49 protein-coding genes and 1 tRNA gene (1 of these 50 running past the window's edge) are annotated in these 57671 nt (G+C 34.0%); 8 read left to right on the top strand and 42 right to left on the bottom strand.

The features are described from left to right. Positions 1–215: the 3' portion of a DUF2237 family protein gene (locus tag ACFSR1_RS16650; RefSeq protein ID WP_378294147.1), read on the top strand. 154 nt of this gene lie to the left of the window's left edge; 215 of the gene's 369 nt are visible here — the last part of the coding sequence; its start codon lies beyond the left edge, outside the window; the stop codon is at positions 213–215. A gap of 12 nt (positions 216–227) precedes the next feature. Here ACFSR1_RS16650 and ACFSR1_RS16645 read toward each other — a convergent pair whose 3' ends face one another. Further along, positions 228–1508 carry a protoporphyrinogen/coproporphyrinogen oxidase gene (locus tag ACFSR1_RS16645; protein WP_378294146.1) on the bottom strand — a complete coding sequence of 427 codons (1281 nt, stop codon included), beginning with the start codon at positions 1506–1508 and terminating at the stop codon, positions 228–230. A gap of 1064 nt (positions 1509–2572) precedes the next feature. Between ACFSR1_RS16645 and ACFSR1_RS16640 the strand changes: the two genes are divergently transcribed. The 3 genes from ACFSR1_RS16640 (at position 2573) to ACFSR1_RS16630 (ending at position 4405) form a co-directional block, all read left to right on the top strand. Continuing rightward, positions 2573–3013, top strand: a complete 441-nt coding sequence (locus ACFSR1_RS16640; RefSeq protein ID WP_378294145.1) for a 6-pyruvoyl trahydropterin synthase family protein — start codon at positions 2573–2575, stop codon at positions 3011–3013. A gap of 54 nt (positions 3014–3067) precedes the next feature. Further along, entirely contained in the window at positions 3068–3604 is a 537-nt protein-coding gene (locus ACFSR1_RS16635) for a glutathione peroxidase (protein WP_378294144.1), read from the top strand. A gap of 213 nt (positions 3605–3817) precedes the next feature. Continuing rightward, entirely contained in the window at positions 3818–4405 is a 588-nt protein-coding gene (locus tag ACFSR1_RS16630; protein WP_378294143.1) for a fasciclin domain-containing protein, read from the top strand. 156 nt (positions 4406–4561) lie between these two features. Here the strand turns inward: ACFSR1_RS16630 and ACFSR1_RS16625 are convergent, their stop codons facing one another. The 23 genes from ACFSR1_RS16625 to mraZ form a co-directional block, all read right to left on the bottom strand. Beyond that, a complete protein-coding gene (locus tag ACFSR1_RS16625) occupies positions 4562–5971 on the bottom strand; it encodes a S41 family peptidase (protein ID WP_378294142.1) in 1410 nt (469 codons plus the stop codon). 115 nt (positions 5972–6086) lie between these two features. Then, positions 6087–6647, bottom strand: coding sequence for a hypothetical protein (locus ACFSR1_RS16620; RefSeq protein WP_378294141.1), 561 nt, complete (start codon positions 6645–6647; stop codon positions 6087–6089). A 100-nt stretch (positions 6648–6747) separates the two neighbouring features. Next, a complete protein-coding gene (locus tag ACFSR1_RS16615; RefSeq protein WP_378294140.1) occupies positions 6748–7842 on the bottom strand; it encodes a helix-turn-helix domain-containing protein in 1095 nt (364 codons plus the stop codon). Between the two features lie 588 nt (positions 7843–8430). Further along, positions 8431–9303 (bottom strand): alpha/beta hydrolase, encoded by an 873-nt coding sequence (locus tag ACFSR1_RS16610; RefSeq protein WP_378294139.1) that lies wholly within the window; start codon positions 9301–9303, stop codon positions 8431–8433. Between the two features lie 262 nt (positions 9304–9565). Continuing rightward, positions 9566–10369: a DUF4249 family protein gene (locus ACFSR1_RS16605; RefSeq protein ID WP_378294138.1), complete on the bottom strand. Its 804-nt coding sequence runs from the start codon at positions 10367–10369 to the stop codon at positions 9566–9568. A 4-nt stretch (positions 10370–10373) separates the two neighbouring features. After that, positions 10374–13079, bottom strand: a complete 2706-nt coding sequence (locus ACFSR1_RS16600; RefSeq protein WP_378294137.1) for a carboxypeptidase-like regulatory domain-containing protein — start codon at positions 13077–13079, stop codon at positions 10374–10376. A 183-nt stretch (positions 13080–13262) separates the two neighbouring features. Beyond that, on the bottom strand, positions 13263–14219 hold the full coding sequence (locus tag ACFSR1_RS16595) for a FecR family protein (RefSeq protein ID WP_378294136.1): 957 nt from the start codon (positions 14217–14219) through the stop codon (positions 13263–13265). 342 nt (positions 14220–14561) lie between these two features. Beyond that, a complete protein-coding gene (locus ACFSR1_RS16590; RefSeq protein ID WP_378294135.1) occupies positions 14562–15080 on the bottom strand; it encodes an RNA polymerase sigma factor in 519 nt (172 codons plus the stop codon). Positions 15081–15574: 494 nt separating this feature from the next. Continuing rightward, a tRNA-Arg gene (locus ACFSR1_RS16585) sits at positions 15575–15648 on the bottom strand. Between the two features lie 46 nt (positions 15649–15694). Beyond that, positions 15695–16144 (bottom strand): GatB/YqeY domain-containing protein, encoded by a 450-nt coding sequence (locus tag ACFSR1_RS16580; RefSeq protein ID WP_378294134.1) that lies wholly within the window; start codon positions 16142–16144, stop codon positions 15695–15697. 152 nt (positions 16145–16296) lie between these two features. Next, positions 16297–18288, bottom strand: a complete 1992-nt coding sequence (ftsZ, locus tag ACFSR1_RS16575; RefSeq protein ID WP_378294133.1) for a cell division protein FtsZ — start codon at positions 18286–18288, stop codon at positions 16297–16299. A 79-nt stretch (positions 18289–18367) separates the two neighbouring features. Further along, positions 18368–19717, bottom strand: a complete 1350-nt coding sequence (gene ftsA, locus ACFSR1_RS16570; protein WP_378294132.1) for a cell division protein FtsA — start codon at positions 19715–19717, stop codon at positions 18368–18370. Between the two features lie 7 nt (positions 19718–19724). Beyond that, positions 19725–20441: a cell division protein FtsQ/DivIB gene (locus ACFSR1_RS16565; protein WP_378294131.1), complete on the bottom strand. Its 717-nt coding sequence runs from the start codon at positions 20439–20441 to the stop codon at positions 19725–19727. After that, a complete protein-coding gene (gene murC / locus ACFSR1_RS16560; RefSeq protein WP_378294130.1) occupies positions 20438–21787 on the bottom strand; it encodes a UDP-N-acetylmuramate--L-alanine ligase in 1350 nt (449 codons plus the stop codon). The genes ACFSR1_RS16565 and murC overlap by 4 nt, the downstream gene beginning before the upstream one ends. A 3-nt stretch (positions 21788–21790) precedes the next feature. Beyond that, entirely contained in the window at positions 21791–22903 is a 1113-nt protein-coding gene (murG, locus tag ACFSR1_RS16555) for an undecaprenyldiphospho-muramoylpentapeptide beta-N-acetylglucosaminyltransferase (RefSeq protein ID WP_378294129.1), read from the bottom strand. Next, positions 22900–24132, bottom strand: coding sequence for an FtsW/RodA/SpoVE family cell cycle protein (locus ACFSR1_RS16550; RefSeq protein WP_378294128.1), 1233 nt, complete (start codon positions 24130–24132; stop codon positions 22900–22902). The genes murG and ACFSR1_RS16550 overlap by 4 nt, the downstream gene beginning before the upstream one ends. A gap of 55 nt (positions 24133–24187) precedes the next feature. Next, a complete protein-coding gene (gene murD / locus ACFSR1_RS16545) occupies positions 24188–25543 on the bottom strand; it encodes a UDP-N-acetylmuramoyl-L-alanine--D-glutamate ligase (protein ID WP_378294127.1) in 1356 nt (451 codons plus the stop codon). Between the two features lie 132 nt (positions 25544–25675). After that, positions 25676–26914, bottom strand: a complete 1239-nt coding sequence (gene mraY / locus ACFSR1_RS16540) for a phospho-N-acetylmuramoyl-pentapeptide-transferase (protein WP_378294126.1) — start codon at positions 26912–26914, stop codon at positions 25676–25678. 53 nt (positions 26915–26967) lie between these two features. Beyond that, complete coding sequence (locus tag ACFSR1_RS16535; protein ID WP_378294125.1) at positions 26968–28431, bottom strand: UDP-N-acetylmuramoyl-L-alanyl-D-glutamate--2,6-diaminopimelate ligase; 1464 nt, start codon at positions 28429–28431, stop codon at positions 26968–26970. Beyond that, positions 28428–30368, bottom strand: a complete 1941-nt coding sequence (locus ACFSR1_RS16530; RefSeq protein WP_378294521.1) for a penicillin-binding protein — start codon at positions 30366–30368, stop codon at positions 28428–28430. The genes ACFSR1_RS16535 and ACFSR1_RS16530 overlap by 4 nt, the downstream gene beginning before the upstream one ends. A gap of 61 nt (positions 30369–30429) precedes the next feature. After that, positions 30430–30741 (bottom strand): FtsL-like putative cell division protein, encoded by a 312-nt coding sequence (locus ACFSR1_RS16525; RefSeq protein WP_378294124.1) that lies wholly within the window; start codon positions 30739–30741, stop codon positions 30430–30432. Further along, entirely contained in the window at positions 30738–31634 is an 897-nt protein-coding gene (rsmH, locus tag ACFSR1_RS16520; protein ID WP_378294123.1) for a 16S rRNA (cytosine(1402)-N(4))-methyltransferase RsmH, read from the bottom strand. Before rsmH ends, ACFSR1_RS16525 begins: the two co-directional genes overlap by 4 nt. Positions 31635–31715: 81 nt before the next feature. Continuing rightward, positions 31716–32183 carry a division/cell wall cluster transcriptional repressor MraZ gene (gene mraZ, locus ACFSR1_RS16515; RefSeq protein ID WP_378294122.1) on the bottom strand — a complete coding sequence of 156 codons (468 nt, stop codon included), beginning with the start codon at positions 32181–32183 and terminating at the stop codon, positions 31716–31718. A 303-nt stretch (positions 32184–32486) separates the two neighbouring features. On the opposite strand from mraZ, the gene ACFSR1_RS16510 reads away from it, so the two are divergent. Both ACFSR1_RS16510 and yihA read left to right on the top strand, forming a co-directional pair. Continuing rightward, positions 32487–33251: an alpha/beta fold hydrolase gene (locus ACFSR1_RS16510; RefSeq protein WP_378294121.1), complete on the top strand. Its 765-nt coding sequence runs from the start codon at positions 32487–32489 to the stop codon at positions 33249–33251. A gap of 11 nt (positions 33252–33262) precedes the next feature. Next, the gene (gene yihA, locus ACFSR1_RS16505; RefSeq protein ID WP_378294120.1) at positions 33263–33868 is read left to right on the top strand and encodes a ribosome biogenesis GTP-binding protein YihA/YsxC; all 606 of its coding nucleotides are present in this window, start codon (positions 33263–33265) and stop codon (positions 33866–33868) included. A 249-nt stretch (positions 33869–34117) separates the two neighbouring features. Here the strand turns inward: yihA and ACFSR1_RS16500 are convergent, their stop codons facing one another. The 3 genes from ACFSR1_RS16500 to gldB all read right to left on the bottom strand — a co-directional run bounded on the left by ACFSR1_RS16500 (position 34118) and on the right by gldB (position 36958). After that, positions 34118–35518, bottom strand: coding sequence for a T9SS type A sorting domain-containing protein (locus ACFSR1_RS16500; protein ID WP_378294119.1), 1401 nt, complete (start codon positions 35516–35518; stop codon positions 34118–34120). A 133-nt stretch (positions 35519–35651) separates the two neighbouring features. Next, a complete protein-coding gene (gene gldC / locus ACFSR1_RS16495) occupies positions 35652–35990 on the bottom strand; it encodes a gliding motility protein GldC (protein WP_378294118.1) in 339 nt (112 codons plus the stop codon). Then, positions 35990–36958 (bottom strand): gliding motility lipoprotein GldB, encoded by a 969-nt coding sequence (gene gldB, locus ACFSR1_RS16490; protein ID WP_378294117.1) that lies wholly within the window; start codon positions 36956–36958, stop codon positions 35990–35992. The genes gldC and gldB overlap by 1 nt, the downstream gene beginning before the upstream one ends. Positions 36959–37123: 165 nt before the next feature. On the opposite strand from gldB, the gene nadE reads away from it, so the two are divergent. Further along, entirely contained in the window at positions 37124–37912 is a 789-nt protein-coding gene (gene nadE, locus ACFSR1_RS16485; protein WP_378294116.1) for an NAD(+) synthase, read from the top strand. A 145-nt stretch (positions 37913–38057) separates the two neighbouring features. After that, positions 38058–38690 carry a response regulator gene (locus tag ACFSR1_RS16480; protein WP_378182443.1) on the top strand — a complete coding sequence of 211 codons (633 nt, stop codon included), beginning with the start codon at positions 38058–38060 and terminating at the stop codon, positions 38688–38690. Here the strand turns inward: ACFSR1_RS16480 and dnaG are convergent. From dnaG to ACFSR1_RS16405, 15 genes are all read right to left on the bottom strand, one after another. Continuing rightward, on the bottom strand, positions 38687–40648 hold the full coding sequence (dnaG, locus tag ACFSR1_RS16475) for a DNA primase (RefSeq protein WP_378294115.1): 1962 nt from the start codon (positions 40646–40648) through the stop codon (positions 38687–38689). The genes ACFSR1_RS16480 and dnaG overlap by 4 nt on opposite strands. 139 nt (positions 40649–40787) lie before the next feature. Beyond that, positions 40788–44057: a fibronectin type III domain-containing protein gene (locus ACFSR1_RS16470; RefSeq protein ID WP_378294114.1), complete on the bottom strand. Its 3270-nt coding sequence runs from the start codon at positions 44055–44057 to the stop codon at positions 40788–40790. A 525-nt stretch (positions 44058–44582) separates the two neighbouring features. Next, positions 44583–45653 carry a hypothetical protein gene (locus tag ACFSR1_RS16465; RefSeq protein WP_378294113.1) on the bottom strand — a complete coding sequence of 357 codons (1071 nt, stop codon included), beginning with the start codon at positions 45651–45653 and terminating at the stop codon, positions 44583–44585. A gap of 75 nt (positions 45654–45728) precedes the next feature. Then, positions 45729–46574, bottom strand: a complete 846-nt coding sequence (locus tag ACFSR1_RS16460; protein WP_378294112.1) for a hypothetical protein — start codon at positions 46572–46574, stop codon at positions 45729–45731. Continuing rightward, on the bottom strand, positions 46555–47124 hold the full coding sequence (locus ACFSR1_RS16455; RefSeq protein ID WP_378294111.1) for an RNA polymerase sigma factor: 570 nt from the start codon (positions 47122–47124) through the stop codon (positions 46555–46557). The genes ACFSR1_RS16460 and ACFSR1_RS16455 overlap by 20 nt, the downstream gene beginning before the upstream one ends. Before the next feature lie 81 nt (positions 47125–47205). Further along, positions 47206–48789, bottom strand: a complete 1584-nt coding sequence (locus tag ACFSR1_RS16450) for a S41 family peptidase (protein WP_378294110.1) — start codon at positions 48787–48789, stop codon at positions 47206–47208. Between the two features lie 176 nt (positions 48790–48965). Continuing rightward, entirely contained in the window at positions 48966–49943 is a 978-nt protein-coding gene (locus ACFSR1_RS16445) for a polyprenyl synthetase family protein (protein ID WP_378294109.1), read from the bottom strand. Between the two features lie 98 nt (positions 49944–50041). Further along, positions 50042–51082 carry a 23S rRNA (adenine(2503)-C(2))-methyltransferase RlmN gene (gene rlmN, locus ACFSR1_RS16440; RefSeq protein WP_378294108.1) on the bottom strand — a complete coding sequence of 347 codons (1041 nt, stop codon included), beginning with the start codon at positions 51080–51082 and terminating at the stop codon, positions 50042–50044. An 86-nt stretch (positions 51083–51168) separates the two neighbouring features. After that, positions 51169–52140 carry a chalcone isomerase family protein gene (locus ACFSR1_RS16435; protein ID WP_378294107.1) on the bottom strand — a complete coding sequence of 324 codons (972 nt, stop codon included), beginning with the start codon at positions 52138–52140 and terminating at the stop codon, positions 51169–51171. Positions 52141–52505: 365 nt separating this feature from the next. Continuing rightward, a complete protein-coding gene (queA, locus tag ACFSR1_RS16430; RefSeq protein ID WP_378294106.1) occupies positions 52506–53555 on the bottom strand; it encodes a tRNA preQ1(34) S-adenosylmethionine ribosyltransferase-isomerase QueA in 1050 nt (349 codons plus the stop codon). A gap of 79 nt (positions 53556–53634) precedes the next feature. Then, entirely contained in the window at positions 53635–54855 is a 1221-nt protein-coding gene (locus tag ACFSR1_RS16425) for a 3-phosphoshikimate 1-carboxyvinyltransferase (RefSeq protein WP_378294105.1), read from the bottom strand. Further along, positions 54855–55109 carry a hypothetical protein gene (locus ACFSR1_RS16420; protein ID WP_378294104.1) on the bottom strand — a complete coding sequence of 85 codons (255 nt, stop codon included), beginning with the start codon at positions 55107–55109 and terminating at the stop codon, positions 54855–54857. The genes ACFSR1_RS16425 and ACFSR1_RS16420 overlap by 1 nt, the downstream gene beginning before the upstream one ends. After that, the gene (locus ACFSR1_RS16415) at positions 55109–55435 is read right to left on the bottom strand and encodes a nucleotide pyrophosphohydrolase (protein ID WP_378294103.1); all 327 of its coding nucleotides are present in this window, start codon (positions 55433–55435) and stop codon (positions 55109–55111) included. Before ACFSR1_RS16415 ends, ACFSR1_RS16420 begins: the two co-directional genes overlap by 1 nt. Before the next feature lie 2 nt (positions 55436–55437). Beyond that, on the bottom strand, positions 55438–57387 hold the full coding sequence (locus ACFSR1_RS16410; protein ID WP_378294102.1) for a DUF3857 domain-containing protein: 1950 nt from the start codon (positions 57385–57387) through the stop codon (positions 55438–55440). Between the two features lie 88 nt (positions 57388–57475). Then, on the bottom strand, positions 57476–57671 hold a 196-nt coding region (locus ACFSR1_RS16405; protein WP_378294101.1), incomplete at its 5' end, for a hypothetical protein.

The following is a 57671-nucleotide window of genomic DNA, read 5'->3' as shown; positions in this document are numbered from 1 at the left end:
ATACAAAATCCAGAGGAAATGATCTATCTACTCCCATGCCATATTGGAATTTTCCAGGATTGAAACCGGGTGACAAATGGTGCTTGTGTATTTCCAGATGGTTACAAGCTAAAAAAGCCGGAAAAGCACCTCTGATTATACTAGAAAGCTGTCATCAGAAAGCCTTAGAATACACAGATATGGAGACGTTACTTGAATATAAGTATACTGTATAAATTTTCTTGTTTTCAATTAAATTCTGAAGTGAATTCTTCTACAATCAAGCCATCTTCTAAGGTTTTTATAATTCCCAAAGCCGCACGCTCGCCGGATATCATAGCTGCATTAAGTGATCCATTAAGCAATTGATCTCCCGCTAGAAAAATCCTAGTTGTTAGTTTAGTTTCTGTCTCAGAAAGCTCATATTGCAAGTTTTGTAATTTTGGAAGTGCATTTTTGATATGATAATGCTTCATAAATGTACATCCTGTAATGCCGCAGAATCGATCTAACTCTCCGATAACCTCTTTTATTAACTCTTTTTCATCGTGATGATGATCTTTAACTACGGTTACTGACAATAGTTCTTTTTTGGGAGTCCCAGAAGTTTTCAAACTAGTGTGATAAAAAATATTATTAATCAAAGCATCTTTATCAGCAATAAGACCAATAAGAGGTTTGTCAATAACGCTATCATCAACTTCAAAATATAAGGTATCACAAGACCTCCATTCCATCTCTTGATTATTAAGATTGGGAATTAGCTGATGTGCTTGGGTAGCAACAATCGTAAAATCACTTTTTAACTCTTCTCCGTTGTCCAAGAAAACACTACCGTCGATAACTTGTTTTACAGAGGTATTATATAAGAATTTTGTTTTCTTTAATTTTGAAACCAATTGAGTTATGATTGCCTCAATTCCATCTTTTGGTAATGCCGCATCACCTTCTCCAAACATCTTATACACAAATTGAAACATGCGACTTGAGGTTTCCAGATTAGGCTCTAAAAAGATTCCGCTAAAAAAAGGTCTAAAAAACTGATTAATCATTTCTTCAGAAAAGCCATAGTCCTGTAAGTATGTTAAAGTGCTCATCTCATTGTCCCTAAAAATATCAGTAATTGATTTTTTCTTCAACATAGCATTGAGTCTTAACACCTTTATTTTATCAGAAAAATTACCAATATTAGAGAACAAGGTAGGAATCAAAAGAGAAGCATTACGAATTGGATCACCTATTGTTTTTAGTTTCCCATTAGTAAAAATAGATGCTCCTGATAAAAACTTTTGTAAAGATAATTTCTCAAAATCCAGATATTTCTGAGCCGCAGGGTAGGCAGTTAGTAACACCTGAAATCCATGATCTAATTGATATCCATCGATCACATCTGTTTTGACACGCCCACCTGCACGATCTGTAGCTTCTACAATAACAGGTGCGTATCCGTGGTTTTCTAATATCTGAGCGGCTATTAAACCACTGATCCCGGCACCAACAATATGGATTTTATACTCTTCCTTTTTCATATACTATATCTTATAGATATTCTTAAAAATCTCTTTTAAAATTAGCTGAATATCCCTCTCATCCCAAATATACAAAGGGTTCTGTGTTGCTAATGATAGCGTTTTGTTAATTTTTGTTTAGTTTTAAAACGAACGCATCAAACGTTTCACAAAAAACAAAGCTAATGCCTTATCAGAGTCTCATCTGCTTATAAATTTCATACCTTGTATAAAACTTTATTGGACACTATTAAAAACCTTTTGAGCACATTTTTTATGAGCTTTATTAGTTGTTTTATATTATAATCCTCAGAGAATGACTATAATCAATAGATAAACAAAAATTATTATGGCAAGTCAGTCTGTATAGTCCGGAATTTACGACTGTGCCTTTGAGGATTTTTTCATTTTAGTTTCATAGGGTTCATCCTATGAAAATTTCTTCTACAAACCTATATACTGAAGGTGTCAACAACCAAAATAGCAAGATTAAAACTTCGTAATTATTCCGGTTTGTCAGATACCAGAAGTTTTTAATTCCCGGAATACATAATACAATTATCAATCAATTGAAAAAAGCCATCGTTCGACAACTAATCATTTTTTTGATTATAATTTTTATTATAAGAGCGTATAACAAAAATAATCCAGACTAGAAAAATAGTCGTAACTACTATAGAATATAGGAATAGTGGATCCATTATGAGTTGTTTTTAAAATAATTAAGGAAACCTAAAATTGTCGGTGCCCATAAACCGATAAAAATAGCTTCAAGGTGTCTACCACTACTAAAAGAATAATGTGATAAACAGATAACTCCGATAACGGTTAGTAGCATGATAGTATTCATCACACCAATCTTTTTTATGAAGTTTTTAATCATGTTCAATATAGTGAATTAAAATTTTGTTTTGTAGTATTTGTTCTAAATCAATTTTTTTCTTGAATTTAAGTTTTGTTTAAACTATTGTTAAATACCTTAAACAAATATACAATATACTCTAACTTTACCAAAATTAAATTAGGTAATAACTCATACGCATTTTAAATAAGTAGGGTTATCGTCTTTAAAATTTTCATTATTTATGATTGAGAACACAGAAAAATCTTCTGAAAGAAAAGTTGCTATTATTAGAAGAGAGCATTTTAACGCTGCCCATAGATTGCATAATCCAGACTGGACTGAAGAAAAAAACAATAAAATTTTTGGCAAATGTAATAACCCCAATTACCACGGTCATAACTATGAGCTTGAGGTTAAAGTTATTGGTTTTGTTCAACCAGAAACCGGATATGTAATAGACACTAAACTACTATCAGATCTCATTAAAAACCAAATAACCAACCGTTTTGATCATAAAAACCTAAACCTGGATGTAGCGGAGTTTAAAAATTTGAATCCCACAGCAGAAAATATCGCTATTGTAACCTATGATATTTTAAGAGAGCATTTGGATCAAAAACTAGAGCTCAAAATCAAACTTTACGAAACACCAAGAAATTATGTTGAATTCCCTTACTCATAAAAATTGTGAGTATTTGGCATTGATGATCATATAGTATCAGTTAAATATTAGCCTATGAAAATAATTAGTAAAATTAAGACAGCTCCAAAAAAGTCAATTATTCCATTAGCCAAGTCTACAGAATCCATTTATGATATCCACATAAATAACCTGGAAAGCAAGGCAATTGACTTAGCCGATTTTAAAGGTAAAAAGATATTGTTTGTCAATGTGGCGTCTAAATGTGGTTTTACCGGTCAGTATAAAGATTTACAAAAACTCTACAATACATACCAAGATAAACTTATGATTATTGGATCTCCCTGTAATCAATTTGGTAAACAAGAACCAGGAGATAGTTCAGAAATTCAATCGTTTTGTGAACGTAATTATGGTGTAACATTCCTTATAACCGAAAAGATAGATGTTAAAGGGAATAATCAGCATCCACTTTATGGTTGGTTAACAAGTAAACAAAAAAATGGCAAGAAAAATTCCAGTGTAAAATGGAATTTTCAAAAATATTTGATTGACGAACAAGGTGAACTCATAGATTATTATTTTTCGACAACCAGCCCGATGAGTTCGAAAATAATAAGGCATCTGAAATAAGTATTCTTCCATCGAATTATAATCTTAATGTCGCATCCAATTGTTACTAACTTTTTATGTTTCTTAAAACATTAATGGAACTGCAAGTGGCAATACAACGCATCAAGAATGTAACAAGTATTAATTTTGTTTAATTAATTTAACTAAACTTTAAACAAAAATTAAGTTTATTAACACAAACCCCTGCTTACCTTTGAGAAAAACTTATTAATCATGAAAAAATTATTTCTAACATTATTTTTGTTAAGCGGTTTATTAGTTACTGCTTCTTGTAATAACGACAATAAAAAAGACAAAAAAGAAACTGAAACAGTAGAGAAAGAAACTGTTGAGGTTAAAGAAGAAAAGGTTGTTAAAACACCAACTATTGTTGGAGTGGCAGCCGCGAACGAAAATTTTACGACATTGGTTGCTGCAGTAAAAGCTGCAGGATTAGTAGAAACACTTAATGGGGATGGACCATTTACAGTATTTGCCCCAGTAAATGATGCTTTTGCTAAACTGCCAGAAGGTACAGTTGATGGTCTCTTGAAACCTGAAAGTAAAGAAACACTTACTGCAGTATTAACATATCACGTTGTATCTGGTAAATTTATGGCAGCTGATGTGGTTAAAGCAATTAGTGATGGTGGTGGAACTTTTACAATTACCACTGTCCAAGGTGGTACATTAACAGCTTCATTAGATGGAGATAGTGTCATTCTAACTGACGCTAAAGGAGGTAAATCAAAAGTTATATTGACAGATGTTAGTGCTTCAAATGGAGTGATCCATGCTATCGACACGGTAGTTATGCCTTAAATTATAACCACTTGTATAGTGGATTAGACCCCTTCTAAAATATTATTTTAGAAGGGGTTTTGTATTTCTTATGAATATCTTTTATCCAGTTGGATATAGAATAACTTATAGTTTTTTTAAATAATAGCTATCATAGCATCCGGAACTAGACATTTTCTATTGTTGGAGTAATTCGATAGCGCGATCTATTCCACTATCTTTTTCTTCTTGAAAATCTAGGGTTGATAAAAAAGGTACTCGATTTTCTTGATTTTCGGGTCCAATTCCAACAACTTCAAAAACTTCTCCTTGTGCATCACTGTATATTTCATTAGATAATCCTACTTCTCCTCCATTAGGCAATACATGCTCGAGAACAGTAGAAAAAGCACCATTGGTATGCTCTCCTACAATAGTAACATATGGTAAATCTTTCATACATAATGTAAAAAGTTCTCCTGCGCTTATGGTAAAGGGACTGGTAAGTAATATGATATCTCCTGTGAATTGAAAATCTCCGCGAGGTCCTACAGAAAAGGATTTGTTTTCTGTAAAACCGTCTCCCAATCTAGCTTTTTTGAAATAAGAAACTCTTTCTTGATCCATAAAACGAGAAACCATGTTCAAAGCTGCTGTATCATAACCACCATCGTTAAAACGCAGGTCTAAAATCAGTTTAGAAATTCCTGATGTCGAAACATCTTTCATCACCCTATCTAATAAAGTATTTAATGCCGGGAGTTCATCATTAAAATTTGTTCCATATCCTTCCATAGTTAAGATATTAATATATCCAATATCATCATTGATTAATCCCCAAATGATATTCTCTCTTTCATCTATCTCAAAATCTCCTCCTAAATAATCAGTAACGATGGTTACTAATTTTTCATTACCAAGATCAAAAAGATTATTAATATTTGTTAGAACAAGATCTCCACTTAGGTTCGCATTCAGCCTTTCCAATAATTTTGGATCTCCAGATCGAATGTCAACACCCACTGCTTCATCATAGATATTTACATGTCCATCTTCTAACAAATAAACTAGTTCTTTTATAGTATCATATAAATTATCTGCTGTGACTTGCTCTCTTAAGTTTTCATACTGAGACCAATCAATATTTCTGGTTTCAAAAAAAGCATAGTAGTCATTAAAAATATTCCAGAAATGGTCAAAATTCACCTTTGGATCTTCTGTGGTAGCAATCATGTTTGGAAGGCAATTTGGATTTTGATCTAATAATCGGGTAAAAATCACATCTGAATCTGATAAATCAGAAGTTCCGATAATTTCGTTTTCATTTACCTGAGTTAATGTAAATCCAAAAAACTCTACTGGAATAAAATCATCATCCTGAATGGAACATCCCGCAGTGTTTATGTTATAAAATATATCTTTCCCATCTGTAAACTCAAAAATGTATCCTTTATCAGCTACGAACCAAAATCCATTGATTAAATTTTCTGTAGGAAGAGAGGTGTCATCATCAGATTGACAAGAAAACACAAACAACACCAGGAAACATAGATGCCATTTTTTAATAATTGTAAAAGAGATTTCTTTTTTGATTGCATATAACATCATAATTCTAATTTTTTATTTTTTTTTGAAAAGCAAAAAGTAAAATGTTGTATAAAGACCTAGAGGATGGTTTTATTAAAACTGAAGAAAATTGAACCTGGTTCTTATCGCACTGTATTTAAAAACGATATCCAATTTTGAGATTAAAATAAGGTGTCAAACCAATTTCTCTACCAGTACTGTTTCCAAAACCAAGTCCAACACCTATTCCTGCTTCGTAATTAAAATAATTACCAATATTTCTTCTAATTCCCCAGCTTACTGCTGTAAATGGATGGTTTGACAAATTTCTATCAGTACCAGTATCAGCATTGTCATAAAAATAGTAACTACCTCGCAGCGATACATAATTGCCACTGTTACCATCTATTCTTTTGCCTTGATTCGCTCGTTTGTTTAAATTATAATACCAACGTGGTTCTAATGCTACTATAGGTAATGAATAACCATTACCAACTTGGGTATCATTACCATCTGTCCACAAACCTACTATTGCTATTCCTGCTTCACTTCGTAAAGCAACTTGGTTGGATATTTTTAATTCGTTATGAACCCACAAACCCATGACTCCGATTTGAATTCCAAAGGTTGATTTTTCTACGGATGCTTCTTGTACATTTTGTGAAAATCCAACATAAGAACTAAGGACTAACAATGAAACAATAATTACTTTTTTCATTTTTATATTTTTTGTTTACAGAGGTAAATGTATCAGGAACAAAAAACAAAAAGAGTGATTTTAGCGATGAAGAAGTGCTAAAACATTGGAATTACACGAATCAGGACGTTTTTTGAAGCTTTCTGAAGGCGCCTGGAGACATCCCCAAACTGATATTAAAAGTTTTGTAGAATGCACTCTTAGATTTAAAACCAGCTTCCAAGCCAATGGCCTCTATAGAATATTTATTGAACACAGGATTATGCAATAGATTTTTAGCAGCTTCAATTCGATATTCATTTACAAACTGAACAACGCTTCTATTGATTTCCTGATTTATAATCTGTGATAAATATCCTTCGCTTGTTTCTAATCTGGTTGCCAAATCCAATCGACTTAAAAGAGGGTTTTTATATAACTCCTCTTCTTCCATCAATGTATATAGCTGGTTCATAATTTTCGAAACCGTGGTTTCATTTATTCGCTTTTTTATTGGAGTATTATCGACCTTTCCTGAAATTAAATATCGATGTATCTCTTCTTTTTGAACTATAATCTGTAGTTTGAAGATACCATAATATAATATCCACCATAATAAAAAGGAAAGTAGTATCCATAGAAAGTTCATAGTATATGCTGAATCATACATATAAAACTCTATATTAGACAAAAGCCAGCATATAATAATACATATGAGAAAAAGGTTTAATCGTAATAACCAACCCCTTTTTTCTTCTGTAATCGAATTAGACTTTTTAATTAGATTCCTTCCCCACAAGATTAAGAAGATATTGTAGATGAGAGATCCTTGATCCTTTATATCAAACACCAAACTATCGATATCTGAATTATAAATATTAAAACCCTCTTGTAAAAAAACAGTAGAAATTTCAATTATCAGAGAGCAAAAGAAGGGAAAATACAACCATTTGTACCAGCCTTTTTTAAGATATTCATGCCGAATTTGAATTAGAAAATAGGTAAATAGAGTAACTGCAACCAAAAACTCAAATGCAAAATTGGATAAAAGTTCTAAAATACCATATTCCGGATCATTCCAACTTAAAAAGGTTAATATTGCTATTAGGAATATTGATAAAGAAAGATAGTTATTTGCACGACTCTTATAAAAAGAAATAGTAACTAATGAGATACTTATAAAACATCCCATAATTCCACTAGCAATTATTGTTAAATCTAATAGTGTTGTATTCAATTTTTATAGAAATTAATGATGTTAAAATTTAATGACAAGTATACATTACTTGAGTAAAAATGTTTTATACTTCAATACAATACATCACACCAATAACTATAAATATTCTGGGATATTACAAGATTCTTTTTGTTTTGGAATAAATATAAGCTGATTTGATATTTCTCCGGGATAGCTAATCTTAATTTATTTGTAATCTCTTTTCAAACTACGCATAGTATGGCTCTAAGAAGGATTGCTTTAATTTGAAATGCTAGTGGGATTAACTTTCATTAATCCCACTAGCATTTCAACAAACCTGTTTATCTATATCTGATATCATCTGTTACTCCAGTACTATTCATTATTGTAATTGTATTCCAAATGTCTCATTAAAGCCTTGTACAACGAAATCATTAATCGTTTCATCGTGATCTCCAGGTCCCATGATTATATTGACATTTTTAGACTGCAAAAACTCAATCTCTGTAGCTGTAGGTCTACCAACGGCTTGGTCGGTTTCTACATAAACATAGTTGATTTTTGATAAGTTTTCAAGAGTATTGAGCTGTTCAGTATATCTATTGATTACTTTGTTATGGTTTCAACTTATTGTATACCAAATATTTCTTTTAATAGACCTGCTCCATCCCATATTGCATCATCGTGACTTCCACCTTCAGAAAGAACTACATTTGCACCTTTGTCATTTAGAAATTCAATTTCTTGAGCAGAAAGTGGCCCAGCTACCTCATCCCTATCGCCGTAGACATAGGTTACTTTTGAAAGGCTTGAAACGTTGGTGAGTCTATCAGTATATCGATTAAATGCAAACCCAGCAATTAATCTACCCATATTTCTTTCTTCTACAGTATCATTATCAGGATCATTTTCTAATTGAATAGTATAATTGCCATCATTGTCGTAGATATGTATTGGAAATTTCCCTTCACTAAGAGCTTGCCAGGCAGCATCATCGACATTTAGACGATTACCTAGTATAAGATAACCGTCAGCAACATCAACTCCGTGAGTAGCTATTAATTCTTGAACAATGAAAGCACCAAATGAAACCCCAAGAACATATACCGTTTTTCCTTGTTGATTTTTGAAAAAATCAACAACACGTTTGATATTGGAGATACTCTGCAAATCGTATTCTTTTGCTTGTTCAAAAGTAATATCTGAACTTGTGAATAGTATTGGGTTTTTTGTTTGTACCTGATGCACCATCACATATAATGCTGATTGGATTCCTAGTTCAGTTATCACTTCATCTGATGCCTCATCATCATCAAGTTCAACACTGGGCCCTCCCTGAGCATGAATGACTACAATGTCTCCTTGTAGATTACCGTGAAATGTCGCAATATCTGAAATTTGATTAAATGCGTCGCTACTGTCATTATTGTCATCAGAACCGCAGCTGATAAAAAATAATGACAAAATAAGTGCTGTTGTGTACTTGCTAAAATGTTTCATTTGTTATTGTTTTAAAATTATTTAGTTGTCAAATGGAATTCGCCATTAAACATTTGGATTAATATTTACTTCGTAGTTATGGCTCATTTCATAATAGTTTAATTTTTATGTTATTTATAATTATTTAATAGGGTACACCTTAATCAAGGTAACCTCCATGTTCGTAGTGAGCGCTATTTTAGAACTCACGAATTCTAGAAAAGTAGGATTAGTTCAGTCTCCTGACTAGTTTGTAAAAAGTGTATATTTAGGAAAAGTTAGCTTAGAAATCCATCGTCATGGTACTAAATCCTGCGATACCAAAGTTGCCAAGTGCCAATTTGTTGGTGGTTGTATTGGTAATATTGCCAACAATATTGGTGGTTGAGAATAATGTTAATACCTCTATATCGTCTTGGTCTTCACGGAATACATTATTATAAAACTGAAATGTGTTGAAGTTGATATTGAAAGCGCTAACCCTTACCGTATCACCATCATTTATACCACTAATATCCAGATATTCTTCTAGATTTTCGGTAACCACGGTGTCGCTAAACACATCCAAGACATTGGTAATTACGATCCCATCTCTTAGAACTTCTATGTGGCTCAAATAAAAATTTTGTTCTCCGATTTGGTCTCTAAAAGTAATTCGCACTGTATTACCGGTTTTTACAATGTCAAGAATGGGTACAGGAGGTTTTAAAATTTCTTCTTCTGATTTTAGAGTCGTTTGATCCGGTAATACAACTTCGATCCAATATGCGTTTCCGATGGTTGGATTGATCATTTCTGTAGTAGTATATGTTCCGTTATCTACTGTAAATGAATCAGAAACTAACGAAACTGAATTTAAAACATCTCTAGTAAACAAGGATACTTGTGCGTCATTGACAGCACTAAAAGTAGTATTTGTGACTGGAACGGTTTTTTGAATCTGAAGAGATACAAAATCTGATTCATCAGTAAGTAATCCAGAAATAAACACCTGTTCTTTAAACTCAAAATCTAGACGGATATCCTCAACACAACCTATTAGTACGAATAAAGAAATAAATGTTATATATATATATAATTTTTTCATAACCCTAAAATTTAAAATTGTATGATATAAACGGAATTGGAGCTCCAATCAAAGAAATTTGCTCCGTTTCTAAACCCCTATCCGAAAAAAAAGAGTTAACCGAAAACGCATTTTTACGTGCATATACATTATACACACCAAAACTCCAACTTCCTTCCCAATTAGTGTTAGGATTACCCGTTGGTGTATAGGTAAATGAAATGTCAGCTCTGTGTGTATTCGGAATTCTAAATGAATTTCTATCCGCATAGGTAAGAAATGAATCTCCATCAAAAGTTAATCTACCATTAGGTGGAGTGATAGGTCGCCCTGTTTGATAGGTGAAAAATGCTCCTATGTCCCACTTTTTAGATAGTTTGTAATTCGCTGTCATATTAAATATATGAGGTCTGTCAAAATTTGAAGAAAAATACGCTCCGTCATTGATTTGTTCTGAAGAGAAATTACTTATTGTTTTTCGTTTGGATACAGAATAGGTATAGTTTACATTTCCAGTTAATCTTCCTTTATTTTTGTAAGCTGCCAATTCTAGTCCATAAGAGTAGCCTTTGGCAGGCACTACTTCGGTTTCTACGTTATCAACTACTCCTAAAAATCCTAATGAGCCTATTCGTGCTCCATTTTTGTATTCTATGATATTATCAAATGTTTTATAGTATCCTTCTATAGAAAAATTATAGTTTTGATCTCTAGTATCATAGACAAATCCAGCAGAAAATTGATTCACTTCCAAAGGAGCAATATGCACACCGGCGGGTTTCCATACATCGTTAGGTAACACCACCGTTTGATTACTAAGTAAATGAACATATTGAAACATTCTATGATATCCTATTTTTAAAGCTTTTCTATCATTTAATTCATATTTAAGAGATATTCTTGGTTCCAACCCAAAATAGCTTTTAGATATTTGATTGTTTTCAAAATTTCTAAACCCTATAATCGTACTTGGTGTTTCAGGAAATTCAGAATCATAGATAGGAATGGCTTGTTCCCCAAAGTTTGCAAACCAAGAAGCTCGTAAACCCGTAAGCAGTGAAAATTTGTTCCATTGTTTTTCTATACTGTAATAGGCCGCCAGTTCTACTGCTTTTTCTCTATCAAAAGACTGCTGCGGTAATGCATTACCTCTTAGTTTGGGGGTGAATTTATATACATTGCCAGAAAAACCAAATCTCATTTTTGTGGTAGGGCCTGAATAATACGTAAAATCTGGCTTAAAGATCCAATTTTCGATAGATCTACTAAGGATTCCTTCAACATCTTCTACTTCTTCAAGATTTTCTTCGACACCTAATGCATAATTGTATTGACTATATATACCCGTAATGTTGGCAAATAATTTGTTAGAAAAAATATGATTCCATCGCAAAGTGGCAGTAGTATTTGTCCAGCCAAGATCGGCTGTAACATCAGGAGCATTAAGATCTTCTTGCCTAAACTGTATCACATCGGCGCCAAAAAACCCTGAAGCATACAAAGTGTTGTTTTCATTGATATTCCAGGTAAGTTTTGTATTTAGATCATAGAAATGAAATTTTTTAAAACGAATATCTTCAAACAACGGAAAAAACAAATCAAAATAGGATCGTCTACCAGAAGCCAAGAAACTCAATTTATCCTTTTTAATAGGTCCTTCAATGGTAAATTTAGAAAATAACAATCCTAATCCACCTTCTCCTTTAATTCTTTTTAAATTCCCATTTTTTTGTCGAATTTCCAGTAAAGATGATGCTCTGCCCCCAAAACGTGCCGGAATTTCGCCTTTATATAATTGTATTACCTTAATGGCATCTGCATTGAAAATAGAAAACAATCCAAATAAATGAGAGGTATTGTACAAAGGCGCTTCGTCGAGGAGAATTAGGTTTTGATCCACATTGCCACCTCTCACATTAAAACCACTGGTTCCCTCACCGACGCTACTAATGCCGGGTTGTGTTAAAATAGCCCTTGTAATATCTGGCTCACCAAAAAAAGATGGTAATTTTTTAATTTCGGAAGTGGTCAAGCTAGTGGTGCCTCCTAAAATGGATTTTACCTGACTTTTGTTATTCTGATTAGAAGTTATAACAATTTCATCTAACTCACTTGAAGAGGGTTGCAGTTCTATCTTCATATTCATGTTATTTTCTAACTGAACAACAACTTCTTTGGTGGTATACCCCAAGAATGAAACTTCAAAAACATATACTCCCTTTGGCAAGGAGATAGAATAGAAGCCATATTCATTGGTAACGACCCCTCTATTACTATTTGTTATAATAATACTAGCACCCAAAAGTGTCTCACCCGTGCTTGCATCCTTAACGATCCCACTGATGGTAAAATCATCTGGGCGCTTTTTGGCTTTAGAAAGAATAATATGATTCTTTTTTATTTTATAAGAAATTTTGGCATTCTTAAAAAGCAATGTAAGGGTTTCTGTTATTTCCATTTCTATAACGTTTATACTAAAATGTTGATCAACATCGATTACGTCATTGTTTAGAATAAAACGATAAGATGTCTGTTCTTCAATTTTATGTATAATTGATTTTAGTGAGCTATTTTCTTCAGTAAGGGTAATACTGTTTTGAGAAAACCCATTGAATGACAGGAGTTGAAAACAAAAAACTAAATAAAAAAAGAAGCTTAATTTCATTAAAAAAATAGTGTTTCCATAACTATTTTTTAGCCATGGTAAGAGCTCAAAAAGGTTTATTTTCATACATTTGAGTATTGTTAATTAATACTGATTTCGCAATTAGAATTTCTTAGCATTTATAGTGGGAAAATGGCAGTTTTCCCACTTTTTAGTCAAACTCAATTTTGAGAATCGGCGATAGCGGGGAACTCAAAATTGTAAGTTAAACTAATCCCGCTTTTTTGCGGGATACTACTTTAATAACTTTTATTCTATTATCCACTCATTGGTTGTTGTGTTTAGTTTATAGGTAAATTCTTTGGAGATTTTGAGTATTTCAAAAATCTCACTTATTGGAGTTTTATGATCAAAAGAGCCTGTAAATTTAGAGGAAGCAATGTCTTCATTGCTAAATCGGATTTGTTTGCCAAATTGAGCTTTTAGATCGATTGCTATTTCTTTAAAAGTTTTGTTTTCGAATTGTATTTTTCCTTCTTTCCAGGCAATCTCGGACTCATAAAGATCCATTTTGGATTTTACCACTTCCTTGGTATTCTTGTAAAAAGTTACTTTTTCATCAGGGATCATAAATACGCTTTCTTTAAAATGTGTATCAGAAGTAACTTCAACTTTACCTGTAAGTAATTTTGTTTCTGTAATTGCACCATCTATATAGGATTTTACATTAAAACTAGTTCCTAAAGCCTTTACAGTGATATGATCTGGTGTTGTTACCGTAAATGCGTGTAAAGTATCTTTTGCAACTTCAAAAAAACCTTCTCCCTCCAGGTATAAAGTTCTAGGAGTTTCTGTATTGTAGGATAATGTACTCGAAGCGTTTAGCCAAACTTTGGAGCCATCAGATAGTTCAATGCTCCTTTGTTCTCCAAAAGTTGTCTGTACGACTATTTCATTTCTATTAGAGGATATGGTATTATAGAAATAGGTTCCAGAAATAACTACTATCAATATGGCCGCATATTTTAGCATCTCTTTCCAAACTGCTGTTTTTGGTGTAACGGTATTAAAGAAACGTTTTTTTGCTTCTTCAACAGTGGGATCCTTTTCTAAAGTATGATTATAAATAGCGGTTATCTTGATGTATAAAGCTTCATCGAAATCCGAAGAGTTCATCCACCGTTCCACTTTATGATTAGTACTACCATCAGCAGTTTTGGAGATATATTCCCAAAGTTCGGTTTCTGTAATTTTTAAAGGTTCCATACCAAAAGGTGTTATATCAATTTAATTTATGTGAGTTTGATGTTAGAAAATCACGTCCGTTCGAGTGCTTCGACTTTAGGAAAAGTGCCTGTCTACCGAAATGCCAGGTAGATATCGAGAACAGTGGTTTTCTGATAAAAAACCTATTCTCGATACTCCGCCTAAGGCGGACGGGCAGGCTAATTTTTTTTCCACTTTGTTTCAAAAAATCACTCGAATTGACGGCTTTGATCATTTACATCCTTAAGCCCAACTCACGTTTTTTTATATACTTAAATTGGTGTTAACTACTTAAAAGACGTTTGTCAAGTAGTATTACCCTATTGAAAACCTCTTTTTTTCTTAAAAGTAATCTTTCAAGCCTTTCTTGAATGCTGTTAACGCCTTTGAAATGTGGAGTTCTACGGTTTTTATTGAAATATCTTTTTTTTTAGAAATTTCTTTATAGGTGAAGCCTTTGTCTCTAGATAACTTAAAAATATCTATTGTTTTTTGTTCGAGAGTGGTATAAATATCTTCAATACGCTGTACTAATTCCCATTCTTTATCAATCTGGGTTTCGATACTAGAGTGCAGTGCATATAAATTAGTGTGCTTTTCCCTACTTTTTTTCTTCCTATAATCATCTATAATTTTATTCTTGAGTGTCGTAATTAAAAATGATTCGATAGAACGTTCAGACTCCTTAATATCATCAAAATTTTCCCATAGCTTGATAAATGTTTCCTGAACCAGCTCCTGGGAAAGATCAGTTTCTTTTACAACTTTAAATGCGTAATTGTATAATCTGCTATAATGTCTATCAAACCAATGCGAGAATTTGGTCTCTTTGATGGAATTGGATGGATTTTTTTTATTCAAGTATTTGGTATAACTCTAGATTGCTAAATTATATAAAAAACGCTCAAAACTTGTTACTGTTGCACTTTAGTTTTTCTTTAGGGTTAACTTCGTTGACCTCTGCAGCACTCCCCTTTACAAACTTGACTACAGACAAAGATAGTTTCAAAACTAACAAATCTATTGCTTTACAATTTTTGTTATTTTCCAAAGATTTGAAGCTTTTGGCTTTTCTTCGGATTAACTATCGTTGATCCCATTATGCTCCCCTTTGCAAATACAAAACAAGCAAAGCTGTCGCTTTACAATTTTTGTTATTTTCCAAAGATTTGAAGCTTTTGGCTTTTCTTCGGATTAACTATCGTTGATCCCATTATGCTCCCCTTTGCAAATACAAAACAAGCAAAGCTGTCGCTTTACAATTTTTGTTATTTTCCAAAGATTTGAAGCTTTTGGCTTCAATCTTTTCCAAATAACAAAAACCTGCAATTTCATTGCAGGTTTTGTGCTTGTAGTGACCGCGAAGGGATTCAAACCCCCAACCCTCAGAGCCGAAATCTGATGCGCTATTCAGTTGCGCCACGCGGCCTATACACACCCCTAACCCCTCTCAAGAGGGGAAAGAAAGATGTTACTTATGATAATTTACTTTTTACAATCGTAGAAATGGTTTTACCATCTGCTTTACCAGCCAGTTGTCCTGATGCCATTCCCATCACTTTACCCATATCTTTCATTCCGGCTGCACCAGTTTTTGCAATAATATCAGTAATTACTTTTTCTATTTCTTCCTCGCTCATCTGCTCAGGTAAAAATTGCTCTATTACTTTAGCCTGGTCCAATTCTGGTTGTGCCAAATCATCCCTTCCTTGCTCCGCAAAAATAGCTGCGCTATCTTTACGTTGTTTCACTTGCTTCTGTAATAATTTTAGCTCCTGATCCTCAGTCAACTCTTCTTTAGCTCCACTTTCCGTTTGAGCCAATAAAATAGCAGATTTGATAGCTCGCAATGATGTTAAAGCATTAGTATCCTTTGCTTTCATTGCTTCTTTCATTGCAGTCATTACTTTTGCCTGTAAACTCATAGATATTCGGTTTTAATCTTTTGGATTGCGAAGATAAAAAATAAACCGATAATCCATTTTAGATTATCGGTTAAGTTTATCTAATACTTTTAAATTTTGATTCTATCCTAAAGTTTAGCCTCAGCTTGCTAAAGGGCCCGAATGACATATAACTAATCTACATTATCGTGTAGAAAAGAATTATTTTTTCTTAGTTGAATGTCATCATTGCTATCTGTACCTAATGAAGTCCTAGACAACTCAGACGATCCTGGTTTAGAATCTACATCTAGTCCTGCACGCTTGTATGCAGGTTCTTTTTCTATATCATCAATATTAGATGCATTATTTCTGAACTTGTAATTAAACTCCTTCATTTTGGCTCTACGTTCTGCAGCTCTAGCCTTTAAAGTTTCAGAAATTGGTTGATCTATCGGATCTGCACTTTCTGAAGGTTCTGATTCTGGAGTCGGAGCAATAGTTTTCTTCTCGAAAACTACTTCTTTATCCTCTTCCATCACCTCTGCCTCAGGTTTAGCCTCGGTCAACCTTTTTTCTTCTTCCATATATTCTTCAAGGCTATACTTACGAACACCTCCAGATTCAGTTTCACTTACCGGAACTACTTCTATAGGTTCATTTACCTCTACTTCTAAAATATCCTCCGTAAGATCAAAAACGATTGGTTTTTCCTCTTCTTCTTGTTTCACAACGGAAGGAGTAATATCTACGGCCTCTATATTTTGTTCTTCATTTCCACCTACTGGCATATCAAATGCCAAAGTAAACTGATCTTCTTTTTCCTTTTCGCTTTCCGCCATCGTTACTTCATTAGCATCATTCACCTCAATCTGATTAATGATATCCTGAGCATTGATAATCACAAAATCACCATCTGTGGAGAAAGGATTAACTACTTCTGCATCAACAACATCCAAATTTTTCAGAAATTCGGTAGTAGGCAGTAACAAAGATTCTTTGATGTCTTCTTCCTCTTCTTCTATCAATTCGTGTTTGATAATTGGCTCTTCTTTCACCTCTTCTATCTGAGGTGTATGAGTTATCACAGGAGTAGTTCTAGCAGTAGACTTAGGAGTCAAATCCTGAGTGGTTGCACGTTGTTCTTCTTCTAGTGTATGAATGATTCTTTTTGTTTCAGTATTTACGATCTCGTCCTGCTGTTCTACATCAAATCCTGTAGCAATGACAGTTACAGAAATTGCATCTTCTAAAGATTCGTCTTCTCCAACCCCCATTATAATATTGGCACCGTGACCAGCTTCTTGTTGAATATGATCATTGATTTCACCAATCTCATCAATAGTAATTTCTTCTTTTCCGGAAACGATCAATAGCAACACATTCTTAGCTCCTGTAATTTTGTTATCATTAAGTAATGGTGAATCTAGTGCTTTTACGATAGCATCGTGAGCACGTTTAGCACCAGAGGCATTAGCAGACCCCATTATTGCTGTACCACTATTACTAAGTACCGTTTTAGCATCACGTAAATCAATATTCTGTGTATAGTGATGTGTTATTACTTCAGCGATTCCTCTGGATGCGGTAGCAAGTACTTCATCTGCTTTGGAGAAACCAGCTTTAAAACCTAAGTTACCATATACTTCTCGTAACTTATTATTATTGATAACTACCAAAGAATCTACGTGAGCGCGAAGTTTCTCTACACCTAACTGCGCTTGTTCGTTACGCATTTTTCCTTCAAACTGAAATGGAATTGTAACAATACCTACCGTAAGAATATCTAATTCTCTTGCCATTTTTGCAATGATCGGCGCGGCTCCTGTTCCAGTTCCTCCACCCATACCAGCCGTGATAAATATCATCTTGGTATTGGTATCCAGCATTCTTTTGATCTCTTCGTAGCTTTCTACTGCAGATTGTTCACCCACTTCTGGATTCGCACCAGCTCCTAATCCTTCTGTAAGAGACACTCCCAACTGTATCTTATTCGGAATAGGACTATTTTCTAATGCTTGCGCATCAGTATTACAAATAACGAAATCAACTCCTTTGATTCCCTGCTGGAACATATGATTGATGGCATTGCTACCACCTCCTCCAACTCCAATAACTTTAATTACATTTGATTGATTCTTGGGTAAATCAAAAGAAATGTTCTCGAACTCCTCATTGTTACTCATAATTGCTAATTTTCTTGTTCTCTTACTTTGTTTCTTAATATCTTTTTATGTTCAAAACTGAACTATATAAATTTTCCGACTATTCTGCGTTATCCAAAAACTCCTTGAACTTCTCCGTCCATTTTTCCAAAATATTTTTTCTTGGCCTAGTATCCACCACAGGTTTTTCTTCTTCGATACCTTCTCCTGCAATCGTTGTGGTTTCTTCTTTTATTTCTTCTTCTACCAAGGCCTCTTTTATAGCAGCTTTTTTCTGTTTGCTGATATGTACAAGACTATCCATTACCAATCCTACTGCTGTTGCATACATTGGACTTGTAGTTTCCGGATCACTATTACCCGCCAAATGCTCATTAGGATATCCAATACGAGTATCCATACCTGTAATATATTCTACTAATTGTTTCAAGTGTTTTAGCTGAGAACCTCCACCGGTCAAAACGATCCCAGCAATTAATTTTTTCTTTGGAGATTCGTGACCATAATTTTTAATTTCTAAAAACACTTGTTCTATAATTTCCACAACACGTGCATGGATAATCTTAGATAAGTTCTTTAGTGTAATCTCTTTTGGTTCTCTTCCTCTTAGTCCTGGAATAGAAACAATTTCATTATCCTTATTTTCGCCAGGCCAAGCGGATCCAAATTTTATTTTGAGTAACTCTGCTTGTTTCTCAATAATAGAGCAACCCTCTTTAATATCCTCGGTAATTACGTTTCCTCCAAAAGGAATCACCGCTGTATGACGGATAATTCCATCTTTAAAAATTGCCAAATCTGTAGTTCCACCTCCTATATCAATTAATGCTACACCTGCTTCTTTTTCTTCCTGACTTAACACAGCGTTTGCAGAAGCTAATGGTTCGAGCGTGACATCTGATAATTCTAATCCGGAACTTTTTACGCATCGCCCAATATTTCTGATGGATGTTACCTGACCTACTACCACGTGAAAATTTGCTTCCAGTCGTCCTCCGTACATTCCTACAGGCTCTTTTATTTCGGCTTGACCGTCTACTTTATATTCTTGCGGTAACACATGTAAAATTTCTTCACCAGGTAGCATTACTAATTTATGCACTTGATTACATAAAGTATCAATATCCTCTTCATCAATAACTGCATCTGCGTTAGGGCGTGTGATATAATCACTATGCTGCAAACTTCTTATATGCTGACCTGCTATACCAACAGTTACTTCGCTTATTTTTACGCCGGAAACGCTTTCTGCTTCCTGCACAGCTTGTTGAATCGACTGTATTGTCTGTGTGATATTATTTACCACACCACGATGCACACCAAGACTTTTGGATTTACCAACACCCAATACTTCCATCTTTCCATACTCATTATATCTCCCTACCATAGCAACAATCTTTGTCGTTCCTATGTCTAATCCTACCGCTATTTCATTCTCTTCTCTTCCCATATTGGTATTATTTTATTGTACACACAACTTGGTTTCTAAACTGCAAACTGACTTTTTTATATTTATCGAGACTCTGATCTTTTAATGCTTTTTGATAAAAAGCCTTAAAATTTTTAACCTTACTATCCAATTGTTCGACTTTACCAAAAATTACTTTAAAAGCGTACACTCTTAATGCTAACTCATAATCACCACTCTGGTTTCTATAAACTCCTACCACGTGTTTTTTTAAAAACTCATCTTGTTGAATTTTTCTTAACAATGGAAAAATCTCTGAAACTTCTCGTTCTGAAACATTGCTTACCAGAGGAACGTGAGCTGAATAATTATCCGACAATGGCATCGTATTACCCGTGATATCGACATAAAAAGGAACAACGGCATTCACCCTAGCGATTGGAGTACGCTGTTTGATTCTTGCCTTAAGTTGTCCGTTTACAGTAAGATACACATCTGAATCTTCAATCATTTTGTGTGCATCCAGCCCCTTCTCTACATTATTCAAAACTAAAATTTCTTTACCTACGTCCGTCACCCCTACTTGATTTTGTATTAACAATTTATTAACCGTTAATTCATTTATGTAAGGATTCTGTTCTTCAACAAATTCTATCTCTACTTCTTTGATCTTTCTACTCTCATTTCGATTACCTGTAAATGCAAAAAGAAATACTATCAAAGCCACAAGACCTACAAACTTCCCATATGTCAAAATCTTCTTCATACTGCTAATAATGCTTCTTTTATACTAGTTACTTCTTCTCCTATATCACCTGCTCCAATAGTAGTGACTACCTGAGCATTACTTTTTAAAATTTCTTCTATTAAACTACTTTTCTTAACTATTTTTTTATTCTCTAAGTTTACCATTCCCAACAACCATTCTGAAGTCACTCCTTCTATTGGTAATTCTCTCGCCGGGTATATATCTAATAGTAATAGTTGATCGAATTGACTAAGACTTTCTGCAAAGTCAGCAGCAAAATCTTGTGTTCTACTATATAAATGAGGCTGAAATATTGCCAACACCTTTTTTCCTGGATGCATTTCTCTTATTGCCTGATGCAATGCATTAATCTCTGTTGGATGATGTGCGTAATCATCTACATAAACTAAATCATCAGATTTAATCTGATAACTAAATCGCCTCTGCACTCCCTTAAAAGAAAATAAAGCCTTTGCTAAGGCAGCGGTCGGGGAGCCATATAACAATGCCATAGCAAAGGCTGTGATAGCATTTAACAAGTTGTGTTTACCTGGCAGGTTTAAATGCAAATCCTTAATGAGTTGAGTTGGTGTTTTTAAATCAAAAATATATGTGCCGTTATCAATGCGTACATTTTGAGCACAATAATCAGAATCATCTTCTACTCCATAGGTATTACCAGAAAGAGGTAGTCCATTACAAACCAAAAGATGGTCTTTTGCTCTGGATGAAAATTCTTTAAATGATTCTTCTAAAGCATTTGCCTTTTTATAAATATCCAAATGATCTGCATCCATAGAAGTAACTGCAACTATATCCGGATATAATTGCAAAAATGATCTATCAAACTCATCTGCTTCAACCACTACCGCTTCATTTCCTTCCAGTATCAAATTGGAATTATAGTTCTCACTGATTCCACCTAAAAAAGCTGTTACTTTTGCCCCACTTTCTTTTAATAAATGAGCCAAAATAGCAGTTGTGGTTGTTTTTCCGTGTGTTCCTGCAACAGCCAAGGTGTATGTATTTTGGGTGATAATCCCTAAAACCTCCGCTCTTTTTTTAATCGAAAACCCATTGTTTTTTACATAGTTTAATTCGGTATGTGTGCCCGGAATTGCCGGAGTATAGATAATAAGTGTTTCATCAGAATTCAGAAATAATTCTGGAATTGCAGCAATATCATCATTAAAATGAATCTCAATTCCTAACCCCTCTAAATCCGAGGTTATCTGAGTTGGTGTTTTATCATATCCAGCTACATTTTTACCCAAAAACTTAAAATATCGTGCAAGCGCACTCATGCCGATACCACCGATACCGATAAAATATATATTCTTTATGTCTTTTAAGCCCTTATTCATTCTTCAACGCTCTACCTTTTCTTTACCTATTATTTGTTCGATTTCATTTACGATATCTTTCGTAGCATTTGGTAATGCCAACTTTTTTATTGCGTGTGTCAGTTTTATCTGCATGGCTTCTGATTCCAATAGTTGTAGAATCGTTTTCTGAAACTTCTCTTCCAACTCACTTTCTTTTAACATTTTTGCTCCATTTTGACTTACAATTGCATTAGCATTCTTGGTTTGATGATCTTCTGCAACATTTGGTGACGGAATAAATAATGTTGGTTTTGCCACAATACATAATTCGGAAACAGAACTAGCTCCCGCCCTTGAAATAATTACATCGGCTGCAGCGTATGCCAAATCCATAGTGTCTAAAAACTCATGTACTTGCACATCCCGATTACTACCATATTTTTTATACTCATCATAATATAGCTTACCGCACTGCCAGAGTATTTGAATTTCTTTCTTCGAAAAAAACTCAAGTTCTTTTTCGATGAGTTGATTTATTCTTCTCGCTCCAAGACTTCCTCCTATAACTAAAACTGTTTTCTTTTCAATATCCAGATTATACTTAGCAATTGCATCCCTTCTTTTGCTATTGATCTCCAGTAAATCCTGACGAACCGGATTTCCTGTTTTGATAATTTTATCTTTTGGAAAAAACCGTTCCATCCCATCATAGGCAACACATATTTTATTCGCGCCTTTTGCCAGCCATTTATTGGTAATACCAGGAAAAGAATTCTGTTCTTGAAGTACTGTAGGAATCTTTGCAGAATTTGCCATTCTTAACAATGGACCACTAGCAAAACCTCCAGTTCCAATTACAATATCAGGATTAAACTTTTTGATAATCTTTTTGGATTTCCAAAGACTACTCAATAATTTGAAAGGAAACAACAGATTACTTAATGTTAACTTACGCTGAATACCACTAATCCATAAACCTTCAATCTCATAACCGGCTTGTGGAACTTTTTGCATTTCCATGCGATCTTTGGCGCCCACAAATAATATAGAAGCTTCGGGATATCTATCCTTTATTTCATTGGCAATAGAAATTGCTGGATAGATATGTCCTCCAGTTCCTCCACCTGATAATATGACCCTTGGTTGTTGCTTCATATTGCTTCACTCAAAACCTCTAAAGGATTTTCTTCTTTAGGGTTTACATCGCTCTCTTTTGTATTATCAAAATCAGATTGCTCCTCTTTTATCATTGCTTCTCTACTACTGCTTATACTCAATACCATTCCTATGGCCATGCATGTCATCCAAATGGATGTTCCTCCACTACTCACTAACGGAAGCGTTTGACCAGTTACAGGAAATAGCTCTACAGCAACTGCCATATTAATCAACGCCTGAAAGACAATAGGTAATCCTACACCAATTACTAAAAGTTTACCAAATACATCTGAGCTTTTATGGGCTACAATGACCAACCTAAACAAAAGCATCAAATAAAGAAACATTAGAAAAACACCTCCAACTAAGCCCCACTCTTCGATAATGATGGCATAAATAAAATCCGAAGAAGATTGTGGTAAAAAGTTTCTCTGCACACTTTTACCAGGTCCTTTACCCATTACTCCACCTCTGGCAATTGCAATTTTTGCACGTTCTATTTGATAATCTTCAGGAGTATCTTTATCATTAAAAAAGTTTTCTGCTCTACTCACCCAAGTATCTACTCTATTCGGAAATGCATCCGGAAAAGCTTTAGCAGTCAAAATAAAAAACGTAAGAGCTAATAAACCCGTTCCAAGAATTACAGTAATATGTCGCAGCGGATATCCACCTAAAAACACCAGCATAATTACCATGGAGAAAATAATCGCTGCGGTAGAAAAGTTAGCTGGCAATATTAACATCAGAATTATAAAAACAGGTAGCCAAAGTGGAATCAAAGACTCCTTAAAAGAAATTTTCTTATCTTTTATTTTTGACAAATACCTAGCTACGTATGCCATCAGTACTACTGCCGCCAGGGTAGAGGTCTGGAAAGTAACCCCTACAAATGGTAAACGAATCCATCTACTAGCATTTGCTCCACCAATGGTGTTATTCTGAGCCATTGTAAACAACAGCAGAACTACAACAACCGGCAACATAATAATAGAAAGCCCTTTGAAATAGTGATACGGAATTTTATGCACCCAGTACATAATACCAAAACCCAAAAGCAGGTGTGCAAAATGCTTTATTAAAAACACAAAAGTATTTCCATCTCCATACAAGTACGCTAAATTACTACTAGCACTGTAAACAGGTAAAAACGAAAACAGTGCCAATAGAGCAACGATCGCCCATATTACCCTATCTCCTTTTATATTTTTTAAAACCTTAGTCACTATATACTATTCTTTGTTTTTTATTTTAATAATTTATTTGTTCTCTTTTGTTTAATTATAACTCGCGAACAGCTTCTTTAAATTGTCTTCCTCTCTCTTCATAATTTTTAAAAAGATCAAAACTTGCACAAGCTGGTGACAACAACACATTTTCATTTCGCTCCGCTATTTTATATGCCATATTTACAGCCTCTTTCATAGACTGTGTTTCTAAGATATTATCCACACAATTACCAAAAGCGTTAATTATTTTGGTATTGTCCACACCTAGACAAATAATTGCCTTTACTTTTTCATTAACCAAAGGGTACAACTCGGTATAGTCGTTCCCTTTATCCACACCACCTACAATCCATACCGTAGCGGACTTCATGGCATCCAATGCGTAAAAAGTAGCATTTACATTTGTTGCCTTAGAATCATTCACATACTGAACATTGTTTATTTTCAGCACATTTTCTAATCGATGCTCAACACCATGAAAATTTTCAAGACACTCTCGTATTGTAGTCTTTCTAATTTTCAGTAATTGTGATACCGTGGCGGCAGCCATTGCATTTTTCACATTGTGATTTCCTTTTAATGATAAATCTTTTGTTGGCATGGTAAATTCGTTGTTATCTATTGTTATTTTAATATTTTCTCCTTCTAAATACGCTCCGTTTTCTACCTTTTTCTTTAATGAAAATGGTAATAATTTTGAACGAACAGGATGCTCTTCTATATATTTAGTAATTACTTCATCATCCTCATCATAAATGAAATAATCACTTTCTGTTTGATTCATTGTTATTCTAAATTTTGAAGCGATATAATTTTCAAATTTATATTCATATCGATCCAAATGGTCTGGTGTAATATTGGTCAGTACCGCTATATGTGGTGCAAACTTTTTAATTCCATCCAGTTGAAAACTACTCAACTCTAACACATAATACGGAACGTCGTTTTCTGCTACTTGCTTAGCAAAACTATCTCCAATATTACCAGCCATATATATGTCCAAACCTCCATTCTTCAGCACATGATGTGTAAGCATTGTGGTAGTAGTTTTTCCATTACTACCTGTTACCCCAACAATCTTTGCTGATGTAAACTCTGAAGCAAACTCAATCTCCGACACCACAGGTATTCCTCTTTCAAGTAACTTTTGTATCAAGACTACCTTATCAGGGATTCCCGGGCTTTTCATCACCACATCTGCATCTAGAATTTTATCTTCTGTATGCTTTTGCTCTTCCCATTCGATTTCAAAATTTTTAAGAACTTCTTTATAATGATTTGTGATCGTTCCTTTATCTGAAACAAACACTTCAAACCCTTCTTTCTTCCCTAGAATAGCCGTTCCTACTCCACTCTCTCCTGCACCTAAAACGACAAGTCGTTTTTTAATTTTTGAATTACGATTCACGATTTCCGATTTCTCATTGTTATTATCGAAGCAACAACTATTGACAATAATTCATTTGCTTTAATTTTTTTGCTCCATATTCTTTAGTACTTCTTTCACAAATCATTAATCTAAATCTTATACCTTAAATCCTTATCTGACTTTTAAAGTAATCACAGCAATAATTGCAAGAAAAATTCCGATGATCCAAAATCTAGCTACAATCTTACTTTCATGAATCCCCTTCTTCTGATAATGATGATGTAATGGTGACATTAGAAATATTCTTCTTCCTTCTCCATATTTTTTTCTGGTATATTTAAACCAACTTACCTGCATCATCACAGATAAAGTTTCTATAAAAAAGATTCCGCATACAATCGGGATCAAAAACTCTTTACGTATGGCAATTGCGATTACTGCTATTATCCCTCCAATTGTTAAACTACCTGTGTCTCCCATAAACACTTGAGCCGGATAGGTATTATACCATAAAAAACCAACCAATGCTCCTGCAAATGCCGCTATGTAGATAGTCATCTCACCAGAATTAGGGATATACATTACATTGAGATAATCAGAAAAGACGATATTACCTGACACCCAAGCAAATAATGCAAGCGTGAGTACAATAATTGCAGAAGAGCCAGCTGCTAATCCATCGATTCCATCCGTAAGATTAGCACCATTAGAAACAGCAGTTACAATAAAAATCACAATAGGAATAAAAATTATCCACGCATAATTAGCCAAACCTGGATTGATCCAAGTAATCAAACTAGCATAATCGAATTCGTTATTCTTAATAAACGGCAAGGTTGTTTTTGTAGATTTGATCGCAGGGTTAAAATCAGATTGATTTTCTGTTGTTAGCACAGTTGCAACTTCTTCTACATCAGAATTAACCTTTTCCTCTTTAATTGTAATATCACTATGAAAATACATAGTACACCCAACGATAATACCAAGACCTACCTGACCTATTACTTTAAATCTTCCTGCTAATCCTTCTTTATCTTTCTTTTTTATTTTTAGATAATCATCTGTAAAACCGATAACACCCATCCACAAAGTGGTTATAATCAAAAGGATGATATAAATATTATCGAGTTTAGCGAAAAGTAGGGCAGGAATCAGTGTCGCTAAAATGATTATTATCCCTCCCATCGTTGGAGTACCCGCTTTTTCTGCCTGTCCTTCCAAACCAAGCTCTCTAATACTTTCGCCCATTTGCTTTTTCCTCAGAAAGTTTATGATCCGTTTACCATAAATAGTAGAAATCAACAGCGATAAAATAATTGCCATTGCCGCCCTAAATGTGATAAACTGAAACAATGAAGCTCCAGGAAATTGATATTCACTTTCTAAATATTGAAATAAATAGTATAGCATATATATTATTACCTTTTATCTTGTTTGAAACAAATCAGACAGAAAGGATTTATTTATTTTCCTAGTTTTTTTAGTTCTTCTTTAACAATTTCAAAATCATTAAAATCTATTCGCTCTCCATTAGTTTCTTGATAGGCTTCATGACCTTTACCAGCGATCAGAATAATATCATTCTCTTCTGCAAATTGGCACGCCGTTCGTATCGCCTGTTTTCTATCTGTAATCGACACCATTTTCTTATAATTCTGAGGCTCTACTCCTTTTTCTATATCTTCAATAATTTGCTCAGGGCTCTCAGTTCTTGGATTATCACTGGTAAAAACCACCTTGTTACTTAATACTGTTGCAATATTACCCATCACTGGTCTTTTCCCTTTATCCCTATCTCCTCCACAACCAACTACTGTGATTAAAGTTTCATTATTCGTTCTTATATCATTAATGGTTTCCAACACATTTTTCAAGGCATCAGGAGTATGCGCATAATCCACAATTGCAGTAACTTTTTTATCAGAAATTAAATACTGAAATCTTCCACTAACACTTTCTAAATCGCTCAACAATTGTAGAGTTTCTAGTGTATCAAGCCCCAGCAGTTCTGCTGTTCCAAAAATTGCCAAAAGATTATAAGCATTGAAACTTCCTATAAGCTTAGTCCAAACTTCATTATCATTTATTTTCAGTAACAAACCACCTAAACTATTCTCAAGGATTTGTCCTCTGAAATCTGCGTATGACTTTAAAGCATATGTATATTGTTTAGCTTTGGTATTTTGAAGCATAAAGCTTCCGTTTTTATCATCTTTGTTCGTTAAAGCAAAGGCATTACTCCCTAATTCATCAAAGAACACTTTTTTCACATCTCTGTACTCTTTAAAAGTATTGTGATAATCCAGATGGTCGTGTGACAGATTTGTAAAAACACCTCCTTCGAACACCAAGCCTGCAGTACGTTTTTGATCAATTCCGTGAGAACTTACCTCCATAAAACAATATTCCACACCGATATCATTCATCTCTTTCAGGTAGTAGTTTATAGTCAAAGAATCCGGAGTTGTATGCGTAGCTTTGTACTCTATATCGTCTACCAGAATTTTTACTGTGGAAAGTAGACCTACTTTGTAACCTGCTTTTTTAAACAGTTGATATAATAAAGTGGCAATGGTTGTTTTTCCATTAGTACCTGTAACACCAACAAGTTTTAAATTTTCTGAAGGGGATCCATAATAATTAGCCGCAATAATCGCCAGTGCTTTCTGTGCATCTTCTACCTGAACATATACCAAGCCATCAACCAAGAATTCCGGCATTGTTTCGCATACAATAGCAATCGCTCCTTGATTAATAGCTTTCTCTATATAATCGTGCCCATCCACTACTGTACCAGGAATTGCGACAAACATATCGTCCTGTTTGATTTTTCTGGAATCAAACTCAACTTTACGTACCCTTGTAGTTGTGTCACCAACAACAGCATTCATAGGCACCTTATATAAAATATCTTTTAACTCGATCACGATAATTCTATCCTAATTGTTTGATTGGTTTGTACTTTGGTTCCTGGTTCTATAGATTGGCTCTTTACTTTACCTGAGCCTTTTACTTCTACCTTTAACCCCATATTTTCTAAAAGAGAAATAACGTCCATTGCTGGCATGCCTTTTAAATTTGGCATTATGGTTTTATATTTTCTAGCTTTTTGAAAGTATTCATCGTAACTTTCTGATATCTCTTTACTTTCTACTATGTTTGGAGACACCTCATCCACCACAGGGATATCGTTGTAAACTTTTAAGGCGATGGTTTTAAAAACCGGAGCAGCTACGATATTGCCATAATACCCTTTCTCTTTATTTGGTTTATGGATAACTACAATACAGGAATATCTAGGATCTTCTGCGGGAAAATATCCAGCAAAAGAGGATATATATTCTCTTTCTTTATCCTTACCATAATTACCCCAACAAGTACCGGTTTTACCAGCTATCTGAAAGTTTTCTGTATGTATATTATCAGCAGTTCCTCTGATCACTACATTTTTCATCATCTCTTGGACAACCTTTGCAGTTTCCTTAGAGCATATCGCAGGATTGAGCACTTCTTTATCAAATCTTTCTTTGGTACGATCCCAAGCCTTTACTTCTTTTATAAATCGAGGTTTTACCATCTCTCCATCATTTGCTATTGCATTATAAAAAGCCAATGTTTGCAATGGAGTCAACGCAACTCCATATCCATGAGCCATCCAAGGCAAGGTGGTACCATACCAATCTTTATCGCCTGGATAAGGAATCTTTGGCTTACCTTCACCTTTGATAGACAACCCTAAAGTTTTATGCAATCCCATATTCATTAATCGGTTTACAAACTTCTTTGGGTCATCTTTATAATGTTCATCAATAATTTTTGCAAAAGCGGTATTTGACGATAATTCAAATGCCTTGGCTGCAGATATTTTTCCGTATCCGCCCCATTTGGAATCTTTCACCACTCTATCATAAAATTTTACACGACCGTTTTCGGTATCTACCACATAACTAGAGTCGATAACCTTATCCTCTAAAGCAGCAACCATAGCCATTAACTTAAAAGTCGATCCCGGTTCGTGAGATTCTCCAACTGCATAATTCAGCTTTTCATAATACTTCCCTGATTTGGTACGCCCTAAATTAGATATGGCTTTTATTTCACCCGTTCTGGTTTCCATGACTACTACGGTTCCGTGCTCTGCTTCAAACCTTTCTAATTGCGCTAATAAAGCGTGATGCGTGATATCCTGTACATTCACATCTATGGTAGAAATAACGTCATACCCATCCTGAGGTTCTACTTCATTAGCATCACCAATAGGTTTCCATTGATTTTTTGCGATTTTTTGTTTTTTACGTTTCCCTTCTTTCCCTCTTAAAAAAGGCCCATAAGCACCTTCTAGTCCAACTCTGGTATAATACCCCTGATCATCCCGACGCTCATAACCAACTGTTCTTTCCGCTATCTTTCCAATTGGATGTTCACGAATGGTACGCTGTTCTACGATTAGTCCACCGCGGTTTGCACCATACTTTAATAAAGGAAAATTCTTAACTCTTACGTATTGAGAATACCCTAAATTTCTTCGAATTAAAAAATATCTATTCTTATTATCTCGAGCTCTTCTTAATACATCATCATAATGTTCAGCAGATTTACCAAATTCCTGTGATAAGGCCTTAGACAAAGCAGCGATATTTTCTCTAAAATCTTTATCTGTAACCGTAACCGCATCAAATCGAATATCATATTTAGGCACTGATGTAGCTAACAAATTACCCTTACTATCATACAAATTACCTCGGTTAGCGGGAATATCAAACGTTTTAAAAACACGCTCCTCACCTTTAGCACGGTACATATCTCCTTCTACAAATTGAGTTTTTGCAAGTTTCACAACAACCAAAATTGCGAAGATGAACATACATCCCGCAATGAAGTATAACCTGTTTAATATGTTTTTATCTTTTACTGCCAAGACAATTCTATTCTATTACTATTATTTTTTGTGGTGGTTTTGTTGGTCTTTTTATTCCTTTTTTTGTCATTTTTTCGATGACTGATGATTCCATTTTTAATTGCATCAACTCTGTTCTCCCATCTACAAATTGTGTTCTCAATTCTCGTACTTCATTATTTAGCCTTGCTATTTCGTGAACCTTACTTTCTGCATTATGAGAACTGGCGATCATGATAATTGCCAAAAACGACAAAAAGAGCAGCATACGCCAGTTCTTCATAGCGTCATCTGCAATTAGAAACTTTCCTTTTAATATGTCATATACCGTTTGTTTCAAATTCTTTTCGCTATTCTTAGTTTCGCACTTCGTGCTCTGTTATTTACTTTAATTTCTTCATCTGTAGGAATAATCAACCCTCCTACTTTTTTGAAAGGAACAGAAACGTTACCATATAAATCTTTTTCAGGTTCTCCTTCAAACATTCCACTTCTAATAAATCTTTTTACCAATCTATCTTCTAAAGAGTGATAGGATATCAGACTGATTCTTCCTCCTTCATCCAATAGATCTTGCGTTTGCATCAAAAACTCCTTAAGAGCCTCTATCTCTTGATTTACCTCTATTCGTATGGCCTGATAGATCTGAGCTAATATTTTATGCTCTTTATGTTTTACCATAAAAGGTTTTAGCACTTCCTTTAATTCTACACTGGTTTTAATACTCTTGTCTTTTCTGGAATTTACAATCGCTCTAGCCAGTTTAGGAGCATTTCTTAATTCTCCGTATTGTAAAAACATGGTTTTCAAATCCGACTCGTCATATTCATTAATCACATGATATGCTGATAACGCTCCTTCCTGATTCATTCTCATATCCAAATCCGCTTCAAATCTGGTAGAAAACCCTCTTTCTGCGACATCAAACTGATGCGATGAAACCCCAAAATCACCCAAAATTCCGTCTACTTTTCGCAATCCATGAAAACGAAGAAATCGTTTTATAAACCTGAAATTCTCGTTAATCAACACAAACCTGTCATCGTCAATTACATTAAGTAAAGCATCTTTATCCTGATCAAAAGCATATAGCTTGCCATTTGCCCCCAGTCTTTTTAGAATCTCTTTGGAATGTCCTCCTCCTCCAAAAGTCACGTCCACATACACTCCATCAGGTTTGATTGCAAGTCCGTCTACGGTTTCTTTTAATAAAACCGGGTTATGATATTCCATCTGTTTCATCTGTTCTTCCTCATTGATTTTTAATAGTCAGATGGAATCGCCAAAAACCACTCAACTAACATCATATTATCATTAATCCTGACTTATTTCATCATCAAATCCCATTACTTCTTCCGCAAGATCAGCAAAATCCACGGCGGCGGCATCTATTGCTTTTTCATACTGAGTCTTATCCCATATCTCTATAATATTCACTGCAGATGACAACACCAATTCTTTTGTGATTCCAGCAAAACTTATCAGGTCCTTAGGTATCAAAAGACGTCCTGTTGCATCAATTTCCACTACTTTGACACCAGCTGTAAACCGTCGAATGAAATCGTTATTTTTCTTTTTAAAGCGATTTAACTTATTCATTTTTTGCATCAAAAGATTCCACTCTTCCATCGGATACAACTCCAAACAAGACTGAAAAACCGCTCTCTTTAACACAAAACCCTCTTGCAACACAGGAGAAAGTTGTTTTTTAAATGCGACAGGTATCATCAGACGTCCCTTAGCGTCTGCTTTACATTCGTATGTACCTATAAGATTTACCACTTTTACTTACTTGCTGCTATAATTAGTCAAATATATTGAAAAATTTACCACTTTTTACCACAATCTACCACATTGTTAATAAGTTGTCATTGAAAAAGAAGCCGAAACCCTTGGTCTTCTTTAATATTTTGCGGTTTAAAAGAATATTGTTTTATATATAAAATATTGGTTTTGATGCTTTAATGATTAAAAAAAAAGCAGGATCAAAAAAATCTAAAAAAATCATATCGCAGTATTGATAAAAAATCTTCAAACTAATTATGAAAATGCTATATTTGCTTTTAATTCTTGTAAGAAGTATTAATGAAGCACGAATTAAAGAAAGACGGAAAATTCAGTTATCTCGAGCTAGGGGAAGGTACTCCAATCGTAATTTTACACGGATTGATGGGTGGCTTAAGCAACTTTGATGGTGTAAGCACTTTTTTTCCAGAAAATGGATACAAAGTTTTGATACCCGAACTTCCACTATACGAAATGCCATTAATAAAAACCAGTGTTGGTACTTTTGCCAAATACCTTAAAGACTTTATTGATCAGCTAGGCTATAAAGAGGTAATTTTACTAGGTAATTCTCTTGGCGGACATATTGGATTATTATGCACAAAAATGTTTCCTGAAAAAGTAAAAGCATTAGTAATTACAGGTAGTTCTGGACTTTATGAAAGCGCGATGGGAGAAAGTTACCCAAAGCGAGGTGACTATGAATACATTAAAGCTAAGGCAGAAAATGTATTTTATGATCCTGCCATTGCTACCAAAGAAATTGTTGATGAAGTGTATGCTACGGTTAATGATCGAAACAAACTGATAAGAACACTAGCAATTGCAAAGAGCGCTATACGTCATAATATGGCTAAGGATCTTCCTAATATGAAAACACCGACCTGTATTATCTGGGGTAGAAATGATAATGTTACACCTCCTGAAGTTGCAGACGATTTTAACAGATTACTACCAGACTCTGATTTATATTGGATAGATAAATGTGGCCACGCAGCTATGATGGAACATCCAGAAGAGTTTAATAAACTATTACACACTTGGCTACAAGAACGTAATTTCTAATTACAACAACCATGAAGATTAGTAGCGCTGAATTTGTAATGAGCAACAGCGATGTGGCGAAATGTCCAAAGAACAATTTGCCCGAGTATGCTTTTATTGGCAGATCTAATGTTGGTAAATCTTCATTGATAAACATGTTAACGAGTCGTAAAAGTTTAGCCAAAACATCAGGAAGACCCGGAAAAACTCAACTGATTAATCATTTCATTATTAACAAAAATTGGTTCTTGGTTGATTTACCAGGTTATGGTTATGCAAGAGTTTCAAAGTCCTCTAAAAAAGTATTTCAGAAGTTTATAACTGCATATTTTTCTAAACGAACACAGCTAGTTTGTGCTTTTGTACTGATTGATTCTAGACATGAACCCCAAAAAATAGATTTAGAATTCATGCAATGGTTGGGGGAAAACCAAATTCCTTTTTCTATAATTTTCACCAAAGCAGATAAACTTACAAAAACTAAATTACCGCTTAATATTGAAGCTTATATTAATGAAATGTTGAAATACTGGGAAGAGATGCCTAACTATTTTATTACCTCATCCTCTTCTGGATTAGGCAAAGACGAAGTCTTGAATTATATCAGTGAAATAAATCAACAAATGGCTACTTCTTAAGCCGGTTTCTTTTCTGAAAAAGTGCCAAAACAAACAATCTGTAAAAAGTATAATAAAATACTTACCGAATTATCGTTTTATGAACAAATTCGAATATTTTCTCCATCTAACAGACTCCACTTTTCCCATAAAAGTTAGTTTTTATGTAAAAACACAAACCAAAAAAAGAGTTACAATTTAGTTATCGAAACTCTTTTCCAGATCATTACATGGCTAACAATTTACAATACAGCTCATTAATCACCTATCTTATCTTACTACTAACTGTTCAATTGAAGAAGTTCCGGTACTATTATTAACTACAGATACTAAATACACTCCAGATCTTAGACTAGTTACATCAATTCTTACGAATCTTCTTCTGTTGATTATATCAACATTTACAGGATTTCCGGACATATCATATAATTTTATTTCAAGATTACTATCACTAAAACCTCTTACAATTACATAAGCAAATCTAGTGGCAGGATTTGGAAAGACTCTTACATTTAATACCCCAAGACCTTGACACTCTGCACTATCTCCATCTTTTCTAATTACTCCTATAGAATTAGATAAGTCATACACTCCTGATAAATCAGTTAAAGCATTATTTCCTGGAGTTAAACCTTCGATATTCGAATAACTTAAATGCCAAATTAAACAAGTTCCTACTCCTGCTCCATCAAAATCGACACCTTCTACAGCTTCTAATGTAGGAGGAAGACCTAAAATCAGACCTTGATCATCTGTAATAACCCAAGTAGTATTACTACCCGAATTTCCTGATAAAGAAATACCACTTACGTTATCAACTTCTCCATCAACACAAAAGGCAAAAGGACCTCCGGTTATTTCTCCTCCATCTAAAGTTTCATTACGAACAACTTCTATTGAATTTGATAAATCATAACAACCTGATAAATCTGTCAGCGCATTGTTTCCTGGCGCTAAACCATCTAAATCTTCATAACTTAAGTGCCAGATCAGACATACTCCTGCTCCTGCCCCATCAAAATCAACACCTTCTACAGCTTCTAATGTGGGTGGAAGACCTAAAATCAAACCTTGATCATCTGTAATAACCCAGGTAGTATTGCTGCCGGAATTTCCTGATAAAGAAATACCACTTACATTATCAGCCTCTCCATCAACAACAAATTCAAAAGGACCTCCAACAATCTCTCCGCCATCCGGAGCATTTCTAGTTACACTAATTGAATTGGATAAATCGTATACTCCTGATAAATCAGTTAAAGCATTATTTCCCGGAGCTAAACCTTCGATATTCGCATAACTTAAATGCCAAATTAAACAAGTTCCTACTCCTGCTCCATCAAAATCGACACCTTCTACAGCTTCTAATGTAGGAGGAAGACCTAAAATCAGACCTTGGTCATCTGTAATAACCCAAGTAGTATTACTACCCGAATTTCCTGATAAAGAAATACCGTTTACATTATCAACCTCTCCATCAACACAAAAGACAAAAGGACCTCCGGCAATCTCTCCACCGTCTATATTGTAATCATCTATATTAATAGATTCTTTAGCACTGGTAAGTAAAAAAGTACTAACAAAAAAAGTAAAAGTAAATATCCGTAATAAAGAATTTGAATGGGATACATTGGAATTGATCCCTCTTAAGAAAAGTAAAAAAGTTTTCATTTTTAGGTAAGGTTTTAAGTTTCAAGAAATTTGTGTGATCAAGTTAAGATCATAACCAAATTTATTACCTAAAAAACACCTAAAGTGTTAGATATCTAACACTTTAGCACTTAAAAAACTTCTATCTTACTGATTATTTTTCCTTCAATTCTAGTTTTTCTGCAAAATAATCACAGAAATCCTTCATAGTTGCAGACATTTTTTCATCTTGTGTAGCCCTATTAAAAGTTTCACTCATTGAAACAAGGGTCTGGTGAAAGAATATCTTCATTTCGTCAACCGGCATATCTTTTGTCCATAAATCAATTCTGAGACTTTCTTTGTTTTTATGATCCCAAACAGACAATAACATTGCCTTTGTTTCTTCATTTTCTATTCCTCCATCCTTAGCCGTCCAATTCAATTTTTCTGGAACTCTGTTTTCGTCTAACTCTATATCAATTTTGATCTCAGATGTGTGCATTTTTGCCATTATCTTGCTGGTTTATACTTTGAAGTGCTAAAAATTGTTTCAGCATCTGTTAATAATAATTGCCGCAAAGATACATTGTTATTTTTCATATATGAGCTTACAATCTTCCAACCTATGTACTGACCGATTCTATCTGGTGCTTCCTGATCAATTTCTTCAAGGTAAAATTTAGAGAATGGACCTGGATACAAGAACCTAGGTAATAGTTCTGCATCTGTACTATATAACAGTTGACGATCAATAAAGTACCTCCAAATTTCTTCTTCATTAGCTTCTGCCCACGCCATTTGATCTTCTGTATACGCCATTTTCTGACTGTCTGCAATATCAGGAAGAAATAAATCCTTGAGATACATTTCTTTTCCATAATAAATCATATTCGCCAAAAACGTTCTATTTCTTGGTGATTCTACTAACTGTCTGGCATACATTGTAGCTACATCCGGCAAAATCTGACTTCTCACAAAACGATCCTTGAGATACGCTTGTATACCTCGATAAAAGTGATGATCAGCTCCCAAATACGTATCTAAAGAAATGATTAATAAATTATCTGATAATATCACTTTTCTTTGATAATCCACATTAGAGGTAACTGTAATTACCCTAGGAATGGTTGCTTCTGGAAAGTAATATTTTATGTGTTGTAACAAAGACTCCAGCTGCTCTTTTTCTTTAGAGAAATTACTAAAAGCTTTTTCTACTTCCCGATTAATTTCTAATTGTATTGTGTCTTTAGTTTTTTGGATCCAAATACTATCATGATCCTTCTCAGGGAAAAAAAATGGATATTTTGCCTTAACATTGGCTAAATTTTCTGGTGTAACATCTGCAAAAATCCTATCAAAACGTTCAATACCAATTTCTACAGGTATCGCTGCTATCTCTTTTTCGATGTTATTTTCTTTACCACATGACCAGATTATGCAAAAAATTGCTGCTATTTTTAAAAACTTATTATACTTCATTCGAATATTATAATATCTGTACAAATAATCACTCTTACTCTCTAACGCTATCTTTTTTTATTAATTTTATAACCGCAAAGGTACTATTATCAAATTACCTTATACAAGATCATAATTGATAAAAACACCAAAAATTTCGATAAAAAATTTATAAAAAAACAAAATATGCAAACTAAAAAAGTAGTTGACCACATTGTAAATTGGCTAAAGGATTATGCTATCAAAGCAAATATAAATGGTTTTGTGGTAGGAATCAGTGGTGGGATCGACAGCGCTGTCACCTCCACTTTATGTGCTAAAACCGGTCTTAATGTTCTATGTGTGGAAATGCCGATACATCAAGCGCAAAGTCAAGTAAATCGCGCTCAAGAGCATATTTCACAACTAAAAGAACGATTTGACAAGGTTTCAGACACACGTGTGGACCTAACTCCTGTTTTTGAAGAATTTAAAAGTTCTGTTCCAAAAAGCGATTCTGAAGCAAAGCTAAACTTGTCTCTTGCCAATACCAGAGCGCGATTGAGGATGACCACTTTATACTATTTAGCAGGTATACATGGCTATTTAGTAGCTGGAACCGGAAACAAAGTTGAAGATTTTGGTGTAGGCTTTTATACTAAATATGGTGATGGCGGCGTTGATATAAGTCCAATAGCAGATTTATTAAAGAGCGAGGTTTATGAATTAGCAAAGGTACTACAAGTACCTGATTCGATACAAAATGCCACTCCAACTGATGGTTTATTTGGAGATAGCAGAAGTGATGAAGATCAGATTGGAGCGAGTTATGACGAACTGGAATGGGCTATGAAAATGAAGGACTTAGGTAAAAAAAGTGATGATTTTTCTGGTCGAGAACAAGAGGTTTTTAAGATTTATTCCCGTTTAAATACGGTAAATCAACACAAAATGATACCGATTCCAGTATGTGAAATACCAGTTAATCTGATTTAATTGACATTTTATCGAGAACTTCATAAAAAAAAGTTTACGACTACTAGTTCTTAGTAATTTTGCAGTGAAAACAAATATCAGAATTACCCCTAGAGATGTTAACCCCTTTAAATTAAAAATTAACATTTATCAATTGTAAACAAGAATGACAAACGTACTAATCGCAGATCATCATCCTATTACTAGAAAAGGGATCGCTTCTTTACTTCGCAACTCTGAAGATTTTGAAATCATCGGAAAAGTAAGTAACGGAAACGAAATGTATGATATTTTAAAATCTAATACTCCTGACATATTGATCATGGAATTAGACTTGCCTCAAATTAATGGCATTATGGCGTTGCGAACCATTAAAAAGGAATTCACAGGAATAAAGGTTATTATTTTTAGCTCTCATCCCGAAGAAATGTATGCTCTAAGTGCTATCAAAGCGGGTGCTTCAGCCTATTTATCAAAAACAGTTGCAACTAAAACTCTTAAGAAAGCTATAGAGCGTGTTGCTCGTGGTGGTATTTACCTTAATGATAATCTAACTCAACAGTTAGCAAATGGTAATACTAACGAAAATAATATGGTTGTGAAATACAAGAAATTATCTTCACGAGAAATAGAAGTATTAAACCTATTATCTTCCGGAAAACGTAATAAAGATATTGCCAGCACTTTGTCTATAAACGAAAAAACGGTAAGTACTTACAAAACAAGACTATTGAAAAAACTAAAGGTAGATAATCTAGCTGACTTAATTCATCAGTCAAGATTATTACACATTAATTAAATCACCCGATTTAGTTTTCTGTATAAAAGTTTTTTTAAGGTCTGATAGTCTCTTATATCTTCTAAAATATTGAGATTGTCATCAAAATTTTGGGCTTTCACTTCTAGTGAAAGCTCATTTATTTTTTCGTTAATCAAGAACCTACGTAAATTAAGAATAGTATCTGAAACATACTGAGAAACAGAATGTTCCTTTTTCTTCACGTGGATTTCTTTATCAGACCACCGATGTAGCGCATGACGTTCTTCATCCATCATAATCTCCGTGATTTCGTATGCAACCTCTGGTGGAATTTGATTGATAAAATGATCAATTTTGAAATCCTCTTGTTGATTTAATTGATCTATTAAAATCTTATAAACTTCTTTAAATGTACTTTGGGTAAATTCAATTTCATCTTCCTGAAGATCTAAATATATCTTCTCAAAAACCTTTGTTGTATACAATTCTGGTTCCAAAAAAAGTTCTCCTTCATCATTTTCTTTCATCACAAGATCTTCAAACTCTTCTTCGTGAGTTCCATAGAGTAACAGGATTTCAATAATCTTTTTTTCTAAACCATTTTGCTCATTTATCTTGGGCTGTTGCTGTACTTGTTGTTTAACAACTTCTAATGGTTTCTTGGCTTCTTTTTGTTGTTTTCGTTGATCTTTGATATCAACATTCCGAATTTGAGCCAATGTATCAAAGAGTACATCTTCTGAAATATCCATAATACGAGAACACTCCTGCACATAGATTTCTCGCTTAATCACATCCGGAATTTTAGCGATACTCGCCACCATATCTCTTACTAATTCGGCTTTTTTAATCGGATCTGTTTTTGATTCTTCTTGTAGGAGTGAAGCTTTGAATCTTATAAAATCCTGAGCATTTTCTTCTAAATACAGTGTAAGCTCCTCAAGCGTATTTTGTTTTGCAAAACTATCAGGATCTTCACCTTCGGGAAAGCTACATACCTTTACATTCATTCCTTGTTCCAGGATCAAATCGATTCCTCTGATTGAAGCTCGCATACCTGCAGCATCACCATCAAACAAAACCGTAATGTTCTTGGTAAGCCTGTTTATCAATCTAATTTGATCCGATGTAAGCGCAGTTCCTGATGAAGAAACTACATTCTTGACTCCAGTTTGATGAAACTGAATCACATCTGTGTAACCTTCTACCAAAAAACAATTATCTTCTTTGGCAATTGATTGTTTTGCGTGGTATATACCATATAGTACTTTACTCTTATGATATATATCACTTTCAGGTGAGTTTAAATATTTTGCTGCTTTTTTTTCATTGCTCAAAATTCTCCCTCCAAAACCTAGTACACGACCAGACATGGATTGAATAGGGAACATTACTCTACCTTTAAATCGATCGAATTGTTTTTCTTCTTTTACAATCGTAAGCCCTGTTTTTTCAAGAAACTCTAACTGATATCCTTTCTTTATGGCTTCTGAGGTAAATGCGTCCCAATTATCCGGAGAATACCCTAATCCAAACTTCTTAATGGTTTCTGCAGTAAAGCCTCGTTCTTTAAAATAGGATAGACCTATCGCCTTACCTTGTTCAGTTTTATGCAGTATATTCTGGAAATACGTATTAGCAAACTCACTGACCAAATACATGCTTTCTCGCTCATTAGCCTGCTCTTTCTGCTCATCAGTTTGTTCGGTTTCCTCGATTTCAATATTATATTTTTTCGCAAGATATTTTATTGCTTCGGGATATGTAAAATGTTCGTGTTCCATTAGAAATGCGACTACATTCCCACCTTTACCGCTAGAGAAATCCTTCCAGATTTGTTTTACCGGCGACACCATAAAAGAGGGTGTTCTTTCTTCACTAAAAGGACTTAACCCCTTGAAATTACTTCCTGATTTTTTTAACTGCACAAAATCCCCTATCACCTCTTCTAATCGAGCAGTTTCGAATACAGCATCTATGGTTGACTTATGGATCATGAAGTATTAAATGTAATTTTACACAATAGGCAAAAATAATACAATTCTTGATACTCAATTCATAATTCTTTCCATAAACAAGGAGGCTGCCTAATAAAAGGCAGCCTCCTTGTGGCTAAATTATAACTTCAATAAATTATTATTCTGCGATCACAAATTTTCTTGTTATCTCAAGTTCTTCTTTATCAGAAGTAAAACGAATAAAATATGTACCTGAAGCTAAATTGCTTATGTCTATTTGTTTCTGGGTTCCTTGGTTGGTAATTTCTTTCACCAATTGACCATACATAGAGAAAATCTTTACATTATCTATAGATCTATCCCCAATAGTAACGTTTAATGTCCCTTTAGCTGGAACAGGATATATCTTAAATGCATCATTATCACTGGAACGAATTCCACTTAAAGGAAATGTATCTAGTCCAGCAGCTCCTTCTATACAGAAATCAGTTGCTTCTGAGCTATCAAATTCACCACCCGTTACAATTGTTCCTGCGTCACTTGATAGTGTATAAGAACCATTACCAAAGCCACAACAAATACCATCTCCAAAGGAATCAAGAATGGTAAAAGTATATGTGTCATTGGCAAGACCTGTAAACGTTTCTGTCACAGTAGAACCATCAGGATTAGCAGTAGAATAGCTATCAGAAGCTACTACAGTTCCTCCAGAATTTGTTAAGGTCCAAGAAGTTTCTTGTGGATAATTATCAAATGTAATACTTAAAGTAACATCACCAGAAACACAATCTCCACCACCTGGTCCACCATCAGCGGATACTTGTACATTATCTATCGCTGCATCTGCTCTCCAGGTACCACCGGTAACTCTATTAAATCTTAACTGTGTTCCAGCACCTACATAATCAGCTAAATCGATATTAGCCGTCTGCCAAGAATTACCTTGGTTACCACTTCTAGTCCAAACAGTTGTCCAAGTAGTACCTTCGTCATTACTAGCTTCTACACTTAATGTCCCAAAATTATTAGCTCCAAACATGTGATATTGGAAGGAGAAGGAAGCAGAAGTTGCACCTGTTAAATCGAAACAAGGAGAAGTTAAGACAGCTTGCTTATTAGGAAAACCTGTTCCGTTACCGGAAGCTTCTACATAAATATAACTGGAACCATCAATAGCGCTAGCAGGTCCAGTTCTATTAGAAGGTGTTCCTCCAGAATTTACAGTCCAGTCAAGATCATCGCCAGAATCTTGTGTCCATTCTCCTATACCAGCTTCAAAACTTTCAGCGTAAGGAGGTAAAGTTCCACTCAAACATCCGGAAGCTGCAGGAGTCGTTACACTTAGAGGATCGCTTGCTGTAGACTCATTTCCAGCAGCATCTCTGGCTATAACAGTAAATTCATATGTCGTCTCTGCAGAAAGTCCTGAAATCACCGCTGAAGCTTCTGAAACAGTTGCTACCACTACTCCATCTTGCAATACATCATATTCTGCAACTCCTACATTATCTGTAGATGCATCCCAACTAAGTGTGGTTTGTCCTGCAGTAGTGTTAGATGCTGTAAGATTTGTTGGAGCTGACGGAGCTTCTGTATCGGGAGCTTCTGTCGTTACTGTTAATGCATCACTAGCGGCAGACTCATTTCCTGCAGCATCTTTTGCAACTACTGTAAAATCATAGGATGTAGACGGAGATAAACCAGAAATATCTGCAGAAGTGGTAGCAACAGTTGCTACTAACACTCCATCCTGAAATACATCATATGCTGTTACTCCCGTATCGTCTGTGGATGCATCCCAACTAATTGTAGTAGAAACATCAGTTGTATTTGATGCCACTAGATTTGTTGGAACTGATGGAGCTTCAGTATCTGGCGTATCTGACATTAAATTAAATGCCACTACGTGATTTTTTCTAAATCCAGCATCAAAATATTCTGCAGTATGCCAGAAGGTCATGTCATCTGTAGGATCTATCGTCATATGACCATAATCACCATATCTAAAAGAAGGATCTACCTGAGTTCCATCTACTGCACTCTGCTCTAAAAGAGTCATAGTCCCAACCGGATCACTAGCAAGTCTACCTGTATAGCGAATAGAAGGGAAAACAGAGGTGCTTACCACTGTATAGGCTAATCCTATATTACCTTGACCATCCATAGCCATACTACCACAAAAAGCACTCAAACCATCAGGTTGCACATAAGTACCTTCCTGAAAAATAGTCCATGGCTGACCATCTGAAGTTTGCCTAAATTCATACCAACGAATACCAGCAAGGTCATCGTTACCATCTAAATCAACAGCAAAATTAAATATCATCGAATTATGGGTTGGAAAACGTCTATAGGTAGTCATATACAACATAGTAGCCTGTAATGCATCGATGTCATTTCCGCTTGGTTGTGGTAGATTAGAAAAAGAACCTCCATCAAAGACACTATCAAATGGAGCTGTCAGAACTTCCTGGGGTTGAGAAATCGTTGAATTAGCAACATTTGTCCAATCTACATCTGTAGTCCAAACTTTTACGTGATCTTGAGATACTCCAGCCCATCCGTCATCTTGTAAATAGATTACCGAATGCCCTGCGCCTACGGGAGGCAGCGTAGGTCCAGTAGCACTAGATCCTCCTGGACTATAAAAACCACTTGTTGTGATTCCCGGTAGTGGAAAACCTACAAATTGAGCATTAGGATCTCCTACTAACATTAAATCTCTTTCTACGGCATACACAACCTCGCTGGTATCTGCAGAACTAGAATCTTTATTAGCAGTAATATAATATCCGTCGCTCCATATTGATATTTTTTCATAATCAGGGAATGACCCTGTATTAAATCTATACGTAAACCATCCGTCATTAATCGGGTCAGGGCCTTGTCCAACTGCTATTAGAATGCCATTAGGAGTATTACTAAACTGCATAATAACGAACCGCTCTGCATAATTATCATATATTACTATTGGATCTCCCAAACTTTCTCCCGGAAAAATAGTCGAGAGAGAAGCTTCAGCTAACAGAACATTTCCTGCTCTATCACGAATTCCAAAACCTGAATTAAATGCGTATACATAATGATTAGGACCAATAGCTCCTGTCGGATCCGTAGGAGTACTGAATCCCTGGTGTGATTGAAAATTCGCTACCTCTGTAGAAATAGCCGTTCTTGCAGATTTTTGTTGGAACTGCATCAATGGGTCAGGTTGTCCTGCTACCGGAAGACCTTTTCCAGGAACATAAGTATTTTTACCTCTTCTTTTTTCCTGACCGTGCTTTATCATTCCTTTAGCAGAAATTATATTATCCATCTTTGAAAATGCAGGAATGCTCCTAACGTATTCAGCTTTGCCGAACAAGCTAGCTTTTTGGGGTTTTTTTTGAGCAAAAAGCCCAAAACTGCATAGCATTAAAAACGCTACGTAATAGAATTTTGTTTTCATATATCTAAAATTAGGTTAACAATTACTTCACTGAACCAATTTTAGCATAAGTAGTACTTCTCAAACTTGTGATAAGGGGGAGTAATAACAAGTTAAAACATTCTATCAATCCTTAAAAAAATCATAATTTCTAAGGGTACTAAATATATGTTATTTACTGAAAGAATAAAAAAAATAGATGTCATAAAATACTTACAATGAGATGGTTACTTTAAAACCGTAACTGTTTTAAGGATTTAATATATTTTTGTTTATTTAACAATAGTTAGTTTTTTGTATATTATTTAACACTAATTATATAACTCTACTTTTCATAGTATATTAATAAAGTATCCTTAATCACCTATGAAATCAGGGTAAAATAAAATGTCATTTTTCATGAAAACGAAAAAGAGTTGTGATCAATCACAACTCTTTCCCCACCAAAATTGGCTAACACTTAAAAATGAAATTAAAGCTAAAATCGAATTTGTTAAATTCTGTAAACTTAAAATCTATAGAGAACCTTGCCGATTATGGTCTTTCTTAAAGGTCAAAACGCAACCCCAAAGACACATTGTTCTGATCTATCGTTGCATTTTGAAAAATTGGAGACAAATCATACTTCAGATATAACGACATATCCCCGAAGCCCATATACGTGCTTAAACCATAGATTAAATCACTTGTATTGTAATCTCTTTTAATTTTATCCTTTACCCTATCACCGTTTTCTTTATACTTCAATTTTTGTCGCGTACTGATATTTGCCCCGACGTATCCTCCTAATCCAATTCTAAACTTTCTTGCCGTTGAAAATCTCAGTTTTTCTTCTGTTTCAATTCTCTTCGAAGGACCGAACTCTAAATGTACAGGAATAACAAGGTTATCCATTCTAAACTTTGATTTGTCAAGCTCTAATCTAAACTCTTCAAGCTCTGTTTGATCTCCGTTTTCAACAAAATATCTGTTATCTGTTGGTTTTAGCCCATTAGACTGGTATGAAATACCATATTTTATTCGCATAAAGTTAGAGTTCTTAAAAACTCTGGTTTTCCACGCGAGACCAATCTCAAAAAACCGACTTCCTGCGATCTTATAATCAGAATCATCTAGTGATTGTCCGTCTACAATAGCATTGTTCAATCCAAAAGCCACTACTAAGTCAGAATATGTGCGTCTATCATATCGTATTTTATCTTTCTTTCCATTTTTTAAATTAATTCCGAATAAGATATCGCCATCATCTTTATCCTTAGCTCCTAAGCCAATAGAAAGTTTAGTTTTACCTGTATTCAGATATTCACTATCATTTCTTTCGAGCAAGGCAATTTGATTGTCTATAATTACTAACCGATTTTCGATATTTAATGCGTGCCTTTGTGCTGCAGTTTCCTTAAGCTTCTGGGCCTCTTCTGTAGTTATCTCTCCTTTTACTAATCGCTCATTAATTGATTCTACTTCTTTTTTAAGCTCCTCTTTTTCTAAAACTACAACAGCTTCTTTTTCCTGCTTTAATTCCTCTATTTTATCCAAATTACCCTTGTCCTGTGCGTGTAAAAAATAGGCATTAAGAGTCATTGTCGTCAATACGACATACATTATAATTGTTCTCATAAATATTAGATTTCACTTACTGTGTTCCCTCTCATTAAAGAGAGGGAATCTCTGTAAGACTTGATTGATGAATGTTTAATTATCCCTTTCTGCTACAGTAGTTTTCAATTTTTCAAAACCTGTTTTAAGCGCTTCAAAAACACGGTCCTTAAATGATTCATCCAGCTCAGATTCCACGTCTAGAAGCAGAGCAGATGCACTTACTGTATTAGATTTTAAAATTTGTTCTGTTGTAATTTCGAGCTGTGCCTTGCGTAATAACGCATCAACTTCTTCATCGGTAACTACTCCATTATTTTTTTCCAGCTCTTTAACTTTTTCTACAACTCCTGCTATTTTAGTTTCAATTATTTCTACTGTAAACGGTGGTGATTTATCTTCTTCAATAACACGCTTCTTACTGATTATCGTATCGATTTGGATTGCTACCGTTTCTGTAGTATTATTTTTAAAAACACCTTCATTGATACTATTTATACTATTAAAATCGACATTAATGTCTTCTTTATCTTCTCTCTTTTTTAAACTGTTACTTTCAAAATCATGATTTTTTACAATCACCGTAGGTTTGATAAGACTTTCTTTATTACTTTCAATTTCCCTTATCTCTTGCTTTAACTCCTGAGGTTTTATTTTTACGAAATCGGTGGATCGATTTTCTTTAACACCTTCTTTATTAACATCTACAAGTTCTCTATTGTTCGATTCAACCTTTTCATTAGAAGTAATAAAAACTGTTGAAAGAATCAAAAAACCTATAATACTTGCTGCAATACCTAACCACCAATAATTTTTTACTTTTCTGCTACTATGCTGATCATTCAATTGCTGATCTAATTTATCCCACGATTCATCAGATGGTTGTATAGTGCGCTGTTCCAACTTCTCCTTTATGCTATCTTCAAATTTTAATGGCGCCATTACTAATTTTATTTTGTTGGTTTAACTTTTGCTGTAGCATTTTTCTTGCCTTAAAAAGCTGAGATTTTGAAGTACTCTCACTAACCTCCAGCATTTTAGCAATCTCGTGATGTTTGTATCCTTCTACAGCATATAATACAAATACCATTTTATAACCTTCGGGCAAACTATCGATCAATTCCTGGATCTGCTCTACTTCTAATTCTATATGAACATTATTCCAGGACGCTTCATTATAGATTGAAACATCTTCTGTAAACAATATTTCTTTTTGCTTTCTTAAGAATGATATCGATTCATTTATCATGATTCTTCTTACCCAGCCTTCAAAACTTCCTTCAAAATTGAATTGTTTTAAATTTGTAAACACCTTCAGAAAACCACTCAGCATTACTTCTTCAGCATAATGGGTATCTCTGATGTAGCGCCTACATACACTCAGCATTTTTGGAGCATACTTATCATATAGCTGACGCTGTGCATCGCGATGCTCCTTTATAGCTTTTTTGATGAGCTGTGTTTCGTTTTTATAAAACTGAATAACTTTCAAAGTAAAAATCAATTGTTTTAAGACCCTCTATTTACATAGACGTGATATAAATCAAAAAGGTTGCCTGACCCTAATAAAAATTTATTCCTTTTTGTTAGACATCTCAATATCCTTTATGACCCATTGTAATTCCTCATCTACATTATTCATTGTTCTTTTTATTGGAATATCTGGTTTAATACCATATCCATCTGGCTCTATAGTATAAGGAGCGTTTATTTTCATTAGACCTATCCGCATATTGATCTTAGAATTAGGCAACTCGACTTTTGCATATACTCCTGCCACTGTTCCATTATATGCACCACCCGTTTCTTCTCCAACAAAAGTGGCTCGCTTTGTTGCTTTTAAATGTGTCGAAAGAATGCTGCTTGCAGAAAAACTTTCTCCATTAATCAATACATATACTTTACCGGTAAAGGTATTCGATTTGGGCTTTCGTAATTTACTTTGCTTAAATTTAAAATAAGCTTCTCTGTTTTCTTTCTTAACCTTAAAAATTTGATACACTCCTAATACAGGTGACAGAATTGTAGCAACCGTTTTTGTTGGCCAAGATTTTGTATGAAAATACGGATATAAAAAGCTTAGTCGTCCAGTCATTTTAGATTTTTCTATGAAGATATATTCTTTATCCGTCAAATAGGAATACAAATCATCAATTTCAACTAACCTACCTCCTGTATTGCCTCTAAGGTCGATTACTAAATTTTTACATTTGGCAGAATCAATTTTAGCAAAACTTTCTTTGTAAAATTCTTTAAATCCCCCATTAGTAAAGCTTCTAATCTTCATATACGCAACAGGTATTTCAGCTTCAGATTCTAGAAAACTAAAATTTCTGTGATACTCCTTCGTCTTTTTATTATATCCATATTTATAGTTCTTCTTGCGTACTTTCTTTCTAGTTTCTTTCGCTATTTTCTTATCAGATCTACTAAGCTTTTTCTTTGCTGAAGGCACACTGTCTTTTTTAGAAGAAGGTTTTATTTCATCATAGTTCGCATATAAATATTTATCATAAACACTGTCTTCTAATTTCAGGTTTAATAAAATACTATCTTTTTGTTTATGAGTATTTGCATAAAAAAATCCAAAACGACTCCCGACAAATTCTGGTATAAAAGTCTGATTATATCCATCACTAGAATGTAGAGCTTTAAAGGAGTCTAATAGATCCTCAACTTGTTTACCATCAATGGACATAACTTGTGACCCTGCTATTAATGTGGTATCGCCTTTAAAAACTTTTTTTACAAATAGTTTATTAGCTGAAGCATAAAATGACAAAGAATTAAAAGGTGAATCTCTTTTTCCCTTTTCTTTTATTTCTTTTTTACTTTGTTTTTTACTAGGAACATGAATTGATAGATGACCTTGTTTTATGCTTGTAATAACTGGAGCAAATAATTTATAGAATTCTTTAGTAGTTAATGGTTCTGTTAATCCGTCTTTTAAATCATCTATCTTTTTATCTAATTCATCTTTAGAGATATACCAATTTACATCTGGGTGTAATTTTTTAAGTTTTTTATAGGCATAATCAACATCTTGGCGTAATTCTTCAGGACTATGGATTTTACTAATTTGTTGATTGTATTTTTCCACAGATGCACAACTTGATAACATTACAATTGTCGCATATAAAAATAATTTATTAGTCATGAATGATATATAATTTAATTAAGATGAATCTCATTTCTTAGATAAAGACGCACAAAAAGACAAAACGGTTGCCTATGCTAAAAAAAATAATATTTAGCCATCAAAACTAATACCAATATTTGTCTTTTGGATGAACTAGTAACTTTACGGATTAATTAAGTGGCAGAAAAGGAAGATTATTTTTTACGATCAATTACATAGTTAACCATTAATTCTAATGATGACTTGTATTCTGATTCGGGATATTCTGATAATAAGGCTAACGCTTCTTCTTTGAATTTATGCATAATGCTCGTTGCATACTCTAACCCACCGCTCATTTTTACAAAATCAATAACTTCTTTAACTCGCTTTTTATTCTTATTATGATTTTTAACAGAGTTAATAAGCCATTTCTTTTTTTCTTTTGTACAGTGATTAAGAGTATAAATTAGGGGCAAAGTCATTTTTTGTTCTTTGATATCAATTCCGGTGGGCTTGCCAATTGCAGTATCTCCATAATCGAATAAATCATCTTTTATCTGAAATGCCATTCCTATTAATTCACCAAATTTTCTCATTTTCTCTACAGAATCGGAATTTGGTTCTACAGAACACGCTCCTACACTACAACAAGCTGCTATTAAGGTGGCCGTTTTCTGACGAATGATTTCGTAATAAATTTCTTCTGTAATATCAAGATTTCTTGCTTTCTCGATTTGCAATAATTCTCCTTCTACAATCTCCCTAACCGCTACAGAAATGATTTTTAACAAATCAAAATCTTCATTATCAATGCACACTAGCATACCTTTGGATAATAAATAATCCCCAATCAATACTGCTATCTTATTTTTCCAAAGTGCATTGACTGAAAAAAAGCCTCTTCGACGATTAGAATCATCCACTACATCATCGTGGACAAGGCTGGCTGTATGTATCAGCTCTATCACAGAAGCTCCTCGATAGGTGCGTTCTACTATTTCACCTCCAGATACCATTTTAGCCACAAGAAAAACAAACATTGGACGCATTTGCTTTCCCTTTCTATTTACAATATAGTGCGTGATTCTATTGAGCAATGCCACTTTTGAATACATTGACTGAGAAAACTTTTGTTCAAAGAGTTCCATCTCATCAATAATAGGAAGTTTTATTTGCTCAACGACTTTCAATCTGCAATAGATATTTTGTTTTCTAACTAGTTGCGAAGATAGTACAATCCATATTGAGCGTCAAAACACTTAATAAATAATTTAGATTGAAAAGATAATTAGGTCTTATTCGCCAATTGTCCACAAGCTGCATCAATATCTTTACCTCTACTTCTGCGGACATTAACCACAAAACCTCTAGATTCTAAAGCAGCAATATAATTGTCAATTGCAGTATTTGAAGCTTGTTGAAACTCTCCGTCATCTATTGGATTGTACTCGATGAGATTCACTTTACAAGGAACATATGAACAAAATTTTAGAAGCGCATCAATATCGACTTTTCTGTCGTTTATGCCTTCCCAAACAACATATTCATAAGTTATTCTACTTTTGGTTTTATCATACCAGTATTCCAGTGCTTCTTTAAGATCTGTAAGCGAAAAGTTTTCATTGAATGGCATGATACTGGTTCGTACTTCGTCTATGGCAGAATGTAATGATACCGCTAACTTAAAACGAACCCCATCATCCGCCATTTTTTTAATCATTTTTGGCACTCCCGAAGTAGATACTGTAATTCTTTTAGGAGACATCCCTAATCCTTCTGGAGAAGTTATTTTGTCAATTGCTTTAAGGACATTATTATAATTCATAAGAGGTTCTCCCATACCCATGAAAACAATATTGGATAATGGACGATTATGATATAGTCTACTCTCATTGTCAATAGCTACAACCTGATCGTAAATTTCATCTGGATTTAGATTTCTCATTCTTTTTAAACGTGCAGTTGCACAAAATCTACAATCTAAACTACATCCAACCTGGGAAGAAACGCAAGCAGTTGTTCTGGTAGGAGTAGGAATTAAAACTGATTCGACCACTAATCCATCATGAAGTCTAACCGCATTTTTTATAGTGCCATCAGTACTGCGCTGCATTTGGTCAACCCTAATATGGTTGATCACAAAATTGTCTTCGAGTAATTGTCTGGTAGCTTTCGAAATATTGGTCATACTCTCAAAACTATGAGCACCTTTGCTCCATAGCCATTCATAAACCTGATTACCTCGAAAAGCTTTATCTCCATTTGTTACGAAGAATTCCCGAAGTTGCTCTTTTGTGAGTGCTCGTATGTCTTTCTTTTTTGACTTCATTTCTTTGCAAAAGTATGCAAAAGATAGATGCCTGTCTACCTGAAAGTGTAAACTATTTTAGGAATTATAACTAGATGAGGGTATTCTTAGAATTTTACAGTACGAAAGTCTTCTCGATTATCTTTAAGTGAATTTTCAACTCGTTTCCATTGGTGCACACCTCCGCCTCCTTTGTACTTCACATTAAGTACATTCATATCGTCTTCATCTATCCAGATTTGGCAGATTGATACTTTTCCACTTCTTATATCTGTAAATCGACCGTCTATGTATTTTAATTCACTTTTATTCCTTAAGTTTTTAAGAATTACCAATCCTTCTACAGGTTGGTTTTTATCATCTCCCTCACACTGATAACATACAGCATCTCTTTCTGATTGTCGAAGCATTTGCTGTATTGATCCAAAAACCTTGTTTTCTATCATGTACAATTGCACAATATTAATAGCTACTCCGGTTTTTTTATCATAGGCTTTCCATTGGCCTAATATTGGGTTTGCATCAAAAGTTCCTAATAAATCTTCTTTTAGTCCTAAATCTATTGGGTTATCACCTAACCAAATTTTAAACAATGCTTGTTTAAATTCTAAACTATTCTTGACAGCTCCAAGTCTCTCTGTATTCTTATACAGTGTAAGCTTTTCGTCTTTAGTATAAATAATTTTAAAAATTTCATACTTGTTAATTGTACTAGGAAGAAGTTTAAGAAAATCCCTGATTTGATCTTCCATTAAATAGCTGTTTCCATCGGTAGCCCTTTCTAATCCATTTCTAATAATGTTTTGCATCTCATCATTAGAAACATCAGAAATCGTTTTAATCGTAAGAGCCATAGTGGCATTTTTATCTGCAACCATAAGCCCGTCTTCAACTCCATCTACTTCAAAATCGAGATATAATCCAATAGCATATAATTTTTCTCTCTCGCCTGCTCCATTTAGCATAAGCTCCGCATTTTCAAAGACATCAATGTCATTAAAATGAAGGTTACCTACTTTGGTTTGTGAAAATGAAGAGAAGGTGACAAAAAATAAAACGATGTGTAATATTCTATTCATAGGTTGTTATTTGGTTCACTTACTTTATTTAAGGCATTCGCAATAAACGACTAATTTCTTAAAAAGAAGAATCAGTAATTCCCCCTATTCTTGTTTTTCGACAAAAAGCAAAATTAATCGACATAAAGCTCTTAAAAACTACGGTAAAACCGTAAATTTTTCTGATAAGCTCCGCAAAATACCTATTTTTTATGAAATAAACATTATAACTTGTTAATTTTAAGATTTCTACAACAAAAACATTGATATCTTATCGAATATTCTAAGATCAAAAAATCCTACCACTTTCTAAAGATCCATAATGCAAAAACTCTACTTTAATAGCATAAAGTAGAGTTTTTAAAAGTTGTTTGTAGAGATTCTATTTATATGATTAACATAGCATCACCATAAGAATAAAACTGATATTTTTCTTTTACTGCTTCTTCATATGCTTCCTTAATAAAATCGTGACCAGCAAAAGCGGAAACCATCATCAATAAGGTTGATTTTGGTGTATGAAAATTTGTAATCATACTATTTGCAATACTAAAGTCATACGGAGGAAATATAAATTTATTTGTCCATCCTCTAAACTCATTTAAAGTTTTGTCTGAAGAAACAGCACTTTCGAGAGCTCTCATTACCGTAGTACCTACCGCACAGATTCTTTGCTTATTATCAATCCCTTGATTAATTGTTTCGGTAGCACGTGCAGTTATATATGCTTCTTCACTGTCCATTTTGTGTTTTGATAAATCCTCTACTTCTACAGGATTAAAAGTACCTAAACCAACGTGCAAAGTAATTTCTGCAAAATCTACTCCTTTAATCTCCAGACGCTTCATCAAGTGTTTAGAAAAGTGTAAACCAGCTGTTGGAGCTGCGACTGCACCTTCATTTTTTGCATAAATTGTCTGATATCGTTCTTCATCTTCAGGCTCAGCCTCTCTTTTAATATACTTAGGTAAAGGTGTTTCTCCTAAATCCGTAAGTTTTTGTCTGAATTCATCATAAGATCCATCATATAAAAAGCGAAGTGTACGTCCTCTTGATGTAGTATTATCGATTACCTCTGCTACCAGACTTTCGTCATCTCCAAAGTATAATTTATTACCAATTCTTATTTTACGTGCTGGATCCACTAACACATCCCAGAGACGTGTTTCTGAATTTAGTTCACGTAATAAAAACACCTCAATTCTAGCACCTGTTTTTTCTTTATTACCATATAATCTGGCAGGAAAAACTTTAGTGTTATTAAGAACCATAACATCGTTAGGCTCGAAATAGTCTATAAGATCTTTGAATTGCTTGTGCTCAATTGTTTGATCTTTTCGATTAAGAACCATTAAACGTGCCTCATCTCTGTTTTCTGATGGATACTCTGCTAATAATTCCTGTGGAAGGTCAAAATTGAAATGTGATAACTTCATTAGTGTTTGTTTTTTTGGAGGTGCAAATATACAATCTGGACATAGGGGTTGTCAAGTAAATGACAAGATATATTTTTATTTACAGTACTTTAAAATCTAATTTCTTTAAATCATTCCAAAAATCCGGGTATGATTTTGATACTACATCCGCATCATTAATATACAGCGCTGTTCTCAGAGCAAGTGGAGCAAATGCCATAGCCATTCGATGGTCGTGATATGTATCTATTGCAATATCTGACGTGATTGATACAGAAGGTGACAATCTTAGCGAATTTTCTGTTATTACCACTTCTCCTCCTAATTTTTCTATTTCTGTTTTTAACGCTTCTAATCTATCTGTTTCTTTAATCTTAAGTGTGTGCAACCCGGTAAGATAACAGCCTTTACCCAATCCAAAACAAGTAACTGCAATTGTTTGTGCTATATCTGGTGAGTTTGACAAATCCAATTTCAGTACTTCCGATTGGTTAGACACAGAAGTTTTAGTTAAAGTAATTTCATTATTCTGAAAGGTAGTTTCAACCCCTAGTTTTTTATATATATCTGCTAATGAAGAATCGCCTTGGTAGCTATTTTTTTTATAGCTTCCTAACGTAACACTTTTATTATCAGACAAAGCAACAATACTATAAAAATAGGAAGCAGAACTCCAATCCGATTCTACCACAATATTTTTTGAAGAAAGCACTTTTACCGGTTTAATCCTAATAACATTATTTTCAAAACTTCCAGAAATTCCAACATCTTTAAGCAAACTTAATGTCATTTTTATATAAGGCACTGATGTAACTTTTCCTTCTAGTTTGATTTCCAAACCTTCAGGTAAAGATGAAGCAATCAGCATTAATGCCGAAATGTATTGACTACTTACATTAGCTGCTAATGAAACCTTATTTGTTATAGGGTCTTTTCCTAAGATTTTTATCGGTGGAAATCCTTCATCTTTTTCATAGTTAATCTCACATCCAAGCTGTCTAAGGGCATCTACAAGAATTTTAATCGGGCGCTCTTGCATTCTTTTACTTCCGGTTAAAATTGTTTTCCGACCTTTTTTTACAGCAAAATATGCAGTAAGAAAACGCATTGCCGTACCGGCATGATGGATATCTACAACCTCATCTTTACTTGCTAATGCAGCCTGCATTAATTGCGAATCATCGCTGTTGGATATGTTCTCAATTTCTATCTGTGGATAAAGAGACTGTAAAATCAATAATCTATTGGTTTCACTTTTAGATCCTGTAATCTGTAAAGTGTTACTTTTAATATTCGAAATGTGGTCTAATTTCAAATTCATTATGAGTTTAATTTGCGTTTTCTTAATTCAAAATAATACCCGAGAATCATCCCGTATAATAATCCTCCAACGATTCTGGACAAAAGGTATCTTACCCAAAGACCATTCTTTATTTTTTCGTCCATGAAGGTATCCCAGGCTAAACCGCCATATTGCATTAAATGTTCTATAACACTAAACAACACAACAAAAACAAGCCCTAACAACAGTACTGAAACCCAATATCGTTTTGAAGAAATAATTGATGTAAACATTATTTTAATTTATCATTATTGTGATGACGATCGTGATCTCTTTTTGTTTTAATATCCAGCTTTTTATCAAATGCTTCCTGCAGATTTACTCCTGTTTGATTAGCAAGGCATAAAACAACAAACATAACATCTGCCAGTTCCTCTCCCAAATCTTTGTCTTTGTCACTTTCTTTTTCACTTTGTTCACCATATCGTCTCGCGATTATTCTGGCTACCTCACCTACTTCTTCAGTAAGTTGCGCCATATTGGTAAGCTCATTGAAGTATCTGACTCCGTGATTTTGGATCCAGTCATCTACAGCTTTCTGTGCATTTTGGATATTCATATTTATATTTTTTTAAGGACTACCTGTTCGTTTTCTTTTTGTATTACCTGATTATAAAACTCCTTTACAGCTGGATAGTAACTTGCCGGAATTACCGGAGCCGTAATAGTCTCATCAACAACAACCTGAATCATTCCATTAACTACATTAGACCTAAATGTAAATTTACCCAAATTGTCAGGTAGTTTAAATGCAGATGCTTTAGGGCACTCCACTACTTCATAGCCTTCAGGTATTTTGATGTTTACCATATATTTATTAGAGAAACCATATCCAAAGTCTATTGGGTATTTTCTATCATCTGATTTAAATACATTCTCTTTATCCCTCAAAAATAACAAAGGAGAAAAGAATATCTCATCTTCAATCGCTTCAATTTGATCTTCTACTGTAAAATCAAATTGTTCACTCACTCCTTTTCCGTATTCATTAACACCTTTTACAGTATATGCATCCAATTCTGTGATTCCAAATTTTTTCTCAAAACGTTCCGCTTTACTTTCATCATCTTTGGCTGCATTCTCTACTCTGAAATCATGAGCTACATAATCTCTATGGTTTACACTTACTTTTCCTTTTGCGATTCCCTGTTCATTAAGTTCACACTCCAATCTGTAAGCCTTTACTGAAGGTTTATCTGGTCTAAAATCCACTAGTTGAGACGACCTATTTTCAGCAATAACCCTACCCATTCCCCTAATTATCCTATCAGGTAAAATATTTAACATCCCATATTTATCGGAAGCATCTAAATAGAAAATTTCTTTATTAGATAATTTAACTCTAGCAATAACGTAGTTAAACCCACTAATTGTTGGAAAAAGAGCTACTGGTCTATCACTTGAACTACAAACAACAGGGTGAGCTTGCAAACCAGCATATCGCAACATAGCTACTAAAGTTAAATTAATATCTGCCACATTTCCTTTACCCTCCTTATAAGACTTTCTAGTTCCTTTGTATGTAAACACACCTCTCATTTCGTTCCAAGTCATTTTATTTTGGAGATATTTAAAAATAAGATTCATTTTTTCCTGAGGATCATAAACTCCTGCAATTAAATTATCTATATCATTTTTAAAGTAATTTGTTTTATTCAATTGATCTCCAAAACTCGAACTATTAAAGATATTCTTAATAACATCATCCCACGTTGTAGCTCTATGATCGATAGCTCCATATCGATATTTAATATAGGCTAACTCATAATTTATTGACGAAATATAATTCTTTGAATTGCCACAGTACGGTTCTTCCTTGAAAGCGGGAACGTTTATCGAAATTATTTTATCTGTTAATTCTTTATATGAATCTCCATATTTGTTCAACCATTTATCCGATTCTGTTAAATTTATCGGCAAATAACCCGTTGTTACTTTTTTAAAATTAAAATACTCTGGCGTCGTAATTTTAATATCTTGCTTTTTAATTGGGATATTTTGTTGTAAATATATCTTTCCAACATTAAAAAGAAAAGGCGAAACAATTTTGTATTTAAACTCTATTACCGAACCTTCTTGCAAAGATGGCATGGTAAATGTAATTTCATCTATGTTTTTTGAATGCTCGTTAGTAAATATTCCATCATCTTTTAATTCTGTTTTCACTATTGAATCCTTTTTAAAAGAGTAAGTAATCCCTTCTAAATAAAGTAATTTCTCAGAATTGCTTGTACGATTAAACAAAAGAATTTCTTGACTAGCGTGATCAAATCCATTCTTATTATAAAGTTTTATGCGTTTATGCACTTCTGTAATCAACCTAAAACCATTACCTCTATGATTTTGGATGCTTTTCTTCTGAGTCTCGAAAAGAACAACTGCATTTGCTGAGCTATCCAGAGGATATGATCTTTCTAGTAATTCTTCTTTAGAAACTTTACCGAACTTGTATTCTTGCGCTTTCATATTAATTGAAAAAGCAAGAAGCACAAGTAATATTATTTTTTTCATTATCAGACTATTATTCTTTGGGGTATTTTAGAGCCGATTTCGATGTATACCTGACATAAGACTCAGTAATCAAGATCAATAATTCTATTTATATTTTTTTAAGGACTACTTGTTCATTTTCTTTTTGTATCACCTGATTATAAAACTCCTTTACAGCTGGATAATAGCTTGCAGGGATTACAGGAGCCGTAATAGTCTCATCAACAACAACCTGAATCATTCCATTAACTACATTAGACCTAAATGTAAATTTACCCAAATTGTCAGGTAGTTTAAATGCAGAC

This window comes from Aquimarina rubra (assembly GCF_042684305.1).
GTDB classification, from domain to species: Bacteria; Bacteroidota; Bacteroidia; order Flavobacteriales; family Flavobacteriaceae; genus Aquimarina; species Aquimarina rubra.
This window is presented reverse-complemented; position numbering and strand designations above follow the sequence as displayed.

Coding starts and splice junctions, on each gene's coding strand:
- ACFSR1_RS16645 (WP_378294146.1), bottom strand. CDS start 1,508: ATGAAAAAGGAAGAGTATAAAATCCATATTGTTGGTGCCGGGATCAGT.
- ACFSR1_RS16640 (WP_378294145.1), top strand. CDS start 2,573: ATGATTGAGAACACAGAAAAATCTTCTGAAAGAAAAGTTGCTATTATT.
- ACFSR1_RS16635 (WP_378294144.1), top strand. CDS start 3,068: ATGAAAATAATTAGTAAAATTAAGACAGCTCCAAAAAAGTCAATTATT.
- ACFSR1_RS16630 (WP_378294143.1), top strand. CDS start 3,818: ATGAAAAAATTATTTCTAACATTATTTTTGTTAAGCGGTTTATTAGTT.
- ACFSR1_RS16625 (WP_378294142.1), bottom strand. CDS start 5,971: ATGATGTTATATGCAATCAAAAAAGAAATCTCTTTTACAATTATTAAA.
- ACFSR1_RS16620 (WP_378294141.1), bottom strand. CDS start 6,647: ATGAAAAAAGTAATTATTGTTTCATTGTTAGTCCTTAGTTCTTATGTT.
- ACFSR1_RS16610 (WP_378294139.1), bottom strand. CDS start 9,303: ATGAAACATTTTAGCAAGTACACAACAGCACTTATTTTGTCATTATTT.
- ACFSR1_RS16605 (WP_378294138.1), bottom strand. CDS start 10,369: ATGAAAAAATTATATATATATATAACATTTATTTCTTTATTCGTACTA.
- ACFSR1_RS16600 (WP_378294137.1), bottom strand. CDS start 13,079: ATGAAAATAAACCTTTTTGAGCTCTTACCATGGCTAAAAAATAGTTAT.
- ACFSR1_RS16595 (WP_378294136.1), bottom strand. CDS start 14,219: ATGGAACCTTTAAAAATTACAGAAACCGAACTTTGGGAATATATCTCC.
- ACFSR1_RS16580 (WP_378294134.1), bottom strand. CDS start 16,144: ATGAGTTTACAGGCAAAAGTAATGACTGCAATGAAAGAAGCAATGAAA.
- ftsZ (WP_378294133.1), bottom strand. CDS start 18,288: ATGAGTAACAATGAGGAGTTCGAGAACATTTCTTTTGATTTACCCAAG.
- ftsA (WP_378294132.1), bottom strand. CDS start 19,717: ATGGGAAGAGAAGAGAATGAAATAGCGGTAGGATTAGACATAGGAACG.
- ACFSR1_RS16565 (WP_378294131.1), bottom strand. CDS start 20,441: ATGAAGAAGATTTTGACATATGGGAAGTTTGTAGGTCTTGTGGCTTTG.
- murC (WP_378294130.1), bottom strand. CDS start 21,787: ATGAATAAGGGCTTAAAAGACATAAAGAATATATATTTTATCGGTATC.
- murG (WP_378294129.1), bottom strand. CDS start 22,903: ATGAAGCAACAACCAAGGGTCATATTATCAGGTGGAGGAACTGGAGGA.
- mraY (WP_378294126.1), bottom strand. CDS start 26,914: ATGCTATACTATTTATTTCAATATTTAGAAAGTGAATATCAATTTCCT.
- ACFSR1_RS16530 (WP_378294521.1), bottom strand. CDS start 30,368: ATGTTCATCTTCGCAATTTTGGTTGTTGTGAAACTTGCAAAAACTCAA.
- rsmH (WP_378294123.1), bottom strand. CDS start 31,634: ATGGAATATCATAACCCGGTTTTATTAAAAGAAACCGTAGACGGACTT.
- ACFSR1_RS16510 (WP_378294121.1), top strand. CDS start 32,487: ATGAAGCACGAATTAAAGAAAGACGGAAAATTCAGTTATCTCGAGCTA.
- yihA (WP_378294120.1), top strand. CDS start 33,263: ATGAAGATTAGTAGCGCTGAATTTGTAATGAGCAACAGCGATGTGGCG.
- ACFSR1_RS16500 (WP_378294119.1), bottom strand. CDS start 35,518: ATGAAAACTTTTTTACTTTTCTTAAGAGGGATCAATTCCAATGTATCC.
- gldC (WP_378294118.1), bottom strand. CDS start 35,990: ATGGCAAAAATGCACACATCTGAGATCAAAATTGATATAGAGTTAGAC.
- gldB (WP_378294117.1), bottom strand. CDS start 36,958: ATGAAGTATAATAAGTTTTTAAAAATAGCAGCAATTTTTTGCATAATC.
- nadE (WP_378294116.1), top strand. CDS start 37,124: ATGCAAACTAAAAAAGTAGTTGACCACATTGTAAATTGGCTAAAGGAT.
- ACFSR1_RS16480 (WP_378182443.1), top strand. CDS start 38,058: ATGACAAACGTACTAATCGCAGATCATCATCCTATTACTAGAAAAGGG.
- dnaG (WP_378294115.1), bottom strand. CDS start 40,648: ATGATCCATAAGTCAACCATAGATGCTGTATTCGAAACTGCTCGATTA.
- ACFSR1_RS16470 (WP_378294114.1), bottom strand. CDS start 44,057: ATGAAAACAAAATTCTATTACGTAGCGTTTTTAATGCTATGCAGTTTT.
- ACFSR1_RS16465 (WP_378294113.1), bottom strand. CDS start 45,653: ATGAGAACAATTATAATGTATGTCGTATTGACGACAATGACTCTTAAT.
- ACFSR1_RS16460 (WP_378294112.1), bottom strand. CDS start 46,574: ATGGCGCCATTAAAATTTGAAGATAGCATAAAGGAGAAGTTGGAACAG.
- ACFSR1_RS16450 (WP_378294110.1), bottom strand. CDS start 48,789: ATGACTAATAAATTATTTTTATATGCGACAATTGTAATGTTATCAAGT.
- rlmN (WP_378294108.1), bottom strand. CDS start 51,082: ATGAAGTCAAAAAAGAAAGACATACGAGCACTCACAAAAGAGCAACTT.
- ACFSR1_RS16435 (WP_378294107.1), bottom strand. CDS start 52,140: ATGAATAGAATATTACACATCGTTTTATTTTTTGTCACCTTCTCTTCA.
- queA (WP_378294106.1), bottom strand. CDS start 53,555: ATGAAGTTATCACATTTCAATTTTGACCTTCCACAGGAATTATTAGCA.
- ACFSR1_RS16425 (WP_378294105.1), bottom strand. CDS start 54,855: ATGAATTTGAAATTAGACCACATTTCGAATATTAAAAGTAACACTTTA.
- ACFSR1_RS16420 (WP_378294104.1), bottom strand. CDS start 55,109: ATGTTTACATCAATTATTTCTTCAAAACGATATTGGGTTTCAGTACTG.
- ACFSR1_RS16415 (WP_378294103.1), bottom strand. CDS start 55,435: ATGAATATCCAAAATGCACAGAAAGCTGTAGATGACTGGATCCAAAAT.
- ACFSR1_RS16410 (WP_378294102.1), bottom strand. CDS start 57,387: ATGAAAAAAATAATATTACTTGTGCTTCTTGCTTTTTCAATTAATATG.